Consider the following 57,671-nt stretch of genomic DNA (forward strand, 5'->3'; position numbering starts at 1 on the left):
ATTATCCTTATATTTGACTACTTTGAATTTAGATTAATTGTTTCCCAATTTTGAGGAGTCAGTCAAGGAGTCACTTAAATAATATACTTTGCGAAGTATTGATTTTATTGGTTATTTTTATTAGTAGACAAGACCCTCTTTCTCCGCAAAAACCGATTAGTTATCTAATCGGTTTTTTTATTGATAAAAAGAATTAAATAATATTTATTTCTAATTCTTCGTTTTTAACAATAAAAATTATCAGTAAATTTACTAAAGAAACAGTAATTAGCTAAGTTGTTATTATAGAAATATAAACGATTTCTAAATACTAATTCTGCCAATTCAATTCTTGAGTTAACTGCCCAAACTCTATTTTTATTAGGTAACAGTTATGAGTACTTTAAAAATATACATATCCGTGCTGTTTGTATTTTTGACTCATTCAATTTTGGCTTTTGAGCTAGATTTGATTGTTACAAATGAAAATTGCCCGGGTAATGGTTCAATAGAATTTTTAATTACAAATGCCGATCAATCGGGTTCCATAACTTTTGTGGTTTATAAACTCCCTAATACAAATGTGCCCTATGCTACACCATCAGGGCCTGTAATAAACGGATTGGTCGCAGGTGAGTATTTAGTTGTGGCAACCGAGACCATTGCAAATCAAACTACAACATCTGAAGCCACAGCAACCATTATTAATACATTTGTACCACTCACCTATGCAATAAACTATATAAATCAATCATGTAGTGATGTAAGTCAAGTTAGTGTAATTGTTAATTCAGGGGTTGCTGCAAGTTTTGAAATTACATCCGGACCGGTTTTATATCCCCCGCAAGTGTCCAATACATTCACAAATTTACCGGAAGGAACATATGCTATTCGTGTTTTTGATGAATGCGGTATCGGAATTGTAACCACTTTTACGGTTTCGTATTCGCCTTCAGAATTGGTTATCGAAAATCCGACTTTAAGTAATACCAATCCTCCTTCTTGTGCGTTTACTGTTGTATCTAATGTGATACATTCGCAAGATGGAAATACTATTGCTTACCCTTTACAAGTAACGTATACAATTTTTCCTCCTGACGGTTCACCAAACTATACAATTAATAGAACTATTATATCGGGTGATGCATTGGAAACATCAATAAGCGAAACCTTGCCTAATTTTAATTCAACTGATTTTTCATATGCAATTTCGATAACAGATAATTGTGGAGTAACAACCAATCACAATTTTACGGCCAATATAGAAAGTTCCGTTTCAGTAACATTACATAGGTTACCGTGCGACTCAAACTTTTTTTCAATCCATACAGCTAATTTATCACCGCCTTTTCAATTAAGTTTTAACACCATTCCTTCATCATTTATCCCCGAAAATTATAATTCTATTTACCCTGGAATGTATTACGAAGATACCATTGTTTTTGGAAGTGATACAAATTTAGTTCCCTTAGGTAATTATAGTTTTACAATAACGGATGCTTGTGGCAGGAACCAAACAGTTTCATTTTCAATTGTTCAAAACATCATTGTTCCGTCTATTACAACTGGAAACAATGGGTGTTATGACAATAGTGGATTTATAAGTATTTCGATCCCAATTAATGAAATAATTGGAGCTACAGTTTTAGTTGCTCCATCAAGTTATCCTCATCCGCTACCACACGATGTGACTAATCAAATAGTTGACGGCGTGATTCGATTAGACCCTGTCCCCATCGGATTATATGAAATATCAATAACTGATGAATGTAATACGACTTATGAGTTAAATGAAATTGAAGTTCCGATATTTGTTAATGAAGGAATAGAAATTAATGAAAGAGTGGGTTGTGAAATAGGTAAAACTGCTGTCCGTATTGACAGTAATAATGCGAGTATTACCAGTGTAATAATTACGCAAGCTCCAAATTCATTTACTCAATCAATTCCTTATAATGCATCTGAATTTATTACAGTAGATGATGGTGTTTTTTTTATGAATCAACTGACTCCTGGCGACTATACTTTTGAGGTAGAAGATGAATGTGGCTTTACAAATTCTATTACTATAAGCTTAAATGAATATATTATAAATGATGCTTCGTTCAATCCTATATTTAATTGTGGTTCTTTTGATGTAAGTCTGTTTTATGATAGTAATGGAACAAGTGGGCAATCATTTTGGCTACAAAAGCGTATTGATCCTTTATCGGATAGTTGGGGACATCCGGAAACGAATGCTATTTATCCATCGGAATCAAACCCTAATAATACAAATTCGATATTGCTAACAAATAATTCAATAAATTATAATTTTGTTTTTAATGGGGAATTTCGAATCGTGAGAAAATTTAACTCCTATAAAAACGGGAATGAAATTACAAACCAAACGTCGGCTAATAAAATTTGTTTAGAAATTTTAACCCCTAGCTTTGTTTTTAATGAAGCCTTAGAAATTTTGGATATTAACCGCTCACCTTGTACTGACGATGGTACATTAGATGTCGTGGTTAATGCTATTGGTCAAGCTCCTATTCAATATAAATTAATCTTAAAGGATGGAGAAATTATCAATATCAACAATGGTACTTCTCCCCTCTTTTATAATTTACCTTTAGGACTCTATACACTTCAAATTGAAGATGCATGCGGAAACATTAAAACGCAAGTGTTTGATGTTGATACACTAAAATCAGTTATAAATAGTCAAGCACCAATAAATATAACTAGTTGTGTTCCAATTGTTACTGATAATGAAGTTTTTGATTTAACCGTTCAAATCCCAATCATGATTAATCCGGATGATCTTGATGACTATACCATTCGGTTTTATACCAACTTTACGGATGCTCAACAAGATGTCAATTCCATTACGAATACTGAAAATTACAACCCAAGTTCTAACCCGCAAACTATCTATGCCAGAATAGTTTTAAATCAATTGCCCTCATGCTACGAAATTTATGATTTTGATTTACTTGTTGGGCAAATTCCTTCAATCCCTCTTAATTCAGAATATGTTTATTGTGATGAATTGCCTTTTACAATTACATTAGATAACCCAATTCAAAATACTGTTTATGAATGGTCTGATGGAACTATTGGAAATGAAATTTCAATTCATTCAGAAGGTGTTTATACTATATCTGTGCAGGCTGTAACAACTTATTTTAATGGAAATTTAGTCTGTACAAATACCAAAGATAGTACAATCTCAATCTCTAGACCTCCAATCATTGAGTCGATAATAACAGAAGATTGGACAGAAAACAGAAACAGTATAACAGTAAATTCAAACAACAACGGATTTCATATTTACTCTATAGATGGTTTGCATTTTCAGAATGAAAACACTTTTTCAAATTTGCTACCCGGTGTTTATACTGTTTATGTGGAAGATTCCTTAGGGTGTGGAGTTGTAACAGAATTAGTTTGGCTTTTACACTATCCGAAGTTTTTTACGCCAAATGGGGACGGCTACAATGAAAAATGGTTTATAAAAGATTCCAATTTAGAAGAAAACTTTATTGTACATATTTTTGACCGTTATGGAAAACTTATAACTGTCTTTAATTCTAAAGAAGAAGGTTGGGACGGGACTTACAATGGTCAGCCTTTGTTTTCAACAGATTATTGGTTTATGATTTTTAGAAATGACGGTAGAATTCACAGAGGCCATTTTAGTCTGAAGCGATAAGATTTTTAACGATACTTATTATATAAACATATAAAGTGAAATAAAAAAAGGTGAAATTTCTTCCACCCTTTTTGCCCCAAATTTATTCCATAAACTTAACCTACTTAACTTATGGTGATTCAAAAGTAGGATAGAATAAACGATTAAAAAAAAAATTCTGTTTATTGGAAAATAAAATCGATGAAGGGTATCTTTTATTATTATTTTAATCAATAAATAACAATAAAGTATTCAAAATAGAATAGTTAGTCATAAAAAATACTTTTGAAAACCCAAGTGCTTCATATTATTATGCCTTAATTGTTTTGTCGCTTTTCTTTAGCTGTTTCAACTTTTTCTTTCCAAACACTTGATAATTCAACATAATCAATTGGCTTTGCAGGTGGTTGCCTTTGCAATCGTCCTTCATTGAATGCTTTTATTAAAATACTTTCTATTAGAAAATCTTCAGTAACTGTAAATGGGTCGTATTCTTCTTTTAATTCAATATCAAATACTTTAGCAGTGTTGCTTGCCCAAAAAGCTTTCCATCCACTTTTTAAATCTTTTACAAGCGTATAGGTAGTTTTTCCGGTTTGTCTGTGAATTAACTTAACTAAAATCTGTCCTTGTTTTCGTGATAATTTTTTTAATTGTTCTTCAAATTCATTTTCAAGGTAATTTTCCACAATTTTAAAGTATTTCTTTTTTTCTCTCTCGGTTTTAAACTTGCTCATATTTTGATTTAACCTGGTAAGATTATCTGCAGCAATTTTTGCATAGGGATAAACTTTCAGTACTCGTTGTTGGAGAAGGAGAAATTTTTTTCGGTCTTCATCTATTTTAGTCGATTTTTTTCCTGAAACAACAACCTCTTCTAAATCTAAAGAAGTTCTCAAAATGGAATCATTACCAATTAAATAGTATATTACAGTTGAGTCTTTTTTGGTTTCTTCTTGCCCTACAACAAGATTTGTACAAAAAAATAATATAAAAAGGACTAAATAAGGCTTCATTTTTCTCATAAATAAAAAATCAAAAGTAAAGATTTATACTATAACTGTGTTATGTTATTCTTATTTTAGCAAAAAAATATAAATCTATGTCTACAAAAACCATACTAAAAAAAACATCATTAACATTTTTAGAGAATTATTTAAACAATGCCTCTCCAACCGGCTATGAATCAAATGGACAAAAGCTTTGGATGAATTATTTAAAGCCCTACGTGGATACATTTATTACAGATACCTATGGTACAGCCGTTGGTGTGATAAATCCGGATGCATCCTATAAGGTGGTAATTGAAGGACATTCTGATGAAATTTCTTGGTATGTAAATTATATTACTGATAATGGGCTTATTTATGTAATACGTAATGGTGGTTCCGATCATCAAATTGCACCATCCAAAAGAGTAAATATTCATACTAAAAAAGGAATTGTAAAAGGTGTTTTTGGTTGGCCTGCTATTCATACACGAAATAGAGGCAAAGAGGAAACAGCTCGCATTGATAACTTATTTATTGATTTGGGTTGTTCAACCAAAGAAGAAGTTGAAAAAATGGGTGTACATGTAGGTTGTGTTATCACTTATCCGGATGAATTTATGATATTAAACAACAATAAATTTGTTTGTCGTGCTATCGATAACCGAATGGGAGGCTTTATAATTGCTGAAGTTGCCCGACTCCTGCACGAAAATAAAAAGAAATTACCTTTTAGTCTATACATAACTAATTCGGTTCAGGAGGAAGTTGGTTTGCGTGGTGCTGAAATGATTACTAAAACCATCAAACCAAACGTTGCTATTGTTACCGATGTTTGTCATGATACTACTACTCCTATGATAGACAAAAAAATTGAAGGGGAAACACAAATTGGAAAAGGACCTGTGATAACATATGCTCCGGCTGTTCAAAACAATTTACGCGATTTAATTATTCAAGCTGCCGAGGATAAGAAAATACCGTTTCAACGTTTAGCTTCGTCTAGAATAACAGGAACAGATACTGATGCGTTTGCTTACAGTAATGGTGGTGTTGCATCTGCATTAATTTCGCTACCGCTACGTTATATGCACACTACCGTGGAAATGGTTCATCGTGAAGATGTTGAAAATGTAATTCGATTAATTTATGAATCGTTACTTAAAATTGAGAATAATGAAACGTTCTCCTACTTTAAATAAAAATAACTAAAATTTAAAATTCCCGAAGTTGATTTTCGGGAATTTTTGTTTTAAAAACAATAGCTTTGCATAAAAATTAAAGCAATGATTAATCCTTCTGCACAAGGCTGGGTAGATAAATTTTTCAACACATATTACTTGTTGAGTGCTACCAATCTGTATAGTCTCAAAGATTTTTATTGCAAAACCAGAGAAACTGGATTTATTTATGGTCATGTTGTTATAATAGATACCCAAGAACCATTGTCAACAGAGGGGTGGACTTCTGAAGAAGTTACCAAAGTTGCGTTACTGAACACCTTGTTTGGTATTTATCAGTTAACGAACGAAAATGCAGAAAAATCAACGTTTATTGATTTGGCTTTTGATTTTTATAATTTCATGCACCCAAAAGGATTTTCATTTTTTAAAAAGATCTTGCCTAGTGAAAGTAAAACCATTCAATTGGAAAAAATCATTGATTCCAGAATACAAACGAATGACAATATTATTAGTAAAAACTTTTCACATATTCTTACAAATGCACTTTTGTTTATCGATGTTTTGGCTTTTTATAACTATTTGATAAAGGGTAAGTTTACTAAAGATTATGTTCAAAAACTGGAAGAAATTATTGTAGGTGTCGTATCCCTTTCGTTAACAACAAAATCAAATAAGTCTCAGTATGATGATTTACTAATAAAATTGTTTGAAACATCTGTTCGATACACTAAATTTTCAGGTTTTAAAATAAATGATTTGAATGCCCTGAATTTTAGTTTTCTTGAAAACGATTTGGAAAAATTTTATATCATGGATTTAGCCGGAATGGCAATTTGGGGCGATGAAAAAATGGAAAGAAATGAAGTCGCTTTTTTATATGATTTGGGTTCAATTTTGCTAATAGAGCAATTTTATATAATTGAAAGTTTGACTGTAATTGATGCTTTCATTAAAAAGTATCGTAACGATATTCCGTATTTTAATTATTCCAACCCGATTAAGCATTTTTATGATCAAACAACGCAAAGTGTTGTAATGCTGATTACGAGAAACAAAAAACGACTATTAAAGGAGTTGACGGAAAGTAAAGAGTTGGTAAAATTGCTTGCTGCTTCAACTACTCGGGAATTAGATAATAACGAGAAGAAACGCATGAAAAAACAGTTGCTTGATGTTTGCAAAACAATTCCATCATTGACCATTTTTTTATTACCCGGTGGTAGTTTGCTCTTACCTATATTAATAAAATTTATTCCCCAACTGCTTCCTTCAGCTTTTAATGAGAATTTAGATTAAAAAAAGCCATCCGAAGATGGACTTTTTTTAAAACTTTAATTGATAGACTTCGTCCAACTCATCGTTATTTTTAAAATTCACTCCTAAATCGGTTACATAGCCGGAATTAAGGCCGTAAACCCAACCATGAATTGTTAGTTCTTGACCGGATTTCCAAGCAGCCTGAACAATAGATGTTTTTGCTAAATCAAACACTTGTTCTTTTACATTGATTTCAACAAATTTATTGAATCGATCTTCTTCATTTTCAATAGCATCTAAATCTTTATGGTGAAGACGATAAACATCTTTTATGTGTCTAATCCAATTATCAATAATGCCTATAGAACTATTACCCATGGCAGCCTTTACTCCACCGCAGCCATAATGTCCACAAACAATTACGTGCTTTACCTTCAAAGCATTTACGGCATAATCCAAAACACTTAACATATTCATATCACTATGAATTACCATGTTAGCTATGTTTCTATGAACAAAAACTTCACCTGGGGCAGCTCCGATAATTTCATTTGCAGGTACACGACTATCTGAACACCCTATCCATAAAAGAGGAGGGTTTTGCCCTTTTGATAAGCCTTCAAAAAAGTTTGGGTTTAGCTTTAGTTTGCTCTCAACCCATTGTTTGTTGTTTTCTATTATCTTTTTATAAAAATCGTTCATTTTTTTATTTTGTTATTAAGGTTAGTTCTCTTTTTTGAAGGAAATATGTTGTCCTTCGTCAGTATTGTCTAAATTATAAGCTTCTTTAAATCCAATCAATTTTAGTTCAATTTGTTCATCAACAGCTCTAATTGTTTTAAATTCTTCAATTAAATCAATTACGTCGTGTGCAATGTAAACCGTGTCAGATGCATCAATAACTACTTTTGATTTTTCAGGTAAATTATTTAATGTGTTTTTAATTGCAGCTTTGTTTAAAAAAGATACTTCTTGAGCTAATTGAATATAGATAACATCATCATCATGATATTCCTCTTTTTTAAACGAATACGCTCGTTTAAAATTACCTTTTAAGACAAAGAAGATACTGATTAACATACCTAACGCAACTCCTTTCAGCAAATCCAAAAAAACGACAGCAACAACAGTAGCAATGAAAGGGATATATTGGTACTTTCCTTTTTGAATAAAGTGAATAAAATGTGCTGGTTTTGCTAATCGATAACCGATTAAAAGTAATATTGCAGCCAATGTGGCGAGCGGAATTTTGTTTAAGAATTGAGCAATAGTAAGAACGCTAATCATCAATAATAAACCGTGTATTATGGTAGAAGATTTTGTTCTGGCTCCGGCATTGGCATTAGCAGAAGATCTTACAACGACTGAAGTCATTGGTAATCCGCCAATTAAACCACTTAAAAAATTTCCAATCCCTTGAGCCTTTAGTTCAACATTTGTATTAGTGAATCGTTTGTAAGGATCCATTCTATCTGACGCCTCAATGCATAATAACGTTTCAATTGAAGCCACAATCGCTATGGTTGCTCCTACAATCCAAACTTTTGAATTAGATAAGACAGTTATTGACAAGTCGGGTAAAACAAACATTGATTTAAATTCATCTAATGTTGAAGGTGTTGGCAATGAAACTAAATGGTCATTTGAGACTTGCAGTGAACTTCCCGTTCTGATAAAAATTTCATTAATTATGATACCTGAAAACACGGCAATTAATGCCGCCGGAACTAATTTTAACTTTTTCAAAAAAGGAACCTTATCCCATACTATCAAAATTGTTAAAGCAACAACTGTAATGATAATAGAACCATAGTTGATGTAATTAAATGCATCAGCAATAGTTTCAAACATATTTGATCCGCTTTTCTCAAAAAAAGACGTGTCTCCTTCTGCGACTTTGTCATAGCCAACTGCGTGTGGAATCTGTTTCAGAAAAATTATAATTCCAATACCGGCAAGCATGCCTTCAATTACATTAGTTGGAAAATAATTTGATATACTTCCTGCCTTTAGAAACCCAAGTAATAGTTGTAAAATTCCAGCAATAATAACTGCTGTTAGAAAAATATTATAGGACCCTAAGTCGCTAATAGAGGTTAAAACAATAGCTGTTAATCCGGCAGCCGGACCTGTTACGCTAATGTGGGACTTACTTAAAAATCCAACAATAATACCTCCTATTATTCCTGAAATAATACCGGAAAAAAGTGGGGCACCGGATGCCAAAGCAATTCCTAAACACAAAGGAAGTGCCACTAAAAACACCACCAATCCTGATGAAAAATCGGATTTTAGGTGGCCTAAAAGATTGATTTTTTTTGTCATTGACTATAAAAATAATTATAAATAATAGCTACAAACTATCATCTTCGCAATAAAACGAAGACTAACTTATAATTATTTTTTCAGGAGGAGGAGAGAATATTTCTTCTAAAAAGGAATCGTATTTTTCTTGATTATCATTGATGATTTTCTTAGAAATCACTAATTCAAGACAAATAAAGGTAACTTGTTTACTTGTTTTTATGGCTTCCTTAAAGTTGTATGATTTAAGCACTTCTTCTTCTTCAGATAAATTATAAACCATAGAAATATCTGTATCATTATTGTCTAAGAGACCAACTAATGTTGGTAAAGACAAAAAAGAAAGAAATAAGAACAATACAATGGAAACAAGTATTCTCATAGATTACAAATATACTTTTTCATTAGCAGAATTGTTAAAACAATAATGTAATTTAGAATAAATTTAACTATATTTCTTCTTCTAGCCAAGCTTTCATCATCCAAATCGTTTTTTCTTGCTCTTTGATAAAATCACTCATCATAGAATTCGTTCCTTCATCTAGGGCTTCATCTGATTGTTTTAGAATTACTCTTTCAATTTTCAACAATTGAGTCAAGGAATTAACTATTAGGTTTACGGCTTCTTCATCATTAGAAATATCTCTACCAACATATAATTTATTGTTTTTAATGTAGTCTTCAAAAGTGTGAAGTGGCCTTCCCCCTAATGTTAAAATTCGCTCGGCAATCATATCAATTTTTAATTGACTATCGTTGTATAATTCTTCAAATTTTAGATGAAGATCAAAAAAACGTTTTCCCCTTATATTCCAATGTAATCCTCTTAAATTTTGATAATAAATTTGAAAATTGGATAACAAAATATTTAATTCGGCTGCTAAAACTTCTGTTTGTTTTACATCTAAACCTAAACTGTTTGTTTTCATTGTGTTGAATTATTGATTAATGTTTTATAAAATTACTAAAAAATAAGATTTTGTTGTATAACTAAAATTGATAGTTTTTATATTTGCATCATAATTTACTATCAAAATGACCATTACACAACTTCAATATGTGTTAGCCGTTGCAGAACACAAGAACTTTACTTTAGCAGCAGAAAAATGTTTTGTTACTCAGCCCACCCTGAGTATGCAAATTCAAAAAATTGAAGAAGAACTTGGTATTCAAATTTTTGACAGGACAAAGAAACCTATTCAACTAACAGAGATTGGTCAGAAAATTGTAAATCAGTCCAAAAACATTGTCAACGAAGCTAATCGAATTCAAGACATTGTAGATCAACAAAAAGGATTTATTGGTGGCGAGTTTAGGTTAGGAATCATTCCAACTGTTATGCCAACACTTTTGCCAATGTTTCTTAATAATTTTATTAAAAAGTATCCAAAAGTTAATTTGATTATTGAAGAATTGAATACAGATGAGATTATCATAAAATTGAATAATGGTCATTTAGATGCTGCCATTGCTGCTACTCCTTTGGAAGAAGAGAAAATAAAGGAGATTGTTTTGTTCTATGAGCCTTTTGTTGCTTATATTCCGGAAAATCATTCTGTCTTTGAGAAAAAGGAAATTGAAGTTTCAGATTTGAATTTAGACGAAATTTTATTGTTGCAAGATGGGCATTGTTTTCGAGATGGTATTCTAAATTTGTGCAAAAATAACCCTGAAAATTCAGATAAATTTAATTTTCACATTGAGAGTGGAAGCTTTGAAACCCTCATTAAATTAGCAGATGAGGGGTTAGGAACTACCCTTTTACCCTATCTGCATACGTTAGATTTAAAAGAAAAAGACAAAGCCAAACTCAGACAATTTAAAGACCCAAAGCCAGCAAGAGAAGTGAGTTTGATTTATCCTAAGAACGAATTGAAAATCCACATTATTGATGCCCTGCGTAATGTAATCAGCGGTGTAGTTCGTGGAGCAATTGCTTTTCAGGACATTCAAATAATTAGTCCGATTCAAAAGAAATAAAATAAAAAAAGGAGCTATTTAGGCTCCTTTAGTTTTATTGATTAACATAAATTAAACATTTCCTTAGTTCTGGTTTTTCTTTAGTAAAGTTTAACAACCAATCCTTTAGTTGTTCAATTTCATAAGGCAATAATTGTTTCATTGCTTTTATGAGTTCTTTACTAAAAAGCTTAGGATCAAAACTTACGCTTTCTAAGATTTTCTTAGTGTAAGCAAACATCGGTCTTGTCATTTTTTCGTTTTTTTGTGTAGAATTTGGTTTTAAAGAACGTGTTGTAAATTTACTAAAAATAAAAATAGCTCTTAGATTTTTAACATATCAATTAGCTAAAATTTAACGATTATCGCCATCTAATAGATTTCCTAAACCACCTAAAATACTTCCTTCTCCTTTGTGTTTTCCTCCACCTTGAGGAGCTGCAGCCCAGATTCTACCTGCTAATCTACTGAAAGGTAACGATTGTATATATACTGTGCCAGGACCTTTTAAAGTAGCAAAAAACAAACCTTCGCCACCAAAAATAGTATTGCGTATTCCTCCTACAAGTTGTACATCATAATCTACATTTTGTGTAAACCCCACCACACAACCGGTATCTACTTTAATCATTTCGCCGGGTTGTAATTCAATTTTTGCCATGGTTCCACCGGCATGAATAAAAGCCATTCCACTACCTTCAAGTTTTTGCATGATAAAACCTTCTCCGCCAAACAAGCCTCTTCCTAATTTTCTGGAAAATTCAATTCCGATTTTAACTCCTTGATTGGCACATAAAAACGCATCTTTTTGGCAAATAAATTTACCGCCAACAGAATTCAAATCAATGGGTAAAATCTTTCCCGGATAAGGTGAGGCAAAGGCTATCTTTCGTTGATTGGGATAACTATTTTCAAAAAGCGTCATAAATAGACTCTCCCCAGTAAGCAATCTTTTACCTGCTGAAAACAATTTGTTCATAATTCCACCGGCATCGCTTCCATCTCCAAAAATAGTTTTCATGCGGATTCCGTCTTCCATCATCATAAAACCACCAGCCTCAGCCACAACAGACTCTGACGGACTTAAATTGATTTCAACATACTGCATTTCTTCACCGTAAATGGTGTAATCTGTGACTTTGTACATATCTTTCTTTTAAATACTTAAATTTTTAAAAACTTAAAACTCCTTCCACCCTCTCAACATTTCTCTTTTCCCGGGAGGTCCGGCTAATTTTTCAATTTGAAAACCTGCTTCTTTCATCGCATTTTTAATTGGTCCGCGACAAGCATAGGTGACTAATATTCCTCCCACTTTTAATGCTTCAAACATTTTGATGAAAATTTCTACGCTCCACAATTCCGGTTGAACGCGATAACCAAAAGCATCAAAATAAATGATGTCAAATTGATTTTGATCGTTGATTTCGTTGAACAATTGCTGTCGTTTGATTAGTCGAAAATGTTCCGAAATTGTTACATTTTTCTCCCAATCTGAAGTATGCATCATTTTAAATTTTGATTCAAAGTGGTTTGCATTCAGTTGATTAACATAATTCATCTGCAATACTTCTTCAGGTAAAATTGGAAAGCCTTCCACACCAACATAATCAATCTGTTGATTATTTTTTTTACTTTCTAAGAAGGTGATAAAAGCATTCAATCCAGTTCCAAAACCAATTTCTAAAACAGAAACGGATTGTCCTTTGCAAAGTGACAATCCGTTTTTTATGAATACGTGTTGAGCTTCCTGAATGGCTCCGTGTTTCGAATGATAACTCTCCTCCCACTCCGGCAAATGGATGGAAGTGGAACCATCCGAAGTGATAATTATTTCTCTTTTCAAATTTTAAGGTTTGAGTTGTAATTTTTTAATTCTTGGAATGGGCCCGGAACATTTTACTTCATGACAAGATATACATGCTTGAATTGCATCGGCGTAATGTTCTTTTGCATTCGTCGGATCATTATAAATCTTTTCTTGAGCAGCTAAAAAAACTTGAGCATTTTCTTTAAAAAATTGATCATTCTCAGATGGGTCGGTCATTATAGCTTCATGAATTTTAGCAAAATGTGATGGAAATTCACCTACATCTTCACCTTTTTCTATGCGTTCTTTTAACCGCTGATTGTCCACATACATTTGTTCCATAAGCATAGCCATTTCTGACAGCTCATACATTTCGAACGATTTTTTTTTTGTTGTGGCTGTAGAATCACTCTTATCCACTGCAGTAGATTCATTTTTATTTTGACAACCAATCATGAACAAAATTGAACACCCTACAATTAATATTTTTTTCATTATTCTTTGATTAATACACCATTGGATAAAAACGAATAAGTAACTCTTGGCTCCATAATGGAATCAATCGCTTCTTTAGATTTTCCGGCATCTTTAGCATAATGCTTTAATTCTTCTACAGTTTCAACAGAAATAAATGCTTTACCATTTACAATTGCTTCGCTTCCGGCTGCATTTAACGGCATAAAAAAACCATAATCTTTGAAACGTACAAACGTATTTTTTTCTTCATTCAAATTCATATTCATCCAACAACCTTTCTTTTGACAAACATCTTTAATCTCTGAACGAAATTTAACTTCAACTGTATCTCCTTCTTTTAAAGTTTCAAATTTAGCTAATAATTCCTCTTTTGAAATTACTCCTTCGGTTGTTATTGAATCACCAAATGATTTAAAATTTTCAGTTTGAACAACTGCAACTTCTTTCGTTTCTTCTTTCTTACAAGCTACTATTGAAAAAGCAGCAAAAATCATTAAAATTGTTTTTTTCATTACTCTATAATTTATCTTTACTAAATGAACTACAAAAATAAGTAGTTTAATTCTTTTCGAATTAATTTTCCAATAAATTTTAGTTCAAAATAATAATAACACAATAATTTATACTTAGATTAAAGAAATTTAAAAAAATGGTTTCTACTGCTGATGTTTTTATAAAACTTTCAAAAAACTACTGTTTTTTTTATATTTTAGCAAAATCATAAGCAAGTTTTAAAGTTTATATTTTTTAAATTCATAAAATACTGCTTATCAATTACTTAATTCAACTTTTATATTAAAACCGTAATTTAAATGAGTTCAAATCTTATTAACGAAATCGATATAGTTAAAGCTTCAACATCAAAAATCAGTAATGTAGATTTTGAAAACCTAACATTTGGAAATATTTTCACTGACCATATGTTGATTTGTGATTTTAAAGAGGGAGCGTGGCAAAAACCGATTATAAAACCGTATGAACCATTTATGATTGATCCTTCGGCAAAAGTTTTTCACTATGGACAAGCGATCTTTGAAGGCATGAAAGCCTATAAAGATGAAAATGATGCAGTTTGGATGTTTAGACCGGATGAAAACTTTAAACGATTTAACCACTCGGCAAAACGTTTGGCAATGCCTGAAGTTACTGAAGAAATTTTTATGGGTGGTTTGAAAACCATTTTAGATTTAGAACGTGATTGGGTAAAGAAAGGCAAAGGTAATACATTGTATATCAGACCTTTTATGATAGCAATTGGTCCTGGAGTCATAGCTCAACCTTCTACACAATACCGCTTTATGATTATTCTTTCCCCAGCACGTGCTTATTATTCAGGTGAAGTGAAAGTAATTATTGCAGAACATTACAGTCGTGCTGCCAATGGAGGAATTGGTGCTGCAAAAGCAGCCGGAAATTATTCTGCTCAGTTTTATCCCACCAAATTAGCTAATGAAAGAGGGTTTCAGCAAATTATTTGGACTGATGACGCTACCCATACAAAATTGGAAGAAGCCGGAACAATGAATGTGTTTTTTAGAATTAATGATACTTTGTATACTGCTCCAACCGGAGAACGTATTTTGGATGGAGTGACCAGAAAAAGTTTGATTGATATTGCCCGACGAGATGGAATTGAAGTTGAAGTACGGTCCGTTTTAATTTCCGAATTAATAGAAGCGGCAAAAAGCGGCTCATTAAAAGAAATCTTTGGTGCGGGAACTGCTGCTGTCGTAAATCCTATAGTTGGGTTTTCTTATCAAGACAACTATTATGAATTGCCTAAGTTAGAAAATTCGTATGCTATGCAATTAAAAGAAAAATTGACCAATATTCAATATAAATTAGCCAAGGATACTTTTGGATGGACGGTAAAAGTTTAACCATTCACACGTTGTCGGTTTTCATCAACTGATAACCGACAACAGTATTTTTATTTTAGAATAGCTTCAAAATTAGGTTTAAAATAGTTTGGCCCTTTTAAAACCTTTCCATCTTCGCGGTAAATTGGTTTTCCATCTTCGCCTAATTTACTCATATTGCTACGTTGAATTTCATCAAATACTTCTTCAATTTTGTGTTGCAAACCGTGTTCTATAATGGTTCCGCACAAAATGTATAACATATCGCCTAAAGCATCAGCAATTTCAATAATGTCTTCATTCATAGCAGCTTCAAGATACTCTTCATTTTCTTCTTTCATTAGATTAAAGCGAAGAAGGTTTTTGTTTTCACCTAAATTTGGGGTAGGAAATTCATTTGCACCCAATCCAAATGCACTATGAAATGCTTTAACGGCTAAAATCTGTTTTTGCATACGTTTAAAATTTAATTGATAAAAATAACCATTTTTTTAAAAGCGGTTACAGGAACTAAATCAAAAACAATTAACTATTTTTGTTAAAAAATAATACAATGTTTTCGAAAGGTCAAACTATTTTTGCCGGTTTTTTTGTGGTTTGTTTTGTGATAGCCCTGATTTATGTATACCGAAAAGATTTGTCTCTCCACAAATTACATTACAAAGGCAGTTTCAAAGTACTATTGGGTTTTATCTTCTTTATACTCTTATTATTTCTAATCAAGATTTATTTAAAAGAATAGAGCCTCCTTTCAACTAGTTGATTAAATTACCTAAAAACTACTTCTTTTTCCCCATCAAAACTAGCAAAAACCATTGTAGGATGTGAGTCTTGGTGAAAAATATTCCCTTTATTGTCAATAGCAATAGCTCCGGCAAATCCGTCAAAAGGTTTGAGTTCATCGAAAGTTTTCTTAAATGCTTCTTCCAATGAAAAACCGTCTGTCACTCGCGTAACTATTTTGGCGGCTACTGCTCCACTTACAATATCTTCACCTACTCCGGTGAGACTTACACCACAAAATTCATTGGCGTAGTTTCCTGCAACTGTAGCTGAATCTGAAATACGTCCCGGAATTTCAAAACCTTTTCCTCCGGTAGAAGTCGCCACAGCAATTTTTCCATAAGAATCTAAGGCAACACATCCAACTGTTCCGGTTCCGGTAGATTTTAATTTGGCTTCGTATTCCATTTTTCGTTGTGGAATCTCAGTAGAGAAAACTTCAAAACCGTTCTTTCTGGCATAATTCGTTGCTCCGCTCCCACCCACTATTCTATCGTCTTCTTTCATCAAAACGTTAGCCACTTGGATAGGATTTTTAACGTTTTCAATATTAATTACCCCGCTCATTTTCATAGTTGTTCCGTCCATTAATGCGGCACTCATTCTTATTTTTCCATCACTTTGAATTTGAGAACCGATTCCTGCATTGAATAATGCATCGTCTTCCAATAATGAAACAGCATAAACTACCGTTTCTAAAGCTGTATGTATTTTAAGGTATTCATAAGAATCCCTTATAATCTCTAGAAGGGCTTCTTGCTTTGCAGTTTTAGTTTCTAAATTTGTTGTTGATTCAGAAAAAAAGCCACCGTGAATTATTATTTTCATCATTTTTAATGGTAATATTAGAATTCCATTCTATTGTTTTTAAATATATTGAGAAGAATGAATGTGCATTTTAAAGGTACTTAAATCAAATGTGTCCCCCATGCTCATTACATGTGTAACCAAATGATTAATAGAAACGGGCTGACCTAATTCAACTTGTGTTAAATTGGTGTCTTTAATCTCTTTCCCATCAACCAAAATAACTAAACCTGAACCTATAGCTTCCATTTTGGTATTATCAGTAATCAAAAGTCCGGTATCTTCACCTAAACCTATTCCTAATACTTTTGGATTTCCAACAACTGCTTGAAATAATCGACCGATTCTTCCTCTTTGCACAAAATGTGTGTCAATTACAACATCGTCAATCAATCCTAAACCGGATGTTATTTTTACTTCCCCTTTTAGTAAAGCTTCACTACTACTTCCCTGATAAATCATATTATTAGAGGCGGCGGCTGCACCTGCAGAAGTACCTGCATAAATGAAATGGTCATTTTTATATTTTTCCAACAAAAGATCATGAAACAATGTTCCACCTAAGATTGATGATAATCGAAGTTGATCTCCTCCTGTGAACATTACCACGTCGGCTGCTTTCAAACGCTGAATTATTACTTCTTCCGAAGCTTGTTCACGTCTTTCGATGTGTAGCACATCAACATTGGAAGCGTTTAAATATTGAAAGGCTTTTACATATTCCGGACCAACTTCTCGCGGAATTTTTGATGCCGTAGTAATGACTTCAATTCTGGATTTATCTTTATATTTTGATTCGTCTATAATTCGTTTTAAAATGCCCGTTTCAAAAAAATTCATATTTTTTGAAACATCTTGATCAAAACTTGCTTCTGTAAAACTGCCTTTGTCAACAGCTCCACCTATGATAATTAATTTGCCTTTTGTATTCATGCAACAAAAGTAACAAAATATAAAAACTAACAGTTCATTTTTTATCAATTTGAAAGTGAGATTTATTTTTTGAGAAACGTAAACATTTTTCAACAAAAATTTAATTCATGCATTTACTTTTTTAACCATTTCAAATAAATTTTGAGAAAACCAATAAAAAATTATTTCAGTAAATCAATAATTTCTTATTTTTAACAAAATCATTATAAAAAACTAACTATTTTTTCAATTAAAATTTATGAAAATATTAAAAATTCAAGCCCTTCGCGGACCAAATATTTGGAGTGTTCAACGAAAAAAATTAATCCAAATGCGTTTGGATTTAGAGGAAATGGAGCAATTTCCCACCAACAAAATTGAAGGATTCAAAGAACGTATAGAGAACATGTTTCCAACGATGATTGAACATCGTTGTTCAGAGGGTGTACGAGGTGGATTTTTTATGCGTATTGAACGTGGTACGTGGATGGGTCATGTTATTGAGCATATAGCACTAGAAATACAGACCTTAGCCGGGATGGAAACAGGGTTTGGAAGAACTCGGGAAACAAAAACCTCAGGAGTATATAATGTTGTGTTTAGTTACACTGAGGAAAATGTGGGTATGTTTGCTGCTGAAAGTGCTGTGAGGATAGCCGAAGCATTAATTTCCGGTACAGCTTATGATCTAGAAGCTGATATTCAAAAAATGAGGGAAATTAGAGAACGAGTTCGATTGGGCCCCTCAACAGGAAGTATTGTAGAAGAAGCTGTTTCGAGAGATATCCCTTGGCTTAGACTTGGAACAAATTCTTTAGTACAATTGGGATATGGTGTAAATCAAATGCGTTTTCAAGCCACAATTACTTGTAAAACGAGTAACATTGCAGTAGATATTGCTTGTGATAAGGAAGAAACAAAACGCATGTTAGATATGGCTTCAATACCCGTTGCCAGTGGTTCAATTTGTGTAGACGAAGAAGATTTAGAACTTACTATCAAAAAAATTGGATACCCAATTGTAATTAAGCCATTAGATGGGAATCATGGAAAAGGTGCTTCTATTAATGTTGTCACATGGGAAGATGCTGTAAAAGGATTAACTCATGCTCAAAAATACAGTCGCCGTGTAATTGTTGAAAAATTTATTACAGGCTTTGATTTTAGAGTATTAGTCATCGATAATAAATTAGTGGCAGCAGCCAAGAGAGTGCCGGCTCACGTTATCGGAGACGGAAAGCATACCATTCAGGAGTTGATTGACATTACCAATCAAGATCCTCGCAGAGGTTATGGCCATGAAAATGTACTTACTGAAATTACTGTGGATAGAGATACGACAGATTTACTGGACAAATTGGGCTATTCGTTGGAATCAACTCCAAACTCTGGAGAAATTGTTTATTTAAAATCAACAGCAAATTTAAGCACCGGAGGAACCTCAGTAGATGTAACCGATATGATGCATCCCGAAAATATCTTTTTAGCAGAACGCATCTCAAGAGTTATTGGTCTGGATGTTTGCGGAATAGATATCATGGCTGAAAACCTAACAGAACCATTAAAAGAAAATGGCGGAGTTATTTTAGAAGTTAATGCCGCTCCCGGCTTTAGAATGCATTTAGCTCCTTCGGAAGGTTTGCCTCGAAACGTAGCAGCACCGGTTATCGATATGCTTTATCCTCCCGGAAAACCAAGTCGAATTCCGATTATTGCGGTAACTGGAACAAACGGAAAGACAACTACAACTCGACTATTAGCACATATTGTTAAAAACAATGGATACAAAGTTGGTTTTACAACTTCAGATGGAATTTACATCCAAAATCATATGTTGGAAAAAGGCGATACTACCGGTCCGATTAGTGCCGAATATATTTTAAAAGATCCAACCGTAGAATTTGCCGTATTAGAAACAGCCAGAGGTGGTATTTTAAGAGCCGGATTGGGCTTCAGCCGTTGCGATATTGCCATCATTACCAATATTAGAGAAGATCATTTGGGCTTAAGTGACATTGATACTTTGGATGATTTAGCACGTGTAAAAAGCGTTGTGGTTAGAAGTGTAAAAAAGGACGGTTGGGCAATTTTAAATGCTGAAGATGAACAGTGCTTAAAAATTGCTACTGATTTGAGTTGCAATATTGCCTATTTTTCAATGGATGAAGACAATCCTTTTGTCAAAAAATTAAGCAAAGAAGGAAAAATTGTTGCCGTTTATGAAAATGGTTTTATCACCATTAAAAAAGGAGACTGGAAAATTCGGGTTGAGAAAGCTCTTCATATTCCATTGACTTTGGGTGGAAAAGCAAAGTTCATGATTCAAAATGTACTGGCTGCTACTTTAGCTGGTTATTTATATGGATTTAAAACCGAAGATATTAGTCTTTCATTGCAAACATTTATTCCAAGCGTAGCACAAACCCCCGGTAGAATGAATATTTTTGAGTTTAAACGATTCAAAGTGATGATTGATTTTGCCCATAATCCGGCGGGTTATTTAGCCATCGAAGATTTATTAAGCAATATCGAAGCCAGTCGAAAAATTGGAATTATTGCCGGAGTTGGCGACAGAAGAGACGAAGATATTCGTGATTGTGCGGAAATTGCCGCAAGAATGTTTGACCACATTATCATCCGTCAAGAAAAACACTTGCGTGGAAGAACCGAACAGGAAATTATCGATTTAATTTTAGAAGGAATTAAAAAGGCAAATCGTCCTGTAACACATGAAATTATTTCAAAAGAAATTGAAGCCATCAAACATGCCATTACTATTGCAGAGGACGGAACGTTTATCACTGCTTTAAGTGATGTGGTAACCAATGCCATTGGAATTGTTCAGGAATATTTGGATAAAGAGAATGAGGAGAATTTGAGTTAATGCTACTCGGTTAAAAAAGTGTCCAATGTCCAATAAAAAATCCAAAATCAAGGTTAATTGATTTTGGATTTTTTTATTTATTAATAATTACGTCTTCTGCTTCTTCTTTTTCGCCGCCGGAAACAAAACATTATTTAAAATTAACCTATAACCGGGTGAATTTGGGTGCAAATCTAAAACTGTTGGAGCGTCGCCAACTAAATGTTGGTAATCTTCAGGGTCGTGGCCACCAAAAAAGGTAAACATACCTTTTCCTTTGGTTCCATGAATGTAACGAGCTTCATTATTATACTGATTTTGCCCCATAATTAAAACATTTGATTTTATTAGTTCACTGTCAAAAGAAGTAGTTTGACCCATAAAACCTTTCACTAACATGGTATGATTTTGACAAAGCATGGTTGGAATTGGATCCCATTTGGCAGAATATTCCATCAAGGTAAAATAATCTTTTTCCATCGGCATGCGTCTTTTGGTCGTCATATCAATATCTGAAAACTCATAAACAGTAGGACTTCTTTCTAAAATAAAATCACGAAAAGCAAACGTTCTGGAATAATCAATTTTTGATTGGTAATTGGGTTCGCTTGCATCGTCATCAAACATGGGTTCGCAAATATCTACTCCCTCTGCAGAAAGGGCAATATCAAAACTATCGGTTGCTGAACACATCGCAAACATGAACCCTCCACCAATTACGAAATCACGAATTTTTTTGGCGACTGCCAATTTTGCATCTGAAACTTTTGAATAACCTAATTTTGCCGCCAAGGCTTCAGCCTCTTTTTTTTGTTCAATATACCAAGGTGCATTTCGATAATCTCCGAAAAATTTTCCGTATTGACCTGAAAAATCTTCGTGATGTAAATGTAACCAATCATATAGAAGCAATTGATCAGATAAAACTTCTTCATCATAAACTGTCTTAAATGGAATCTCGGCATACGTTAAAACTAAGGTTACTGCATCATCCCAAGGTTGTTTTCCTTTTGGCGTATAAACGGCTATTTTGGGTGCTTTTTCTAATACTACCGATTCCATATTTTGCGAGGGACTACTGATTTCTTCCAAAATTTGATTGGCTTGACCATCTGATAAAAGCTCAAACGAAACGCCTCGAATTTGGCATTCTTTTCTAATTTCAGGTGCATCTGGCAATAAAAATGAACCGCCACGGTAATTGAGCAACCAACTGGCTTTGTAATCATTTTCTAAAGCCCAATAGGTAATTCCGTAGGCTTTTAGGTGATTTTGTTGCGTGCTCTCATCCATCGGTAAAAGGATGAAATTGGCTTTAACCGTAAAAGAAATTAAAAATAGAATAAAATAAAAAATCGTTTTTTTCAAAATTTGCAATTTTTTAAGCGGGCAAAAAATGTTCTTATGTCAAAGATAAACGATTTTGTGTGAAGAAAATGATAAAATTTACAACTCATGAGTCAAATTAGTCTACCAACAAACTTATTTGACTCATTGAGTAAAATATTTAGAATGGCACATCCGAATCGTCTTCTTCATTATTTATATTGCTTCCAAATGCTTCATTGGCATAAGGAAGATTTTTAGTTATAAATGTCGTATCTTCTGCATTCATTCGTGAAGGTAAATCACCAAATCCGGATGAAAAATCATCTAAGTTGTCAAATTTACCCAAACTGCCAATAAATTTCAGACGTATATTTTCTAAACTTCCATTACGGTGTTTTGCTATGATAAACTCGGCTTGACCTTCTGTTGGCGAACGATCGTCGTCGTCCCATTCATCAATTTTATAATATTCAGGACGATAAATAAAAGAAACAATATCAGCATCTTGCTCAATCGCACCCGATTCACGAAGATCAGAAAGTAAAGGTCTTTTACTGGAACCACGCGTTTCTACGGCACGGGAGAGTTGAGATAACGCAATCACCGGAACACTTAATTCTTTAGCTAATGCTTTTAAGTTTCGAGAGATAGTTGAAATTTCTTGTTCACGATTTCCACCTCCTTTACCTCCTCCTCCGGCAGTCATTAATTGAAGGTAATCAACTATAATTAATTTTATGCCGTGTTGAGAGGATAATCGTCTTGCTTTTGCTCGTAAATCAAAAATAGAAAGTGAGGGTGTATCATCAATAAAAAGTGGTGCTTTTTCGAGGTTTTTTACTTTTACACTCAATTGTTCCCACTCGTGTTTTTCAAGTTTTCCGGTTCTTAATTTTTCGGAAGACAATCCGGTTTCTGAAGAAATTAAACGCGTAATTAACTGAACTGAGGACATCTCCAAAGAGAATACTGCCACGGGTTGATTGAAATCTATGGCCATATTTCGAGCCATTGAAAGTACGAAAGCTGTTTTACCCATACCGGGTCGGGCGGCAATAATAATTAAGTCACTGGGTTGCCAACCCGAAGTTACTTTATCCAATTTATCAAAACCGGTTGCTACCCCACTCAAGCCCTCTTTGTTGGCAATTTCTTCGATTCTTTTTTTGGCTTGAATAACCAAACTCTGAGCTGTTTCAGAACTTCGTTTGATATTTCCTTGCGTAACTTCGTATAGTTTTGATTCAGCTTTGTCTAATAAATCAAAGACATCGGTGGTTTCGTCGTACGATTCTTCTATAATTTCTGATGATATTTTGATTAAGCTTCTTTGAATAAATTTTTGTAAAATAATTCTGGAATGAAATTCAATGTGAGCTGAAGAAGAAATCTTTTGGGTGAGTTGAATTAAATAAAAATCACCTCCAACCAAATCCAATTTCGCATTCTTTTTTAATTGTGCTGAAACGGTTAATAAGTCAATGGGTTGAGTGTCTGTAAACAATTGTACAATCGCTTCAAAAATATATTTGTGAGCATCTTTGTAAAAAGCATCCGGTTGAAGAATATCGATTACTTCATCAACCCCTTTTTTATCAATCATCATCGCTCCTAACACAGCCTCTTCTAGGTCAAGAGCCTGTGGAGGTAGCTTTCCTTTTTCTAAATTTATTATTGTAGTTTTATCTACTTTAATCGGGTTAATATTTCGTAAATTTTCCATTAGGCTAAAGTAACTATAATAAAAAAAAATGCTTGAACTAGTTGTTAATAAATCGATGTTAACAACTTAATTTTTATTGTTGATAACCATAAAAAAATCCGAAGTTTAAGGGCTTCGGATTTACTACTTATAATGTAAGAATTATTCTTTAAACTCGCCCATTTTACTGTATTTATCCATCCTTTGCATTACTAGCTCAGTTGTTGATAAATCTTTTAGTTCATTATATCCTTTAATAATATATTGTTCAACTGTTTTAAATGTTGTTTCTCTATCATAATGAGCTCCACCCAGTGGTTCAGGAATAATTTCATCAATCAACTTCTGTTTTTTCATATCATAAGAAGTTAATTTAAGAGCTTCAGCGGCTTGTTCTTTATATTCCCAACTTCTCCATAAAATAGACGAACATGATTCGGGAGAAATAACAGAATACCAAGTGTTTTCAAGCATATAAACTTTATCGCCAACCCCAATTCCTAATGCTCCACCGGAAGCACCTTCTCCCACAATTACTGTTATAATTGGTGTCTTTAAACGGAGCATTTCAAAAATATTTCTGGCTATAGCTTCTCCCTGCCCTCTTTCTTCTGCCTCTAAACCTGGGTATGCACCCGGAGTATCAATTAAAGTAATAACCGGAATTCCGAATTTTTCGGCCATTTTCATTAATCGAAGAGCCTTTCTATAGCCTTCCGGGTTAGCCATTCCGAAATTTCTATACTGTCGTGTTTTGGTATTAAATCCTTTCTGCTGACCAACAATCATAAAAGATTGACCGCCAATTTTCCCCAATCCACCAATCATAGCTTTGTCATCTTTGAAGTTCCTATCACCAAAAAGTTCTAAAAACGTTCCGCCACATAAAGCTTTAACATGATCCATTGTATAGGGTCTACTTGGATGACGTGAAAGTTGAACACGTTGCCATGCGGATAGATTTTTGTATATTTTTTTCTTTGTTTCTTCTAATTTCTTTTCAATTTGCTTGCAAGTTGCTGTAACATCTACATTGGATTCTTCACCAATAATTTGGCACTTATCCAATTGGTCCTCTAATTCTTTAATTGGAAGTTCAAAATCTAAATATTCCATAGGTTTTAACTAGTTTTAGTTTAGTTTGTATAGCAAAGATAAAATTTTATCTTGTTAAGAAAAGCTATTTTTAGTGTTAAGTTATAAAAAACAGAAAAAATTAATCTCTTCTATTTTTGAGTCGGTATTTAATTATTCCGTTTACTATTACGGTTATAAGAATTAGAATTGCCCCAATGTAGAATTCTGGACTCATTTTTTCTTTGTCTTTGAAAATCAACAATGCTAGTAGAATTCCGTAAATTGGCTCCAGATTAATAGTAAGCATAACAGTGTAAGGGCTTATGAATTTCATTACTTTTACTGAAGCGATGAATGCATATGCCGTACAGATTGAACTTAATATAATTAAATAAATCCAGTCAAAAGGTTGAAGCATAAAGAACTCTTTTGAAAAACTATTTGTTGCGAATAGATAAACCGAAAAGAAAAGAACACCTCCAGAAAGCTCATAAAATGAGATTACACTTGCGTCATACATTTTAGCATATTTCCCATTTATAACAGAAAAAAGTGCCGATAAAAAAGCTGAGATTAATGCTAAAATAATTCCAAAATAATATTCTCCTTCAAAATTAAAGATGATATAAAGTCCACCTACAACCAATAATCCGAAAAAGACCTCATACCAAACAACTTTTCGTTTGTATAAAATAGGTTCTAAAAATGAAGCAAAAAAAGCTCCGGTGGACAGACAAGCGAGTGTGACAGAAACAGTAGAAACTTTTATTGCTTTAAAAAAGGTAAGCCAATGCAAAGCAATCACTAAACCTAAAAACAAAAAAGTCAAAATGATTTTTCGCGGAATTATAAAATCTGTTTTTTTATAAAACAGAAAGAGAACAATAAATCCAACGGCCATAAGCATTCTAAACCAAACTAATGGTAATGCATCAAGCGAAATCAATTCACCTAGAATAGCCGTAAACCCCCAAATAAAAACAATTACGTGAAGGTGCAAATAACTTTTAAGGTTATCGTTTTGCATTTTTAAGTAAATATACTGCTAAAATACCAAAAACTAGATTTGGAAACCAAACGGCAACAATCGGTGGAATACTTGATTTTTCAGCCATTGTACCAAAAATTTTATCAAAGAAAATATAAGTAAAAGCAATAACAATTCCGATCGCTAAATTAACTCCCATTCCGCCTCTACGTTTCATAGATGAAACAGAAACCGCAATAATGGTTAGAATAAATGCAGCCACGGGTAAACTGTATTTTCTGTATAATACAACTAAATAAGTGTTGACATTAGCATTACCTCTTGCTTTCTCTTTATCAATAAATCTGACTAAGTCCGGTAATGTGAGGGTTTCAGCAATGTAAATAACAGGCGTTAAATCTTCTAAATCGAAACTAAATACTGTATCTTTTTTTTCAGCTTTTTCCAATATATCGCCAAAAGCTCCAACTTTTCTTTTTTGGTAATTATACATGGTATATGTACTGTCTTTCTCATTCCATTTCAATCGATTTACGGTAATTTTGTAATCAAGTTTTTCTCCTTTGAACTTTTCTAAAGTAAAATTAAATGCAGTTTTAGATACAGAATTAAAATTACTGACATACAAAAACTCATCATCACTAATTTGTCTGAAAACATTTGAGTTTTCTCTAATTTCTTTATTGTTTTTTAAATAAGTATAGCGAAAATCATTGAAGCCTTTACTAGCTTTCGGGACAAGAAAAAAACCCATAAGTAAAGCAAATATCGAAACAATCGTAGCACCTATTATGTATGGCCGCAAAAACCTCGTAAATGATATTCCTGAACTTAAAATGGCTATTATCTCTGTATTATTTGCTAATTTTGAAGTAAACCAAATAACTGAAAGGAACAAAAAGATTGGAAAAAGTAAGTTGGCAAAATAAATTGTAAAGTCTAAATAATAAATAGCTACTGCAGAAAAGGGTACTTTGCTTTCTAAAATTTTGTTGATTTTTTCAGCAACATCAATTACAATACCAATAGGGATAAATAACAAAAGCATCACCGAAAAGGTAAGTAAATATCGCTTTAATATGTATTTATCAATTATTTTCATAAAGAAAATTTGAGTTTAGAAATTTGAGTTAAAACTATTGCTTCTAAATTCTAATTTCAAACTTCTTATTTATAAACGTTGACTCATTCGTTTTACCATTTGGTCTTTCCATGCTCTAAAATCGCCTGCTATAATATGTTTTCTTGCCTCACGAACTAACCACATATAGAACCCCAAATTATGAATAGTGGCAATTTGTTTGCCAAGATACTCATTTGCAGCAAACAAATGACGTAAATAAGCTTTTGTATATTCAGTGTCAACGAAAGTAATCCCCGTTTCATCAATCGGTGAAAAATCATCTTCCCACTTTTTATTTTTAATATTAATTGTGCCGTTGGCTGTAAAAAGCATTCCGTTTCGAGCATTTCTAGTTGGCATTACACAATCAAACATATCAATACCTAATGCAATATTTTCTAAAATATTAACGGGTGTTCCAACGCCCATCAAATAACGAGGTTTCTCTTTTGGTAAAATAGCAGTGACAACTTCAGTCATAGCATACATTTCTTCTGCTGGTTCACCTACTGAAAGTCCACCTATTGCATTTCCTTGTGCTCCGGCATTGGCAATATATTCGGCAGATTGCTGACGCAAATCTTTGTAAGTACTTCCCTGAACGATTGGAAAAAAAGTCTGTTCATATCCGTATTTAAAAGGAATTTTCTCTAAATGATTGATACATCTGTCTAACCATCGGTGCGTCATATGCATCGAACGCCTCGCATAATTATAATCACATGGATACGGTGTACATTCGTCAAAAGCCATAATTATATCGGCACCGATTGTTCGTTGAATTTCCATTACATTTTCAGGTGAAAAAAAATGATAGGATCCATCAATGTGGCTTTTAAACTTTACTCCTTCTTCTTTTATTTTACGATTAGAAGAAAGTGAATAGACCTGATAACCGCCACTATCGGTCAAAATATTGCGATCCCAATTCATAAATTGATGCAAACCGCCTGCTTTTTCAAGAATTTCGGTTTGCGGACGAAGGTATAAATGATAAGTATTTCCTAATATAATATCAGGATTAATATCATCTTTTAATTCGCGTTGATGTACTCCTTTTACAGAGGCAACCGTTCCTACCGGCATAAAAATAGGCGTTTCTATTACACCATGGTCTGTGGTAATCGAGCCGGCACGGGCTTGCGAATGAGGGTCAGTCGTCAATAAATCAAACTTCATATCTGTTTTTTACAGTTGGCAAAGATATAAGAATTCAGTTTTTGTACATCTGTTTTGTGAATAATTTAAGTTACATAACTTTAGGTTTACTAACAATATTTCTTGAAAACTTTCAAAAATTAGAGTGAAGCGAATTAGTCAAAATATAATAATTGAATTACCTTTGCCAAAGTTTAACTTTTTACATAAAATGAAACCCAACACACAACAACTAAACGACTTATCAACACAAGTCAGAAGAGACATTCTTCGCATGGTTCACGCCGTAAATTCCGGTCATCCGGGAGGTTCTTTGGGATGCACAGAATTTTTTGTCGCCTTATACCAAGTTTTAATGGACAGAAATGAAGGTTTTGATATGGATGGAAAAAATGAAGATTTATTTTTCTTATCAAACGGACACATTTCGCCTGTTTTTTACAGTGTTTTAGCCCGAAGTGGTTATTTTCCAGTATCTGAATTAGCCACTTTTCGATTAATCAATTCAAGATTACAAGGACATCCTACTACGCACGAAGGTTTACCGGGTATTCGAGTGGCATCAGGTTCACTTGGACAAGGAATGTCTGTAGCAATTGGAGCTGCTTTAGCTAAAAAATTGAATAATGATTCTCATTTAGTTTATTCACTGCATGGTGATGGTGAATTACAAGAAGGTCAAAATTGGGAAGCCATGATGTATGCTTCGGCCTATAAAGTGGATAACTATATTGCCACCATCGATTTAAACGGGAAACAAATTGACGGTTCAACGGATGAAGTTTTAAACATGGGTGATTTAAAAGCGAAATTTGCCGCTTTTGGTTGGGATGTTTTAGAAATCAAGGAAGGTAATAACATTGAAGCTATCATTTCGGGAATGACTGAAGCCAAAGCAAAAACCGGTAATGGAAAACCTGTTTGTGTTTTACTTCACACAGAAATGGGTAATGGTGTTGATTATATGATGCATACACATGCTTGGCACGGAAAAGCTCCAAATGATGAGCAATTAGAAAAAGCATTGGCTCAAAACCCAATTACTTTAGGCGATTATTAAAATTTGAAAATCTCATGAAAAAATATATCAATACAGGAAATAAAGATACCCGTTCGGGTTTTGGAGCAGGTTTGACTGAATTAGGTCAGAAAAATGAAAATGTAGTGGCACTTTGTGCGGACTTAATTGGTTCTTTAAAAATGGATGATTTTAAAAAGAATCATCCGGAACGTTTTTTTCAAATCGGAATTGCCGAAGCAAATATGATTGGTATTGCGGCCGGATTAACGATTGGTGGTAAAATTCCTTTTACTGGAACTTTTGCTAATTTTTCTACCGGAAGAGTCTATGACCAAATTCGTCAATCGGTTGCGTATTCTGATAAGAACGTGAAAATATGTGCTTCACATGCAGGATTAACTTTAGGTGAAGATGGGGCAACACACCAAATTTTGGAAGATATAGGTTTGATGAAAATGTTACCGGGAATGACCGTTATCAATACGTGTGATTACAATCAAACAAAAGCAGCAACTTTGGCTATCGCTGACCATCATGGTCCGGTTTATTTACGTTTTGGTCGTCCTAGTGTAGCCAATTTTACTCCTGAAAATGGTGAATTTATTATCGGAAAAGCAGTAATGCTAAATGAAGGTACAGATGTAACTATCATTGCCACCGGTCATTTGGTTTGGGAAGCTTTGCTTGCTGCCGAAAAATTGGAAGAGAAAGGAATTTCTGCGGAAGTAATTAATATCCATACCATTAAACCACTTGACGAAGAAGCCATTTTAAAATCGGTTGCTAAAACGGGTTGTGTGGTTACAGCGGAAGAACACAATATTTTGGGCGGTTTAGGTGAAAGTGTAGCAAGAACATTATCGTTAAATAATCCTGTTCCGCAAGAATATGTGGCTGTTCAAGATAGTTTTGGCGAAAGTGGCACACCTGCTCAACTGATGGAAAAATACCAATTGAATGCCGAAGCAATTATTGCTAAAGCTGAAAAAGTTATCAATCGAAAATAGCTTATCCTTTTTACCTCAAAAAAACAATCCCGGTTCAAAGTTTTGAATCGGGATTTTTAACTTTTTTATATGTTGTTTATTGACAACTTGAATCCAAATGTTTTTTTAATCTATTTGGATTAACTTGATCTCCTGAACAATCCGGAATATCGTTAAATTGATAATATTGTTGTGGTGTAGTTCCGGGAATTTTCAATTCATTTCGCGTTAAAATACCATCTGCGTCATCATCTGTGTCTAAAAAGTCGGGAATCCCATCACCATCTGAATCTTGATTAAAATATCCTATATCAGTATCACCAGTAGGGTTGTAAATTTCATCTTTGGATAAAATTTTATCTCTGTCATGGTCATTATAGCGTAATCCTTTTAACTTTATTTGAAAAGCAATATTAGAATAGGCAGGAATATTAATTCCCGCATATAGGTTAAAATAAGCTAATCCGGAAGGGATAAACACGACGCAATTACCATAATTAGTATACGTAAAAGTACCGTCTGCATTCTCTGTCACAGTTTCCGGTGTTTTTATCAAAGGTAAAATCTGTCTGAATCCAGAGATAAATTCGTTTGTACTTGAAGGAAAAGACGTCCAAACGGGTGAAGAAGTCCTGTCAAACTCAACATTACTAAAATTCCAACCTCTGTAATCTACAAAAGAAGAATCAACAGTTGTTGGTCGTTGTCCTCCACCTTCGTTCAGTATAATGTAATACAGCTTGTAGTCTACCGGATCATCAACCCGACCACCTTTTAGATAGGTTTGTCTATTATCATTTTTAACTTCAATAAATTGCAAAGGATAATCTGTTTGGTCAATTATCGAGGTATAATTTGAACTATTCTCTGAAGGAATTTCAGAAATCATTACATTCATGTTGGCATCAACAGTCATGTAATGTGTTTCTAAATATTTTTGAATTGAATCTTTATCAGCGTTATATTGCTCAGTTCTGTCTCTTGGTGGTGTAATTGACACATCATCATCATCTTTTTTACAAGAAAAAATGACCATAGCAAATACTGAAATCAGTAAAACATTTTTTAATCTTTTTAATAGCATTTTAAATTAAATTATTGTTCAGGTTTAGTGTAATATTATCTTTAAATAAGTGTCGCAAGATACAATTTTGATTTATTTTTGTATCACAATTAACGAAGAATTCTGAAAAAAGGTATGCGTATAGATAAATACTTGTGGTGTGTGCGTTATTTTAAAACCCGAAATATGGTAACTGAACTTTGCAAAAAAAATCATGTTACTGTAAATGATCAGGTTGCAAAACCATCACGTGAAGTTTTTCCAAGTGATGTTATTACATTTAGAAAAGAACAAATTACCTATAAAATTAAAGTTTTGGCCATTCCGGAAAATCGTGTAGGGGCAAAATTGGTCGACATTTATCGAAAAGATGAAACGCCTGCAGAAAGTTTTGCTCATCTGGAATTACTAAAGTTATCGAAAGAACATTACAGAAAAACAGGCGAAGGAAGACCAACCAAAAAAGACCGCAGGGATTTGGATAATTATACGGATGATACAATCGATTAGAAAGCTACCAAATAATTTCTTTTTTTTGCATACTTTTCAAATATTGATTGGTTTTACTAAAATGTTGGTTTCCAAACCAAAGTCCACGATTGGCACTTAATGGTGATGGATGTCCTGTTTCTAAAACAATATGTTTCTTTCTATCTATTTTGGCACCTTTCTTTTTGGCAAATCCACCCCAAAGTAGAAAAATAACGTTTTCTTTTCGGTTTGAAATTTCTTGAATAACAGCATCCGTAAACGTCTCCCAACCTTTATTTTGATGACTTCCTGCCTCCGATTGTCGAACAGTTAGAGTAGCATTAAGCAACAAAACACCTTGGTCTGCCCACCGTTCTAAATTACCTGATTTAGGAAACGGAATCTTTAAATCATTTTCTATTTCTTTAAAAATATTTTGTAATGATGGAGGAAATGTAATGCCATCATTAACAGAAAAACATAATCCATTGGCTTGATTGGGACCGTGATAAGGATCTTGACCGATGATGACTACCTTTACATTTTCAAACGGACAAAGGTCAAAAGCCGCAAAAATCTGGCTTCCTTTTGGATAACAAGTATGATGATTATACTCATTTCTGACAAATGAAATCAACTGTTGAAAGTACGGCTTTGTAAATTCATTTTCAAGAATTGTTTGCCAAGATGAATGGATTTTTACTTGCATATCAAAATATTTCTACAAAGATAATTATACTTCTCAAATTGAAGTTAAACACTATAAAACAAAGAAAAATTATCGCTAAATTTGCCTAAAATTGCTACGCTAATAAATGATTTCAATCACCGATAAAACCCTAAAAGATTTAGAATTCTCTACCATTCTGCAAACTATATCCGATCGATGTAATACAGAATTGGGTAAGCAGAAGGCTCTCGCAATTATTCCTTTTCGTGATAAAAATCTCTTAAAGGATTCGCTTTTGCAAACATCAGAATATCTATCTTCTTTTTCAAATAATAATGCTCTCCCGAATCACGGTTTTGATAGCATCAGCACTGAAATTAAATTCATCGGAATTGAAGACAGTTTCCTAGAAGTAGGCAGTTTCAGAAAAATTGCTCAATTATCTGAAACAACCAATACGATGTTGCTTTTTTTGAAAAAATTTGCAGATTATTATCCAACTTTACATCAAAAATCACTTCAAGTTGAATTTACCAAATTTATCATTCAAAAAATTGATGAAGTGGTTGATAAATATGGCGAAATTAAAGACAATGCTTCGCCGGATTTAATCAATATTCGAAGAGAAATGAGTCTTGTACGTGGCAAAGTAAATCAAAGTTTTGGCACGGCTTTGAGTCAATACAGTGGTTTAGGTTATTTAGACGAAATTAAAGAGAGTTTTGTAGAAAATCGTCGTGTTTTAGCTGTCTTAGCCATGTATCGAAAAAAGGTAAAAGGTTCCATTTTAGGAAGTTCTAAAACCGGAAGCATTGCCTACATTGAACCCGAAGCCACGTTGCGTTATTCAAGAGAACTGAGTAATTTAGAATATGAAGAACGCGAAGAAATTACTCGAATTCTTAAAAAATTAACCAATGATATTCGTCCGTTTAAAGAACTTTTGATTCAATATCAAGAGTTTTTGAGTGATATCGATCTAATTGCCGGAAAGGCTAAATATGCTTTGAAAATCAATGCGATTTTGCCAACCATAATTGAAGAAAAACGACTTTTTTTTAGAGATGCCTTCCACCCTATTTTATACTTAAACAACAAAAGTAAAAACGAAATTACCTATCCGCAAACCATTGAATTAACAAATGAAAGTAGAATTATTGTAATTTCCGGACCCAATGCAGGTGGAAAAACCATTTCATTAAAAACAGTTGGCTTATTACAGTTGATGTTGCAAAGCGGTATGTTGATTCCCGTTCATGAACGAAGTGAGACATTTTTATTTGATAGAATTTTAACGGATATTGGTGACAATCAATCGATTGAAAATCATTTAAGTACATACAGTTACCGACTCAAAAACATGAATTACTTTTTGAAAAAATGTAATGCTAAAACGTTATTTTTAATTGATGAGTTTGGAACAGGTTCAGACCCGGAATTAGGAGGTGCTTTAGCCGAAACTTTTTTGGAAGAATTCTATCATCGGGAAGCTTTCGGAATTATTACAACGCATTATTCCAATTTAAAAATTTTAGCCAACGAATTACCTTTTGCTTCTAATGCGAACATGTTGTTTGACGAAAAATCGTTGGAACCAATGTATAAATTGATATTAGGACAAGCCGGAAGTTCGTTTACATTTGAAGTAGCTCAAAAAAATGGCATCCCATATGGATTGATTAATCGGGCAAAAAAGAAAATTGAAGGCGGAAAAGTTCGTTTTGATAAAACCATTGCAACGTTGCAAAAAGAACGTTCAAAGTTAGAAAAAACGTCAATTAATCTAAAAGAGGAAGAATCAAAAGCCCGAGAAGAAAGCAAAAAGATGGAAACCATCAATGCTAAAATTCAGGAAAAATTAGAACGTTATCAAGAATTGTATGACGCGAATCAACGTTTAATCTATATTGGACAAAAGATTGATGAACTTTCGAATAAATATTTCAATAACAAAGACAAAAAAGTATTAATTGGTGAGTTTTTGAAAATGGTTGAAATTGAAAATTCCAAACGCAAAAAAGCGACTGCAAAAGAAATTAAGGAAAAAGAAGTTATTCAGAAACAAATCATCAAAGAAGTAAATTCAAAAGTTGAAGAAATAAGAACAATCAAAAAAGAAAAGAAAGCAAAAGCTCAAAAAATAGCATCAGAAAAACCAAAACCAATCTTAAAAATTGGCGACCGTGTCCGCATGTCTGACGGAAAAGCAGTTGGAACTTTGGACGCCATTGAAAAAAACAAAGCAACCGTAAACTATGGAGTGTTTACCTCTAAAGTGAGTTTAGATGTTTTGGAATTGGTTGAGGCAAAAAAATAAAAACAATGGAAGGATTACCACTCGATAAAAGAATAATTTTGTTTGACGGAGTTTGCAATTTGTGTGATTCTTCGGTTCAATTTATTATCAAACACGATAAAAAAGACATTTTTCGCTTTGTTGCTTTGCAGTCAGAATTAGGCGAAAAAATTCTCAAATACATTGGTGTTAATCCGACGAAAGTGGATAGTATAGTGCTTTATGAACCCGGCGTTGCCTATTTTCATAAAGCCGAAGCAGCAATGCGAATTGCCAAAGAACTAAATACTTGGCATAAAATTATTGGTTACTTATCGTTTACCGGAAACTTGGGCAATTTTGTGTATGATCTTATCGCTAGAAACCGTTATAAATGGTATGGAAAAAAAGATGAATGCATGATTCCGACTCCCGAATTAAAAGCAAAATTTTTATAACTGATAATTATCATAAAAAATCTACTGTTTGATTTTTAATTTTGATTCAACTTAAAAACCTAACAAAATGATTAAACAGACTTTTGCTTTATATTCTTGGGATAACGGTGCTTTCATTATGATTGGCGTTTTTCTTTTAGTCATCTTCGGATTAATTGGAGCTGTTATGCTGATGATGAACGAAAAAAACAAAAAGAAATAAGAATATATACAAAAAAAAATCCCGAACTAAATCGGGATTTTTGTGTTTAACTTATTTTAAACTCGCTAAACTTTGTTCTATAGTTGCAATTTTTGCCAACGCATCAGCTTCTTTGTTTCGTTCATTTGCAATAACTTGTTCCGGAGCACCGTTTACAAATTTTTCATTATTTAATTTTCCTTGAACGGATTTTAAGAAACCTTGGGTATATTTTAATTCAGCTTCCAATTTTTCAATTTCTGCAGCAACATCAATGCTTCCAGCAATAGGAATGAAGTATTCATTTGATTTTACTCTAAACGTTAATGCTCCATTTACAGCTTCATTTACATATTCTAACTTTGTAATGTTACCTAATTTTAAAATTATAGCATCAAAGTTTAAAGTAGCTTTTTCATTATTGATTACTTTTAAATCAATGGTTTCTTTAAACGAAATGTTTTTATCTTTACGAATAGTTCTAATTCCAGAAATAACTTCAGCTGCAAAATCAAATTCAGTGATTAAATCAGCATTTGTGTTTTTCATAGTTGGCCATTCAGAAATAATCAAGGCTTGCTCTGGAGTTCTTTGGTCAATATGTTGCCAAATTTCTTCCGTTAAGAAAGGCATAAATGGGTGTAATAATTTCAAATTAGCTTCTAATAACTCAATCGCTTTGTCAAAAGTAATTTTATCAATGGGTTGTTGATAAGCAGGTTTTATAATTTCCAAGAACCAAGAACAGAAATCGTCCCAAACCAATTTATAAATACTCATTAAAGCGTCAGACAATCTGTATTTTTCAAAGTTATCTTCAATTTCTGCTAAAGTTTGTTGCAACTTCGCTTCGTACCAATCAATCGCAATTTTAGATGCTTCTGGTTGTGCAATATCAGCTACTTCCCAACCTTTGATTAATCTAAAAGCATTCCAAATTTTATTAGCGAAAGCTTTACCATTATTGCATAACTCTTCATCAAACATGATATCATTTCCTGCTGAAGCACTCAACAATAATCCAACACGAACTCCATCAGCTCCAAATTTTTCAATCAATTCTAATGGATCAGGAGAATTTCCTAATGATTTTGACATCTTACGACGTTGTTTATCACGAACCAATCCTGTTAAATATACGTTGCTAAAAGGCTTTTTGTCTGTGTATTCATATCCTGCAATAATCATACGAGCTACCCAAAAGAATAAAATATCTGGACCAGTCACTAAATCATTTGTTGGATAATAGTATTTAAAATCTTCACTTTCTGGATCTAAAATTCCTCCAAAAACAGCCATTGGCCATAACCATGAAGAAAACCAAGTATCTAAAGCATCTTCATCTTGTGTTAAGTTGTCGGTTGTTAGTTGTTGGTTGTTGGTTTTCTCTTTTGCTAAAATTAAAGCTTCTTCAATGTTTTCAGCAACCACAAAATCTTCTTTACCATCACCATAATAGTAAGCGGGAATTTGTTGTCCCCACCAAAGTTGACGTGAAATGTTCCAATCTCTAATATTTTCTAACCAATGACGATAGGTATTATTGAATTTACTTGGATATAATTTTATCTCCTCATCCTCTAAAACGGCTTTGATGGCAGGTTTTACCAATTCTTCCATTTTCAAAAACCATTGATCCGATAATCTTGGTTCAATAACGGCTTTTGTTCTTTCTGAAGTTCCCACTTTATTCATGTGGATTTCAGTTTTTACTAAAGCTCCTGTTTCTTCTAGTTCTTTAGCAACTTCTTCACGAGCAACAAATCTATCTTTTCCTTGATGATGTAATCCAAAACTATTTAAAGAAGCATCTTCATTAAAAATATCGATGATTTCAAGGTTATGTTTGTTTCCAAGTTCTTTATCATTAACATCATGAGCTGGTGTTACTTTTAAGCAACCTGTTCCGAATTCTACATCAACATACTCATCTTCAATGATTGGAATTACTCTGTTACAAATAGGAACAATCGCTTTTTTACCTTTTAAATGTGTAAAACGTTCGTCATTTGGATTGATACAAATAGCAGTATCTCCAAAAATTGTTTCCGGACGTGTTGTTGCGATGGTTAAAAAATCGTTTGAACCTTCTACTTTATAGTTGATGTAATATAATTTTCCTTGACGTTCTTCGTGAATTACTTCTTCATCAGATAATGTAGTTTTTGCTTCTGGATCCCAATTTACCATTCTATATCCACGATAAATCATTCCTTTATTGTATAAATCCACAAAAGATTTGATTACAGAAGCTGACATATCTTCATCCATAGTGAACTTGGTTCTATCCCAATCACAAGAACATCCTAATTGTTTTAATTGTTCTAAGATTGTTCCACCATATTTGTCAGTCCAATCGTAAGCATGTTTTAGGAATTCGTTACGCGTTAAATCAGATTTATTAATTCCTTCTGATTTTAATTTGGCTACTACTTTTGCTTCTGTTGCAATAGATGCATGATCAGTTCCAGGAACCCAACAAGCATTGAATCCTTTTAAACGAGCACGACGAATTAGAACATCTTGAATGGTATTGTTCAACATATGTCCCATATGCAAAACTCCTGTCACGTTTGGTGGAGGAATTACTATTGTATATGGAGTTCTATGGTCTGGTTTTGAATGAAAATAGTTGTTTTTCATCCAGTAATCATACCATTTTTGTTCGGCTTGCTTGGCATCAAATTGAGCAGGAATAGACATATAAATTAATTAAATGGTTATCTATAAACTGATTGAGTGTTATTTAATCTCTGAATTATCAGTTTGGTCTGGTTTTTGTAATTAAATGCAAAAGTAACGATTTAGTGAGAAGTATTAAAAAAGAAATTAGTATTTGTAGTTTGAATAAAAGTGACTATTTTTACAAAACCCAAAAACACATAACCATGAAAAAAATTTTATTATTTGCTGTATTTAGCTTTTTGAGTTTATCAACTTTTGCCCAAAAAGGGCCTAAAATTGAGTTTAAGGCCAAGGACAATACGATAGACTATGGAAAAGTCTATAAAGACAACGACAATGGAGTTCGCGTCTTTGAATTTACCAATACCGGAGATGCACCATTAATCATTACTAACGTCCAATCAACATGCGGTTGTACAGTACCTTCTAAACCGAAAGAACCTATTATGCCCGGAAAATCGGATAAAATAGAAGTCAAATACAATATGGCTACCGGACCAATTAGAAAAAGTATTACTGTTGAAACAAATGCTGTTAATGCAGAAGGCGGAAAAGTTCACCTCAAAATAAAGGGAGAAGTTTTAGAACGTCCTGAAGTTAATTTAATGGAAAAGAAAAAAGTTGGTCCGATGCAATAAAAATTCAATCCCTTCGAATGAAGGGATTTTTTTATAGAATACTTTTTAAATAAAATGTAAATTTCAATCTTCTATTTCCACGATCAACTTCAAAATTAATTTTTTTTCCATCTTGAGACTTTAATAAATTATTTACTTCTTGCAATGAGTACCTATTGGTGCCATGAGCATTAATACTAACTATAATGTCACCTTTTTTTAATCCACAAAGATCTGCCGGTGAGTTTTTACGTATGTGAGCAATTATATAAATTGGTTTGAGAATAAATTTATATTTGAATCTATCACTGTTATTGTTAGAAACACCATAAGAATCATCATTTTTAGTTACTAAAATACTATTTAAATTAACTTCTTCTTGAACCCATTGGAGACCCGCGTGATTGATTTCTATTCCGCTCATATTATAGTGAAAAGGGTCTTTAAAATTTCTGTTTTTTTTGAGGTATAGTTTATTCTCTTTATAGTCAAAAATGATATGAAAGCGTTTAAGAATTTCTCCTCCAATTGAGCCAATCCGATTTTCTGCCCATTTTACATTAGCTAACGAAGTTGAATCCGGAATGGCAACATAGGGTTTTAAAAAAGTAAAATCAGCAAAGGAAAAAGAATCAAGTTTTGTTCTTTTACCAAAAACATCTCCGTTAAATCCTTTCCCTAAAAAATCATCAAAAGATTCTTTTGTAAAAGAATAATCATTTATTCTACCAGCAAAAAGCCAAAATGCATCACTATTCCCAACATCTAAAAGTAATTTGCCTTGAACGTTTTGTGAATCTAAATTAAATAATGAGCTTAAATAAGGTTTGTTATTATGAAAAACAATATCTGTAACACAATACTTATTTATCTTTTTCTTTTTAATCATTTTTGTTGGGTTATACACTTGAATTTTGTTCGTTAGATAATTGATTTCAACTTTAAAATTTTTAAAAAATTGATAGCCAATAATTCCATTAACAGGAATTCCAACACTTCCTGAAAAGTTAAATTCCTCATCAAGAATAATATAAATGTCATGATTTTGATCTACAATAGCATCTTTAAAAACAACACGATTGCCTGACGACTTGAGTCCTTCTATAAAATCAGAGCTTCCCAAACCACGTAATTTTATTTTTTCAACATTATTAAATTTCAACTCTTCTTTCTCATCCAAGCTAAATAAAATAGACTCTTCAACACCTGTATCAAGTAAAAAGGTCAATTCAACGCCATTAACTTCTAATGGAATAAATATCAAATTATTGATTAATTTAAAAGGTATTGTTACTTTGTTTTTTTTTGAATAATACTGAAAGCCTTCTTGACTATATACAACAACAGAAAAAAACAAAAAAGATAAAAAAATGTAAGCCTTTTTCATAAACTATATTTTAATAAAGTTACAAAAAATTGCTCTAGCAATCAACTTTACTAAATATATCCTTAAAAAGTATTGAGACTGAGTAAAAAAAATTGCAAATTTGCATATCAAATATTATTCACATGCCTAAGATTTCCAAAAAAGGACAACAAATGCCGGAATCACCAATTAGAAAATTGGTTCCTTATTCTGAAATAGCTAAAAAAAGAGGTACAAAAGTATATCACTTAAACATTGGTCAACCCGATATCAAAACACCTGATGTTGCAATAAATTCTATTAAAGATATTGATATAAAAGTTTTAGAATATAGTCATTCTGCCGGATTTGAAAGTTATAGACGAAAATTATCTGAATATTATCAAAAACATAATTTACCAATCAATATTGAAGATATTATCATCACAACCGGTGGTTCGGAAGCATTGCTATTTGCAATGGGAAGTACAATGGATACTGATGATGAAATTATTATCCCTGAGCCATTTTATGCTAATTACAATGGTTTTTCAACTGCATCCGGGGTAAAAGTTGTTCCTGTTATTTCTACTATTGATGAAGGTTTTGCCCTTCCTCCTATTGCTGATTTTGAAAAATTGATTACTTCAAAAACAAAAGCAATTTTAATTTGTAACCCCGGAAATCCTACAGGTTATTTATATTCTAGAGAAGAAATTTTTCAATTAGCTGAATTAGTAAAAAAACATGATTTATTTTTAATTGCAGATGAAGTTTATAGGGAATTTATTTACGATGGCGAGAATCATTATTCTGTCATGAATGTACCCGGAATTGAGCAAAATGCAATTATGATTGATTCTGTCTCTAAACGATACAGCATGTGTGGAGCAAGAATTGGTTGCATCGTTTCTAAAAACAAAGAAGTGATGGCCGCAGCAATGAAGTTTGCCCAAGCTAGATTAAGCCCTCCTACTTTTGCTCAAATTGCTAGTGAAGCTGCACTTGAGACCCCGCAAAGTTATTTTAATGAGGTTATTACCGAATACAAAGATAGAAGGGATACATTAATTAACGAATTAAATCAAATTGAAGGTGTAAAGGTTGCTACCCCAAAAGGTGCTTTTTATTGTATTGCTAAACTACCGGTTAAAAATGCCGATGATTTTGCACAGTGGTTACTAGAATCCTATAAATTTAATAGAGAGACAGTTATGGTTGCTCCGGCAGCTGGATTCTACTCTACACCAAATGTTGGTTTAGATGAAGTTAGAATTGCATACGTATTAAAGAAAGAAGACTTGATTAAATCTGTTAGAATTTTAAAAGAAGCTTTGAAAGTATACAAGAAATAAAATTTTTATTTTAACACTAACTATTCAATCTTTTTACTCTTAAACCAGCCTAGATTTAGATCATTAAATTGAAAATTAATTTCCTCATTCAATGTTGTTTTGTTGAAAATTAAAACATCTGTTTCGGTTGTGATGATATATTTATTTTCATCTTCTGTTTCTAAAATTATCATACTAGGAAAAAAATGAAATTCTTGACTTTCCACTTTAAAATAAACATAATCATTTGATATACGTAGATATTCTCCTGTATGAACTCCTTCATAATCGCCTTTCAGCCATTCAGGCAAATTAAATCCTTGCATCTCAAGCTCTGTTGATTCTGATTCACATCCGATTAAGAAGAAATTCATTATAAAAATTACTATAATCCTTTTCATTATAAACATTTTTAACTAAATAATTGTAAATCTAATGATTAGACAAAGTAATTAACTTTAAACTCGTTCAAATGAAGTTTTATACGATTAATGTATAGTGAAGTGAATTTCATCGATAAAAAAAACTCCTGAGGGTTAATCAGGAGTTTTTTATTGGTTATAATTTTATTTCTATCTTTTTAATGAAAAATGAGCTTTAAATATTTTATTTTGTCCGTTTTCTACATACTCTACCGTAAACCAATAGTCGGTTGAAGGGAGGTTTTCACCGTTGAATGTTCCATCCCAACCTTGGCCTTGCGGAGCTATTTGTTTCAGGAATTTTCCATAGCGGTCAAATATATAAATTTTTGCGTTAGGATTAGTGTCTCTCAAGGTAAAAATATTCCACGTGTCATTATAACCATCTCCGTTAGGGGTAAAGAATAATGGATAATTCACTACATACACCTCAATTGTGGCATCTTGACAACCGTTTAGGTCTTGTACAGTAACCAAATGACTTCCCGCACTTACGTTGGTAAAGACATTACTGCTTTGGAACGGACCGTAATCTAAACTATAAACATAATTGGCATTGCCTTGATCCGGAATAGTGATTCCCTCTGCAAAAATTGTAATGGTCGCATTGTCTGTAAAATAATTACTCTGTACATAACTCAAAGTAGCTTGCTCGGATTGAACCACATTTACCGTTACAGTGTTTGAACATTCAGGTTCTGTTTCAGTGTTGATAACCGTTAAGGTGTAGGCTCCCGGAGTATTTACTGTTAAGCTTGCTCCTGTTCCCAATATATTCCCGTTAGAATCACTCCACTGAAACTCATGTGTTGCAGGGTCTAACCCACTCGCTAATATTGCCTCTCTGATGATTGCTCCTGTTAAGGGATCGGCACAAATAAAATCGTCTTGAACCGTTGGTTCGGGGAGCTTATGAACGGTTAGAGTTACCGGCACAATAGTAGGACATCCACTTTGCGTGTTTGGATTAACTAAAACAGCATAAATCTCCTGACTCATTGGTGTTGTGTTGATAAAGGCTGTTAAATTGGTTCCGCTTAAGGCTCCGCTGTAATCGTTCTCTGCTGCAGCCGCTTGTGCAACTGTAAGACTTTCAAAATAATACACTACCGTATCAGGATAATTATTGGTTCCTACTAAAATTGGCGTTACGTCCGCATCCAGATTAAATTCGGCTCTACCATCGTTAGTATCGTCTTGATCATCACACTTGGTCACGGCCGGATCATCTACAGGAATTGCATTGGCTATGGTTCCTTCTTCAACTATTAAATCTACCGTGCCTACTATAAAACATCCGGTAACATTGTTTTCTACTCTAACATAAATGGTCTCGGGTGCATTTAAAACACTTGTACTTGTATAAATAGTTGGCAATTGCGGACTACCCGCCTCTGCATCAACTTGTGATGCATAATAAGTTACCGTAAAGTCTGCCTCACTTTGATCCTCTCCCAACACATCTTCATTGGCCTGGCTTAAAGTGAATGGTAACACCGATTGATTCAATGCCACACATTGGTATAAATTAACAGGAGATACAATGTCCGGTAACGGATTTACAATCAATTGAAGTTCAACAATCTCATAACATCTTGGCTCTAACGGATTGGTTGGTATTCTGGTTACACGAACATAAATTATTTGCGTATCCGAATCGGTACTGTCATAATTGGTTGGATCAGGAATTGGATTGGTCTCGTTTTGTGCATCAGCTAAACTCTCAAAATACGTTAACGAAAACTCTGTTAAACTCGCTCCGTTTAAAATGTATAGCTCACGTTGTGTTAAATCGAAGTTCTCTAAACCATCCCCCGGATTGTTATTGTCACATACTTCTATCGGTTCAGGGTCAAACAGTGGTTCGGGTCTTGGAATCACCCGAATGGTCAACGTTGTAAAACTACTACACCCTGCCTCACTCGTTACGCGAACACCTAGGGTTTGCACCGCTGCCACAGCATTGGTATAAGCCGTTGGGTCTTGAATCGCATTGGCATCATCCAACGCATTTTGATAACTCGGATAGTAGGTAACGCTATAACCACCCAATCCATTTGTAATTGCATTATCACGAATAGTCAAATCAAATTCCGTGAATTGGTCATTTGGCAACGCCTCATCACACAAAGATATCGGATCCGGCACGGTGAGTGCCAAAGGGATATTGACAATCAAATCAAAACTACCCGTATGGAAACAACCTGTAACTAAATGGGTTACACGTACCCAAATAGTTTGTGGATTACTGGTATTGGGATATGTTGTAACATTTACAATAGCTCCAATATTATCAATGGCTGCTGCCTCGGAAGTAAAATAACCTACTTGGTAATCCGAAGCCACTCCACTTTGAGCCGCTAGGACAATAGGTGTTTGTACAGTTAAATCAAATATACTCAATCCATTTTGCTGATTACCATCGGTATCACATTGAACTAAGTCTTCTAAATCTGTCGGTACTTCCGGTCTTGGATTTACGTTTAATTCTAACATCATCACACGAACACAACCCGTTGTATTATGTTCTGCTCGAATATAAATGAACTGTTGCCATGGCAAGATGCTTAAATACGAAAGTGGTAAATCATTGTTTCCATCCAATGCCTCTTGCTCAGTCTCATGGAAACTAACAGTGATGTTTGATGCTCCGTTGAGCAAATCCGGAATAAGAGCTCCTAAATCAAAAGTAGCTACTCCATCATTGTTATCATCACACAAGGTAATTGGGTCAATTGGAAGTAATAATATCGGAAGTGGCTCCACACGTAAATCTAACGTAGTGGTTGAATAACATGTCGTAACCGGATTAAATACCCGAACATGGATGGTTTGCACATTGGTTACGTTGGTATATAAAGTTGGTAACGCATTAGTGCCTTGTTGTGCTTGAAGCAAAGTGAAATGGAAGGTAACTTCCAGCCCCTGTTGTGTGCCCACAATCTCGGCTATAGCCTGCGTTAAATCAAATTCTTCCTCTTCATCACCCGGATTATTGTCATCGCACAAGGTTAATGGCGTTGGTAAATTAGCAATCGGTAAGGGATGAACAATAAGTTCTAATGGTGCCACATCAAAACATCCTGTCGCATTGATTACTACACGAACCCAAACAGTTTGTGTTGAACTACTATATGTTGTTGGAAGCTGCGGAGTACCAAGAATTGCCTCTGCTTCTGTTTGATGGAAACTTACAGTGTGTAAACTTGGATCTAATCCGTCTAAAACATTGGCAATACGCAAGGATAAATCAAAGATTTGAATACCATCTGTGTCATCATCACATAACTCATAATCATCCGGTGTCGTATTAATCACAGGAAATGGATTAACAATCAAATCAAACGTCGTAATCGAAGGACAATCCGTAGCTCCTGTATTAATGACACGAACATAAATGGTTTGAAGCCATGGATTAATTGATAAGTAATTTGCCGGATTCGGTATCGGGGCCCCGCCTAATTGAGCATCAACCAATGTTTCGTGGTACGATACTGTCAATCCTGTTGCTCCTCCCGTAATAACACTTTCGGTTTGAGCCAAATCAAATTGACCGATACCGTCATTATTATCATCACAAAGGACTAAATCAGGATGCGAATTAATCGCCGGTGCCGGTGCTACCGTTACCGTAGCCGTTTGATTATAGGGAACAGAACAAACCGGGCTGGTACTCGTGAAAACACCTACCAAAGTAAAGACTGTTGTAGTGGTATACGTATCGGTAATGGTAAATAGTCCGGAAGCATCAATGCCTTGCGTTTGAATACCTCCTGCACCAATGGTATACTCTATAGTAGTACCCGGTGTAGCACTAAAGGTGATTGTTGCTTCTCCTGTTGGACAAATCGTTACATCTCCCGAAACACTGGCCGTTGGTAATGGCAATAAGCTAACTGTTCCTGAGGCACTTGCTGAAACACATCCTGTTACAGTATCGGTAATAATTACACTATAATTTCCGGCTTCTGTGGTAGTAAAACTCGCTACATTACCAGGATTGGATACTGTCGCCGGCACTGTCCACGCATAAGCATAAGTGCCCGGTGTAGTAGAACTCGCCGTTAGGGTAGCTAAATCTCCCGAACAAACCGTAGGGGAATTAACTGCCACTAAAGGGGTTGGATTAACAGTAACTGTTATCTCAAATGTATCTGTACAACCTGTGGAAGCAGCTGTTACTGTATAAACCACATCAATAGGTAACTCTGTAGCATTGGTAAGAGTCTGACTAATATTTGTTTGAGGGGTGCCTTGATTAGAAGCTCCTGTTATTCCTGCCGGTGATACAACCGTCCAGGTATAGGTAGTCCCTACCGGAACTAAGTCCGTACCGGCTGAAACAGGTGTAACCGTAAAAGTTTCCGTGGTACAAATCACTTGAACAACATCCGCTATAAAAGGCCTTGGGTTGACCGTTACCGTTAAGTCAAAAGTACTGCTACACGAATCAGGAGCAATGCCTGAAGTGGCCGTAATTGTGTATACAACAGCAATGGCTGCATCGGTCGAATTAGTCAATGTCTGACTAATTTGCGTTTGTGGTGCTCCTTGGTTGGATGAACCCGTAATACCTGCGGGTGCCGCAACCGTCCACGTATAGGCTGTTCCCACAGGAACTAAATCTGAACCTGTTGTGGTTGGAGACAAAGTAAAGGTATCTTCTGAACAAATCGTAGCTGTTTTATCTTCTATAAATGGTTTTGGATTAACCGTTACCGTAATCGTAAAGGTATCGGCACAAACATTGGGTGCCGTACCAACACTTGCCTCAACCGTATATACCACATCAATAGCAGCATCGGTTGAATTAGTCAAGGTCTGACTAATGCTTGGCTGTGGTGTTGCCTGATTAGAAGCTCCCGAAATACCAGCGGGTGATGAAACACTCCATGTGTAAGTTGTGCCTGTTGGAACCACATCCGGCAAAGTATTGCTCGGAGTGATTGTAAAAGTATCTTCTGAACAAATCACAGCTACTTTATTATCAATAATAGGTAGCGGATTAACCGTTACAATAATCACAAAAGTATCCGTACAAACATTCGGTACCACGCCCGCAGAAGCCGTTACCGTATACACTACATCTAAAGAAGCTGTCGTTGAGTTAGTCAAAGTCTGACTAATAGTGGTTTGTGGGGTGCCTTGATTGGAGGCTCCTGTAATGCCTGCCGGTGCTGCAACATTCCACGTGTAGGTTGTCCCTACCGGAACTAAATCAGAACCACCGGTTGTTGGGGTAACACTGAAAGATTGACCCGAACAAATAGAGGGCATAGAAGCCGAAATACTTGGTTTAGGATTAACCGTTACTGTCACCATAAAGGTATCGGTACAAACATCCGGTGACACACCGGCAGAGGCCGTTACCGTATACACCACATCGATTGGAGAATCTGTTGTGTTAGTTAAAGTCTGACTAATGTTGGCTTGTGCAGTTACCTGGTCAGAAGCTCCTGTAATACCTGCCGGTGCTACAACCGTCCACGTATAAGTTGTGCCCGTTGGTACAATCTCCGGTGAGGCCGTAACAGGCATTACCGTAAAAGTGTCTTCTGAACAAATGATAACCGCTTTGTCAGTAATGTTTGGTTTAGGATTTACCGTTACCGTAATCGTAAAGGTATCGGTACAAATATTCGGGGCCGTACCCACTGAGGCCGTAACACTGTAAACCGCATCAAGAGGAGCGTCAGTTGTATTTGTCAAGGCTTGACTAATATTGGCTTGTGCAGTTGCCTGGTCAGAAGCTCCTATGATACCTACCGGTGCTACTACTGTCCAAGTATAAGTTGTGCCCGTTGGTACTATCTCCGGTGAGGCCGTAACAGGCGTTACCGAGAAAGTATCTTCTGAACAAATCACAACCGCTTTATCGGTTATATTCGGTAAGGGGTTGACCGTTACCGTTACCGTGAAGGTATCAGTACAAACATCCGGTGCCACACCGGCAGAGGCTGTTACCGTATACACCACATCAAGTGATGAATCTGTTGTATTAGTTAAAGTCTGACTAATATTAGCTTGTGCAGATGCCTGATCCGATGCTCCTGTAATACCTGCCGGTGCTACCACCGTCCAAGTATAAGTTGTCCCCATAGGAACTAAATCGGTTCCTGCTGTGGTTGGACTTACCGTGAAAGTTTGGGCGGAGCAAATCGATGGCGTAAAATCAGAAATGCTTGGTTTAGGATTAACAACAACATTTATTTCAAAAGTATAAGTACAAATATTAGGGGCAGTACCTACTGAAGCTAATACTGTATATGTAACAAGTAAAGGTGCATCTGTTGTATTTGTCAAAGTTTGACCAATACTTGACTGAGGAGTAGCTTCATCAGAGGCACCTGTAATACCTACCGGTGCTGCAACCGTCCATGTATAAGTCGTCCCCGCAGGTACAACATCAGTACCAGCAGTAACTGGTGTTTCATTGAATGAATCATTCGAGCATACATCAATTGAAATATCAGCAATTGAAGGACTCGGATTTACAGTTAAGCTAAATGAAGTAGTTCCAAATGCAGATGGATTGGCATTCTCTTCCACACGAACATAAATTGTTTCCGTAGTACCATTATAGGCATTAGCAGGAACAATGGGAGCTGCTCCTACATTTGCATCAGCTTGATTGGTATGATATGTAACAGTGTACAACGTTGGATCTAATCCATTTAATGCATCATCATCATTTTCGGTTAAATCAAATATTTCAAAATTATCGTTAAGTGTTACTTCATCACATAAAACCAAATCCGTTGCATCCGGATCTAAATCACAAGAATTCCATTGTATTTCAAATTCTTTAATTCGATTACAACCAGTATTAAAATCCAAAACACTCGCATAAATAGTTTGCGGATTACTAATAGCAACATAATTTGTTGGGTTTGGAATTTGATTTAGTAATAATTCTGCATCTGATTCAGATGTAAAATAGCCAATACTGAAAGCAAACGGATCTCCAGTTCCAATCATTACGGCATCATTTTCAGTTAAATCAAAAAGGTTTTCACATTCGTTTAAATCATCAGGATCATTACCTGTATCCGGAAAAACTTCTACTAGAAAATCACTCTCAACCTCTGTTATCTGACCACACTGATTGTAAGTAGCAACAGCAGTGTAAGTGGTTGTTACTGTTGGACAAACAGTAATGCTTAAATCAGTACTATAGGGTAAACCATTCTCTAACCATTCAAATGTTGTGGCCGATGGACCAGCAGGGGTAAAACGCCATGCTTCATTAAATGCTGACCACTGGGTTGTGGTGTTTCTTCCCGGTGGAACATATCCTAAAGTACCTGCTTGATTCATTATACCAACAACACCTCCTCCAGCAGGCGTATTCCATGTATTACAAGGCGTTCTACTTTCAATATAAACTTCAATAATATTTGACACCTCGTATAAAACCATTTGATAGGTTTGTAAACCAACACCTTGTCCACATTGAAATTGACCAAAATGATAAAAGTTAACAATCAATTTTCGGCAAGGATAAGTTCCTACTAATTTCCACCCTGCAAAACGTTCGTTTGGAGACGGACCTAAAGCAGGATTAGTATCTTGATAAACACCATAAATTGCATTTCTGATAGGAAAACCTGGACTTGGAACAGATTGACCTAATAGATTCCAAGGACTACCACTATTGGGAACAATACTAGGGTCAAATGAAATAGTACCGTTAGATCCAACATGACAAGTGGAATAAATATTTCCAAAAAAGCAAAAATTAAACGGTAAATTAATTGTTGAAGACCAAACATCATCCGTTGCTAAATTAATAGGGTTGTAAGTTGGGTCATTATACGCAGCCTGTGGGCAATAGTCAATTGAACTCACTGTATAAGCCGTAGTTGATCCTAAATCTACATAGCTGGCCTCTAAATCAACACAATCTCCAACTTCACATATTTGTGCAGAGGCAGAATCACCTAAATCAACCCCTCCTGCTTCTACTGTCGCACATCCATTTAGACTAATTGTAATAGTAACACTTCCTGTTAACGGAGCTGTACAACCCGGAGGGTTTTGGAAAATACTTATTAATGTGAATGTTGTTGTATCGGCTAAAAACGGAGTTGTAAAGGAAGCTGTACCCGCTGAGTTAATTGGAATATTATAAAATGCCCCTGAACTCGATTGAACGGTAATATTTGTATTTGGGGTTCCTGAAAAAGTTAACACTCTAGGACCCGGACATTCCGTTGAATCACCAATAGTAAAAGCAGCTGTTGCCGATATTGATTGAACAGTTACTGTTACAGAAGCTGAAAGGTTGCATGTTGCATCCGTTACAAATTCTATATCATCAATGGCAAAATCATTTCCCGGAGCTGTAACAACTCTATCATAGATACAAATTTCAGCAACTGTGTCTGCACCTGAGTTCCATGTATAGGATCTCTGTACCCATCCGCAAGTAGTGGAGGGAGCAAGATTTGAACCAATAGAAACGCCATTGATTAACACTTCTAAGTTGGCAGGGTTTGGAGTAGCAACAGTTTGAACCCAATACGAAAAAGTGTAATTGAGTCCCGGTGTAACAGGAACAGTTTGACACCAAACCTTATCGTTTCCTGCATTAGCAATTGAGCCGTCTAAAACCATCATATTACCAGTTCCGGTAGTATTATCTGTACAATTTGAAAAACCGGCAAACCAAGTTTGCGAATTGGTAACAACCGCATACGCACCTTGAACACCAACCGGATTCACTGGATCTAAATATTGATAATCAGTTGTAAAACCTGTATTACCCAAATTAAAATCTCCGTTAAAAATTAAATTTCTTGGAGTAACCGTAGTGGTATTAACAGTGTAAGTAGTTGTTACATCAGGTGTAACTACAATGGAAGCACTTGTTGGATCAGAAATAGAAGGGTCTGCCGGAACAGCTGACCAAAGATAATCATCTGCACCCGAAGCAGTTAGAGTTGCAGATTCTCCCAAACAAATTGTTCTATCCGGAGAAATTGTAATATCATTTGGTTCTGTAATAATAATGCCACCAACTGTGGCTGTATTGGTATCCGAATCGGTTACAGATGCAGTATAACTACCGGCAGGAAGTCCAATAAAAACACCTGTTGTATTTGTAACATTAACAGGTCCGGATATCGAATAAGAAGTGTAAGGTTGTGTTCCTCCTAATCCGTACACTACGATTGAACCATCGTTTGCTCCAAAACATGATACATTTAACGCAGAAAAGTTAACTTCTAGTGCATCTAATCTTTCTAAAATGATTTCATCTATCGCAAAGTCATTACCAACAGCACTTTGATTAACGTTGTATAATTCAAATCGTCTGTTTGGTGCACCAGGCTCTGAAACAGTATATTCGTAACTCACTTCTTGCCATCCTGTACTAGGATCTGTTACCGTGTAGGTTGCATTAAAATATGTGGCGGCGGCAGCCATTATTCGGAAACCAATTTCGGGTTGAGGATTGGTTGCATTAACCGAACGTATAAAAAACCGAAAACGATAGGTTTGTCCTGCCTCTAATAAAATATCACCATTGGTTTTCCAAAAAATTTCTGATTGACCTGAAGCTCCATCACACACCATCATTAATCCGGTTCCAGTAGTGTAGTCACCTGAATTGATAAAATTGTTCGTATTGAGCAGAAATGGGTTATCAATAATTGCATATTGTCGCGGAATACTATTCGCTTGTCCTGCCCCGGGATTAATAAAATTATAATCGGATTGAAACCCAATTCCATTGCCTTGTTCAAAGTCACCATTCGGAATTAAATTTTGAGCACATAAAGAACTGATTATAAAACAACTAATAAAACAAAATAGTATTCTTAGATTCATAGTTTGGAATTTTTTAAGCCCGAAATTTACATATTTTTAACTTATAATTATCTTAAAATTTCTAATTTTTACATTTGAAGTATTTATTCCAAAAAATTCCTCTGTTTTATTTATCTTTGCAAACTTTACACAACAACAATTTTTATTTAAAATTTAATGAATACTAACGATAATTTTTCCGATGAAATTGGTGAAAACCACATTGGAACATCAGTAGATAATCCTATACGAAAAGATGCATTTGAATTAACTGATGAGCAAAAAATTGAGTTAATCAAGAAAGATGTAACTAACATTTTGACTACACTTGGTATGGATTTATCTGATGATAGTATGAAAGGTACACCCAATCGTGTAGCAAAAATGTTTGTAAAAGAAATTTTTGGAGGCTTAAATCCTGCCAAAAAACCAAGTTCTTCTACATTTGAAAATGGTTACAAATACGGTGAAATGTTAGTAGAAAAGAACATTACATTATATTCTACTTGTGAACATCACCTTCTTCCTATAGTTGGTAGAGCACATGTAGCCTATATTTCCAGTGGAAGAGTAATCGGACTATCGAAAATGAATCGAATCGTAGATTATTATGCGAAACGTCCCCAAGTGCAAGAACGTCTCACAATGCAAATTGTAAAAGAATTGCAAAAAGCTCTCAATACAGAAGATGTTGCCTGTGTAATCGACGCAAAACATTTATGTGTCAACTCCAGAGGTATTCGAGATATTGAAAGCAGTACCGTAACTTCTGAGTTTGGTGGAAAATTTAAAGATGAAAAAGTTAGAAGAGAATTTTTAGATTATATTAAACTGGATACAAAGTTTTAGGAAGTAGTTTGGAGTTAAAATTTAAAAATAGTAATGAAATTATACGAAAATCAGACCTTAAAAATATATAATTCGCTTTCGGGTGAAAAAGAAGTTTTTAAACCTATCCATGATGGAAACATTGGGATGTATGTTTGCGGACCTACGGTTTACAGCAATGTGCACCTTGGTAATGTTCGCACTTTTATGAGTTTTGATGTGATTTTTCGCTATTTTCTTCATTTGGGTTACAAGGTTCGTTATGTCCGAAATATTACCGACGCTGGGCACTTGGAAAATGATGCAGAGGAAGGTGAAGATCGAATTGCTAAAAAAGCACGCATTGAGCAGTTGGAACCAATGGAAATTGTACAACGTTACACGGTTGATTTTCATACCATTTTACATAAATTAAATTTTCTTCCGCCAAGTATTGAGCCAACTGCAACCGGACATATCATTGAACAACAAGAGATTATCAAAAAAATTATTGATAACGGTTTTGCATATGAATCGAATGGTTCGGTTTATTTTGATGTTGTAAAATTTAATGAAACCAATCATTATGGCAAATTAAGCGGCAGAAACATTGAAGATATGATTGCCAACACCAGAGATTTAGACGGTGTTTCGGATAAAAATAATCCGCAAGATTTTGCTTTATGGAAAAAAGCCGAACCACAACACATCATGCGTTGGCCATCACCGTGGGGAATTGGTTTTCCCGGTTGGCACTTAGAATGTACAGCAATGAGTACCAAATATTTAGGCGAAACTTTTGATATTCACGGAGGCGGAATGGATTTGAAATTTCCACACCACGAATGTGAGATTGCTCAAAATGAAGCTTGTAACGGGCATAGTCCGGTCAACTTTTGGATGCATGCCAATATGTTGATTTTGAATGGAAAAAAAATGGCCAAATCAACCGGTAATTTTATTCTACCAAATGAAATTTTTAGTGGTGAAAATAAAATTTTAAGTAAATCATTCTCACCAAATGTGACGCGTTTTTTTATGCTTCAAGCCCACTACAGAAGTGTATTGGATTTTTCAAACGATGCAATTGTTGCCTCTGAAAAAGGATTTAATCGTTTAATGGAAGGTATGGATTTATTGGATAAATTAAAAACCGGCTCCTCCTCTACTTTAGACATTTCAGCTTGGAAAAAAAGTTGTTATGATGCTATGAATGATGATTTTAATACTCCTATCCTAATTGCACAGTTATTTGAAGGTGTTCGTTTTGTCAACTTAATTAATGATGGAAAAGAAACGATATCTGAAAGTGATTTAAAAGAACTAAAAAACACTTTAAAGATATTCATTTATGATGTTTTAGGTATAACTGATGAACAAAATTCAAATGATAATTCCGAAAAATTAGAAGGTATAGTAAATCTGATGATTCAAATGCGAAACGAAGCAAGAGCTAATAAAAATTTTGCGTTATCAGACCAAATCAGAGATCAACTTTTAGAAATTGGTATTCAATTGAAAGACGGAAAAGACGGAACAAGTTTTAGTGTCAATTAGTTATAATTTCAATGTTAAAGAATAAAGATATTGCTGACCGGTTTATTTCATTTCTACAATAAAATCAATGTTTAAAAAAATAATTCAGTTTCCTTTTCTTTTTCTAATTCGGTTTTATCAAGTAGTCATTTCACCTTTAACCCCGGCAACTTGTCGATTTGAACCTACTTGCTCGCATTATTCAGTTGAAGCCATTAAAAAATATGGTATTGTAAAAGGAATTTGGCTTTCTGTAAAACGCATCTCCAAATGCCATCCTTGGGGAAAAAGTGGCTACGATCCGGTGCCCTAATTTCATTTTTTAAGAATTAATTAGATGTTCGAAATTGCAAATTGTATGAATTTCATTTACATTTACGTCAAATAACAATTCTATGAGTATCTCTTTTTTGGCTTTTGTGTGGAATCCTTCTGAAGGTTTTGACATTGGTCCTCTTACTATTCGCTTTTACAGTTTAATGTTTGTGGTTGCTTTTGCTTTGGGATGGTATATCATGAAATACATTTTTATCAGAGAAAATGAATCCTTAGAAAAACTGGATAGTTTATTTATTTATACTGTCATTGCCACATTAATCGGAGCCAGATTAGGTCATGTTATTTTCTACCAATCCGAATTATTCAGAGAAGATCCGTTGAGTATTCTCTTGCCAATTCGAACAAAACCTCAATTTGAGTTTACAGGATTCTCCGGTTTAGCCAGTCACGGAGCTGCAATAGCAATAATCCTTTTTATGATTTACTTTAGTAAAAAAATCATGAAGCAATCGCTAATATGGGTATTAGATCGGGTTGTGATTCCTGTGGCGAGTGGAGCAATTTTTGTTCGATTAGGAAACTTTTTCAATTCTGAAATTGTAGGTCACGAAACTAACTCTGCTTTTGGAGTTCAATTTGTTCAGGATTTTTACAGTAAAAATGAAGCCGTTTTGAACACCAAAATCCAGAATCCAAAAGAAGCATACAAAGCCATTGTTGAAAATCCTGACTATTCTTATTTATTAGATAAAGTACCTGCTTTACATCCTTCTCAATTATATGAAGCATTTGGTTATATTTTTGTTTTTCTTATTTTGTTCTTCATGTATTGGAAAACAGATGCCAGAAAAAAAGAAGGATTGCTTTTTGGAATGTTCATGGTTTTACTTTGGTCAGTTCGATTTATTGTTGAATTTGTAAAAGCCAGTCAAGGTGGGTTTGAAAAATACCCTGTTTTTAATGCATTAACAACCGGACAGTGGTTAAGTATTCCGTTTATATTAATTGGATTATATTATATTTTTAGACCAAAGAAAGCATAATTTTTATCGCTATTTTTAATAAACCGATTTTAACAAGTCGGTTTTTTTATTCTAGGAAAATTAAGTACACATTGATTATGTTTTCTATTTGAAGAAGATAATTAACAGTTTCAGCAGAAATAATCGTTTAGTGTAAGCCTTAAAAGTTTTATCTCTTGTTACCCTCATACTATTCCTAATAACATTAACATAGAAGTATACTGATAGATAAATACTAAAGCGTAATCATAAAAAAAACCCGACTTATTGCCGGGTTCTTTTTATATCAACGTTTATTGTTACTCTTTCTTCAAAGCTCTTTTTCTTTCTTCTTGTTTGTTAACGGTATCAGCCATAATTGGTGTTGCAATAAACAAAGATGAATAAGTCCCCACTAAGATACCCACTAAAATAGCAAATACAAAACCTCGAATCGTTTCACCTCCTAAAATAAAGATGGCAAACAACACAATTAATGTGGTCAAAGAAGTATTGATAGTTCTACTGATAGTAGTATTCAATGCTTTATTTACAACTTGATTAAAAGTACCTTCCTCATGTGTACCTAAAAATTCACGGACACGGTCAAATACGATTACCGTATCATTTAACGAATAACCAATTACCGTTAAAATAGCTGCAATAAATGCCTGATCTATCTCCATATTAAACGGTAGAAACTTCCAGAATAATGAATAAACTCCTAAAACGATTATTACATCATGGAAAACAGCTCCAACAGCTCCCAAAGAAAACTGCCATTTTCTAAAACTAATTAACAAGTAAAGGAAAACAACCAATAAAGACCCTAAAACTGCCCAGTAAGAATTAGTTTTAATATCTTCTGCAATAGTTGGTCCTACTTTTGATGCTTGTAGAATACCAATTTCTTTTCCATCATAGTTGGTTACAAAGTTTTCGTAAGAAGTAGAAGGAAAATAAGACTTTAATCCATCATATAGTTTTCTGTTTACTTCTTGGTCAACCCCTTCACTTTCTTCATTAACTTTATATTTCGTAGTAATTTTTAACTGATTACCACTTCCAAATGTTTTGGCTTCTACATTTGTACCAAACGATTTGGTCAAGGTAGAACTAACTTCACTAGCCACTACTTCTTTATCAAATCTAATTTGAAAAGTACGTCCTCCCACAAAGTCAACACCTTGATTTAATCCATTTACAAAGAATAATGATACTAAAGATACAATTACTAATACACCGGATATTGCATAGGCAATTTTCTTTTTACTCAAGAAATCAATATTTAAATTTTTAAACCAATTGTGTGTCATTGGAGTTGAAAATGTTAAATTATGGTTCTTTCTGATGCTCCAGTCCAAAAATAATCGCGTAATAAAGATCGATGTAAATAAAGAGGTACCAATACCGATAAGTAAAGTTGTAGCGAAACCTTTAATTGGTCCGGTTCCAAACACTAATAAAATTAATGCTGTTAAAGCAGTTGTAATATTGGCATCAAAAATGGAAGACATTGCTCCTTTCCAAGTAAAAGAATAATTTACAGCTTCTTCTAATGATTTACCGGAATCTAACTCCTCTTTTGCTCTTTCGAAAATAATTACGTTAGCATCTACCGCCATACCAATTGTTAAAACGATACCCGCAATACCTGGCAATGTTAAGACAGCACCTAAACTCGCCAAAATTCCGAAGATAAATAAAATATTTACTAATAATGAAATATTGGCGTATACACCCGATTTACCATAATATAAAATCATCCAAAGCACGACCAAAGCCATACCTATAAGGAAAGAGAGCATACCATTATCGATAGCTTCTTGTCCTAATGATGGTCCAACCACATCCGATTGTACTATATCTGCTTTAGCTGGTAATTTACCGGCTCTCAATACGTTTGCTAAGTCTTTTGTTTCATCGATTGTAAAGTTTCCTGAAATTTCAGAATTTCCTCCCGAAATTGGTCCGGAAGAAACCCCTGGAGCAGAATAAACCACATTATCCAACACAATTGCAATACTGCTTTTTTGTGTAAAAGCCTTACCTGTTAATTCCTCCCAATCTTTTGCACCTTTTCCATTCATTTGCATTGAAACTGCCGGTTTACCAAATTGGTCAAAAGTATCTCTGGCATCAACCACAACTCCACCGCTTATAGCAGGTTTTCCGGAACGACCATCCGATTTTAAAGCATATAATTCAACTGCATCAACTTTTTCTTTTTTCTCGTTATCAATTGTAGTTGGTTTACCCCAAACAAAACGAGCAAAACGCAATTCAGGAGACAATAAGGCTTTGCTACTGTCTCTGTTTAAGTAACCATTAATTGCAGCTGTATCTTTAGGGGCAAAATAACCTAAAACTGGTCCACCGCCATACGACAACATTTTATCAAACAATGGGTTATTTCCTTTTGTATTGGCTAATGAATCTTTGGAAGAATCTGTTAATAAGGAGTCAATTCC

General features: G+C 34.1%; 44 protein-coding genes (1 of these 44 running past the window's edge). 18 read left to right on the forward strand and 26 right to left on the reverse strand.

Features of this window, described 5'->3' with window-relative positions; translation table 11 throughout:
- The first annotated feature begins 430 nt into the window (after nucleotides 1-430).
- Entirely contained in the window at nucleotides 431-3,676 is a 3,246-nt protein-coding gene (locus R2782_RS04860; RefSeq protein ID WP_371266955.1) for a T9SS type B sorting domain-containing protein, read from the forward strand.
- 296 nt (nucleotides 3,677-3,972) lie between these two features.
- Here R2782_RS04860 and R2782_RS04865 read toward each other — a convergent pair whose 3' ends face one another.
- Nucleotides 3,973-4,671 (reverse strand): DUF4294 domain-containing protein, encoded by a 699-nt coding sequence (locus tag R2782_RS04865; RefSeq protein ID WP_371266956.1) that lies wholly within the window; start codon nucleotides 4,669-4,671, stop codon nucleotides 3,973-3,975.
- Nucleotides 4,672-4,757: 86 nt separating this feature from the next.
- Here R2782_RS04865 and R2782_RS04870 point away from each other — a divergent pair, with 86 nt between their 5' ends.
- Both R2782_RS04870 and R2782_RS04875 read left to right on the forward strand, forming a co-directional pair.
- Entirely contained in the window at nucleotides 4,758-5,846 is a 1,089-nt protein-coding gene (locus R2782_RS04870; protein ID WP_371266957.1) for a M42 family metallopeptidase, read from the forward strand.
- Nucleotides 5,847-5,930: 84 nt separating this feature from the next.
- Nucleotides 5,931-7,124 (forward strand): LETM1-related biofilm-associated protein, encoded by a 1,194-nt coding sequence (locus tag R2782_RS04875; protein ID WP_371266958.1) that lies wholly within the window; start codon nucleotides 5,931-5,933, stop codon nucleotides 7,122-7,124.
- A 27-nt stretch (nucleotides 7,125-7,151) separates the two neighbouring features.
- On the opposite strand, the gene can is transcribed toward R2782_RS04875, so the two are convergent.
- The 4 genes from can to R2782_RS04895 all read right to left on the reverse strand — a co-directional run bounded on the left by can (nucleotide 7,152) and on the right by R2782_RS04895 (nucleotide 10,318).
- Nucleotides 7,152-7,787: a carbonate dehydratase gene (can, locus tag R2782_RS04880; protein WP_371266959.1), complete on the reverse strand. Its 636-nt coding sequence runs from the start codon at nucleotides 7,785-7,787 to the stop codon at nucleotides 7,152-7,154.
- Nucleotides 7,788-7,808: 21 nt separating this feature from the next.
- On the reverse strand, nucleotides 7,809-9,410 hold the full coding sequence (locus R2782_RS04885) for a SulP family inorganic anion transporter (RefSeq protein ID WP_371266960.1): 1,602 nt from the start codon (nucleotides 9,408-9,410) through the stop codon (nucleotides 7,809-7,811).
- A gap of 61 nt (nucleotides 9,411-9,471) precedes the next feature.
- Complete coding sequence (locus R2782_RS04890) at nucleotides 9,472-9,771, reverse strand: hypothetical protein (protein WP_371266961.1); 300 nt, start codon at nucleotides 9,769-9,771, stop codon at nucleotides 9,472-9,474.
- Nucleotides 9,772-9,838: 67 nt separating this feature from the next.
- A complete protein-coding gene (locus tag R2782_RS04895) occupies nucleotides 9,839-10,318 on the reverse strand; it encodes a Dps family protein (RefSeq protein ID WP_371266962.1) in 480 nt (159 codons plus the stop codon).
- 106 nt (nucleotides 10,319-10,424) lie between these two features.
- Here R2782_RS04895 and R2782_RS04900 point away from each other — a divergent pair, with 106 nt between their 5' ends.
- On the forward strand, nucleotides 10,425-11,369 hold the full coding sequence (locus tag R2782_RS04900) for a LysR substrate-binding domain-containing protein (RefSeq protein WP_371266963.1): 945 nt from the start codon (nucleotides 10,425-10,427) through the stop codon (nucleotides 11,367-11,369).
- A 34-nt stretch (nucleotides 11,370-11,403) separates the two neighbouring features.
- On the opposite strand, the gene R2782_RS04905 is transcribed toward R2782_RS04900, so the two are convergent.
- The 5 genes from R2782_RS04905 to R2782_RS04925 form a co-directional block, all read right to left on the reverse strand.
- Entirely contained in the window at nucleotides 11,404-11,601 is a 198-nt protein-coding gene (locus tag R2782_RS04905; RefSeq protein ID WP_371266964.1) for a hypothetical protein, read from the reverse strand.
- Nucleotides 11,602-11,703: 102 nt separating this feature from the next.
- Nucleotides 11,704-12,495, reverse strand: a complete 792-nt coding sequence (locus R2782_RS04910; RefSeq protein WP_371266965.1) for a TIGR00266 family protein — start codon at nucleotides 12,493-12,495, stop codon at nucleotides 11,704-11,706.
- Nucleotides 12,496-12,528: 33 nt separating this feature from the next.
- Nucleotides 12,529-13,194 carry a tRNA (5-methylaminomethyl-2-thiouridine)(34)-methyltransferase MnmD gene (gene mnmD, locus R2782_RS04915; RefSeq protein ID WP_371266966.1) on the reverse strand — a complete coding sequence of 222 codons (666 nt, stop codon included), beginning with the start codon at nucleotides 13,192-13,194 and terminating at the stop codon, nucleotides 12,529-12,531.
- 3 nt (nucleotides 13,195-13,197) lie between these two features.
- A complete protein-coding gene (locus tag R2782_RS04920; protein WP_371266967.1) occupies nucleotides 13,198-13,653 on the reverse strand; it encodes a hypothetical protein in 456 nt (151 codons plus the stop codon).
- Nucleotides 13,653-14,147: a DUF4920 domain-containing protein gene (locus R2782_RS04925; RefSeq protein ID WP_371266968.1), complete on the reverse strand. Its 495-nt coding sequence runs from the start codon at nucleotides 14,145-14,147 to the stop codon at nucleotides 13,653-13,655. The genes R2782_RS04920 and R2782_RS04925 overlap by 1 nt, the downstream gene beginning before the upstream one ends.
- Before the next feature lie 300 nt (nucleotides 14,148-14,447).
- Here R2782_RS04925 and R2782_RS04930 point away from each other — a divergent pair, with 300 nt between their 5' ends.
- Entirely contained in the window at nucleotides 14,448-15,515 is a 1,068-nt protein-coding gene (locus tag R2782_RS04930; protein ID WP_371266969.1) for a branched-chain amino acid aminotransferase, read from the forward strand.
- A 50-nt stretch (nucleotides 15,516-15,565) separates the two neighbouring features.
- Here the strand turns inward: R2782_RS04930 and R2782_RS04935 are convergent, their stop codons facing one another.
- The 3 genes from R2782_RS04935 to R2782_RS04945 form a co-directional block, all read right to left on the reverse strand.
- Nucleotides 15,566-15,949: a hypothetical protein gene (locus R2782_RS04935; protein WP_371266970.1), complete on the reverse strand. Its 384-nt coding sequence runs from the start codon at nucleotides 15,947-15,949 to the stop codon at nucleotides 15,566-15,568.
- A gap of 313 nt (nucleotides 15,950-16,262) precedes the next feature.
- Nucleotides 16,263-17,105 carry an isoaspartyl peptidase/L-asparaginase gene (locus R2782_RS04940; RefSeq protein WP_371267246.1) on the reverse strand — a complete coding sequence of 281 codons (843 nt, stop codon included), beginning with the start codon at nucleotides 17,103-17,105 and terminating at the stop codon, nucleotides 16,263-16,265.
- Between the two features lie 39 nt (nucleotides 17,106-17,144).
- On the reverse strand, nucleotides 17,145-18,017 hold the full coding sequence (locus R2782_RS04945) for a cyanophycinase (RefSeq protein ID WP_371266971.1): 873 nt from the start codon (nucleotides 18,015-18,017) through the stop codon (nucleotides 17,145-17,147).
- Between the two features lie 238 nt (nucleotides 18,018-18,255).
- Between R2782_RS04945 and cphA the strand changes: the two genes are divergently transcribed.
- Nucleotides 18,256-20,880, forward strand: coding sequence for a cyanophycin synthetase (gene cphA, locus R2782_RS04950; protein WP_371266972.1), 2,625 nt, complete (start codon nucleotides 18,256-18,258; stop codon nucleotides 20,878-20,880).
- An 87-nt stretch (nucleotides 20,881-20,967) separates the two neighbouring features.
- Here cphA and R2782_RS04955 read toward each other — a convergent pair whose 3' ends face one another.
- From R2782_RS04955 to tgt, 6 genes are all read right to left on the reverse strand, one after another.
- The gene (locus R2782_RS04955; RefSeq protein WP_371267247.1) at nucleotides 20,968-22,152 is read right to left on the reverse strand and encodes an asparagine synthetase B; all 1,185 of its coding nucleotides are present in this window, start codon (nucleotides 22,150-22,152) and stop codon (nucleotides 20,968-20,970) included.
- Nucleotides 22,153-22,366: 214 nt separating this feature from the next.
- On the reverse strand, nucleotides 22,367-23,911 hold the full coding sequence (dnaB, locus tag R2782_RS04960; protein WP_371266973.1) for a replicative DNA helicase: 1,545 nt from the start codon (nucleotides 23,909-23,911) through the stop codon (nucleotides 22,367-22,369).
- Nucleotides 23,912-24,052: 141 nt separating this feature from the next.
- Entirely contained in the window at nucleotides 24,053-25,006 is a 954-nt protein-coding gene (locus R2782_RS04965; RefSeq protein ID WP_371266974.1) for an acetyl-CoA carboxylase carboxyltransferase subunit alpha, read from the reverse strand.
- Between the two features lie 100 nt (nucleotides 25,007-25,106).
- Nucleotides 25,107-25,994, reverse strand: a complete 888-nt coding sequence (locus R2782_RS04970) for a DMT family transporter (RefSeq protein ID WP_371266975.1) — start codon at nucleotides 25,992-25,994, stop codon at nucleotides 25,107-25,109.
- Nucleotides 25,981-27,057: an LptF/LptG family permease gene (locus R2782_RS04975; protein WP_371266976.1), complete on the reverse strand. Its 1,077-nt coding sequence runs from the start codon at nucleotides 27,055-27,057 to the stop codon at nucleotides 25,981-25,983. Before R2782_RS04975 ends, R2782_RS04970 begins: the two co-directional genes overlap by 14 nt.
- Nucleotides 27,058-27,126: 69 nt before the next feature.
- A complete protein-coding gene (tgt, locus tag R2782_RS04980; protein WP_371266977.1) occupies nucleotides 27,127-28,257 on the reverse strand; it encodes a tRNA guanosine(34) transglycosylase Tgt in 1,131 nt (376 codons plus the stop codon).
- A gap of 190 nt (nucleotides 28,258-28,447) precedes the next feature.
- Here tgt and R2782_RS04985 point away from each other — a divergent pair, with 190 nt between their 5' ends.
- Together R2782_RS04985 and R2782_RS04990 are read left to right on the forward strand one after the other, a co-directional pair.
- Nucleotides 28,448-29,296, forward strand: coding sequence for a transketolase (locus tag R2782_RS04985; RefSeq protein ID WP_371266978.1), 849 nt, complete (start codon nucleotides 28,448-28,450; stop codon nucleotides 29,294-29,296).
- Nucleotides 29,297-29,310: 14 nt separating this feature from the next.
- Entirely contained in the window at nucleotides 29,311-30,264 is a 954-nt protein-coding gene (locus tag R2782_RS04990) for a transketolase family protein (RefSeq protein WP_371266979.1), read from the forward strand.
- A 76-nt stretch (nucleotides 30,265-30,340) separates the two neighbouring features.
- Here the strand turns inward: R2782_RS04990 and R2782_RS04995 are convergent, their stop codons facing one another.
- Nucleotides 30,341-31,327: an FKBP-type peptidyl-prolyl cis-trans isomerase gene (locus tag R2782_RS04995; RefSeq protein WP_371266980.1), complete on the reverse strand. Its 987-nt coding sequence runs from the start codon at nucleotides 31,325-31,327 to the stop codon at nucleotides 30,341-30,343.
- 114 nt (nucleotides 31,328-31,441) lie between these two features.
- On the opposite strand from R2782_RS04995, the gene R2782_RS05000 reads away from it, so the two are divergent.
- Nucleotides 31,442-31,816, forward strand: a complete 375-nt coding sequence (locus R2782_RS05000) for an RNA-binding S4 domain-containing protein (protein ID WP_371266981.1) — start codon at nucleotides 31,442-31,444, stop codon at nucleotides 31,814-31,816.
- Between the two features lie 4 nt (nucleotides 31,817-31,820).
- On the opposite strand, the gene R2782_RS05005 is transcribed toward R2782_RS05000, so the two are convergent.
- Entirely contained in the window at nucleotides 31,821-32,486 is a 666-nt protein-coding gene (locus R2782_RS05005) for a uracil-DNA glycosylase (RefSeq protein ID WP_371266982.1), read from the reverse strand.
- A 106-nt stretch (nucleotides 32,487-32,592) separates the two neighbouring features.
- Here R2782_RS05005 and R2782_RS05010 point away from each other — a divergent pair, with 106 nt between their 5' ends.
- From R2782_RS05010 to R2782_RS05020, 3 genes are all read left to right on the forward strand, one after another.
- Nucleotides 32,593-34,764: a DNA mismatch repair protein MutS gene (locus tag R2782_RS05010; RefSeq protein ID WP_371266983.1), complete on the forward strand. Its 2,172-nt coding sequence runs from the start codon at nucleotides 32,593-32,595 to the stop codon at nucleotides 34,762-34,764.
- A gap of 5 nt (nucleotides 34,765-34,769) precedes the next feature.
- Nucleotides 34,770-35,180 (forward strand): thiol-disulfide oxidoreductase DCC family protein, encoded by a 411-nt coding sequence (locus R2782_RS05015; RefSeq protein WP_371266984.1) that lies wholly within the window; start codon nucleotides 34,770-34,772, stop codon nucleotides 35,178-35,180.
- A gap of 67 nt (nucleotides 35,181-35,247) precedes the next feature.
- Entirely contained in the window at nucleotides 35,248-35,382 is a 135-nt protein-coding gene (locus R2782_RS05020) for a hypothetical protein (RefSeq protein WP_256466602.1), read from the forward strand.
- 51 nt (nucleotides 35,383-35,433) lie between these two features.
- Here R2782_RS05020 and R2782_RS05025 read toward each other — a convergent pair whose 3' ends face one another.
- Nucleotides 35,434-38,064 (reverse strand): valine--tRNA ligase, encoded by a 2,631-nt coding sequence (locus R2782_RS05025; RefSeq protein ID WP_371266985.1) that lies wholly within the window; start codon nucleotides 38,062-38,064, stop codon nucleotides 35,434-35,436.
- Between the two features lie 185 nt (nucleotides 38,065-38,249).
- On the opposite strand from R2782_RS05025, the gene R2782_RS05030 reads away from it, so the two are divergent.
- The gene (locus R2782_RS05030; protein ID WP_371266986.1) at nucleotides 38,250-38,684 is read left to right on the forward strand and encodes a DUF1573 domain-containing protein; all 435 of its coding nucleotides are present in this window, start codon (nucleotides 38,250-38,252) and stop codon (nucleotides 38,682-38,684) included.
- A 31-nt stretch (nucleotides 38,685-38,715) separates the two neighbouring features.
- Here the strand turns inward: R2782_RS05030 and R2782_RS05035 are convergent, their stop codons facing one another.
- Nucleotides 38,716-40,050, reverse strand: coding sequence for a PDZ domain-containing protein (locus R2782_RS05035; RefSeq protein ID WP_371266987.1), 1,335 nt, complete (start codon nucleotides 40,048-40,050; stop codon nucleotides 38,716-38,718).
- Between the two features lie 122 nt (nucleotides 40,051-40,172).
- Here R2782_RS05035 and R2782_RS05040 point away from each other — a divergent pair, with 122 nt between their 5' ends.
- Entirely contained in the window at nucleotides 40,173-41,363 is a 1,191-nt protein-coding gene (locus R2782_RS05040) for a pyridoxal phosphate-dependent aminotransferase (RefSeq protein WP_371266988.1), read from the forward strand.
- Between the two features lie 20 nt (nucleotides 41,364-41,383).
- Here R2782_RS05040 and R2782_RS05045 read toward each other — a convergent pair whose 3' ends face one another.
- Both R2782_RS05045 and R2782_RS05050 read right to left on the reverse strand, forming a co-directional pair.
- Nucleotides 41,384-41,743, reverse strand: a complete 360-nt coding sequence (locus R2782_RS05045; protein WP_371266989.1) for a hypothetical protein — start codon at nucleotides 41,741-41,743, stop codon at nucleotides 41,384-41,386.
- A gap of 171 nt (nucleotides 41,744-41,914) precedes the next feature.
- Nucleotides 41,915-51,598 carry a PKD-like domain-containing protein gene (locus R2782_RS05050; protein WP_371266990.1) on the reverse strand — a complete coding sequence of 3,228 codons (9,684 nt, stop codon included), beginning with the start codon at nucleotides 51,596-51,598 and terminating at the stop codon, nucleotides 41,915-41,917.
- Between the two features lie 156 nt (nucleotides 51,599-51,754).
- Here R2782_RS05050 and folE point away from each other — a divergent pair, with 156 nt between their 5' ends.
- From folE to lgt, 4 genes are all read left to right on the forward strand, one after another.
- Nucleotides 51,755-52,426: a GTP cyclohydrolase I FolE gene (folE, locus tag R2782_RS05055; protein WP_371266991.1), complete on the forward strand. Its 672-nt coding sequence runs from the start codon at nucleotides 51,755-51,757 to the stop codon at nucleotides 52,424-52,426.
- A gap of 33 nt (nucleotides 52,427-52,459) precedes the next feature.
- Nucleotides 52,460-53,941, forward strand: coding sequence for a cysteine--tRNA ligase (gene cysS, locus R2782_RS05060; protein ID WP_371266992.1), 1,482 nt, complete (start codon nucleotides 52,460-52,462; stop codon nucleotides 53,939-53,941).
- 67 nt (nucleotides 53,942-54,008) lie between these two features.
- Nucleotides 54,009-54,233 carry a membrane protein insertion efficiency factor YidD gene (gene yidD, locus R2782_RS05065; RefSeq protein WP_371266993.1) on the forward strand — a complete coding sequence of 75 codons (225 nt, stop codon included), beginning with the start codon at nucleotides 54,009-54,011 and terminating at the stop codon, nucleotides 54,231-54,233.
- Between the two features lie 82 nt (nucleotides 54,234-54,315).
- On the forward strand, nucleotides 54,316-55,242 hold the full coding sequence (lgt, locus tag R2782_RS05070; protein WP_371266994.1) for a prolipoprotein diacylglyceryl transferase: 927 nt from the start codon (nucleotides 54,316-54,318) through the stop codon (nucleotides 55,240-55,242).
- A gap of 278 nt (nucleotides 55,243-55,520) precedes the next feature.
- On the opposite strand, the gene secDF is transcribed toward lgt, so the two are convergent.
- Nucleotides 55,521-57,671 carry the 3' portion of a protein translocase subunit SecDF gene (gene secDF, locus R2782_RS05075; protein WP_371266995.1) on the reverse strand. 813 nt of this gene lie beyond the right edge of the window, so the window shows 2,151 of its 2,964 coding nt (coding positions 814-2,964); its start codon lies off the right edge, out of view; it ends in the stop codon at nucleotides 55,521-55,523.

This window comes from Flavobacterium sp. (genome assembly GCF_041392085.1).
Taxonomy (GTDB): domain Bacteria; phylum Bacteroidota; class Bacteroidia; order Flavobacteriales; family Flavobacteriaceae; genus Flavobacterium.

Coding starts and splice junctions, on each gene's coding strand:
- R2782_RS04865 (WP_371266956.1), bottom strand. CDS start 4,671: ATGAAGCCTTATTTAGTCCTTTTTATATTATTTTTTTGTACAAATCTT.
- R2782_RS04870 (WP_371266957.1), top strand. CDS start 4,758: ATGTCTACAAAAACCATACTAAAAAAAACATCATTAACATTTTTAGAG.
- R2782_RS04875 (WP_371266958.1), top strand. CDS start 5,931: ATGATTAATCCTTCTGCACAAGGCTGGGTAGATAAATTTTTCAACACA.
- can (WP_371266959.1), bottom strand. CDS start 7,787: ATGAACGATTTTTATAAAAAGATAATAGAAAACAACAAACAATGGGTT.
- R2782_RS04885 (WP_371266960.1), bottom strand. CDS start 9,410: ATGACAAAAAAAATCAATCTTTTAGGCCACCTAAAATCCGATTTTTCA.
- R2782_RS04890 (WP_371266961.1), bottom strand. CDS start 9,771: ATGAGAATACTTGTTTCCATTGTATTGTTCTTATTTCTTTCTTTTTTG.
- R2782_RS04895 (WP_371266962.1), bottom strand. CDS start 10,318: ATGAAAACAAACAGTTTAGGTTTAGATGTAAAACAAACAGAAGTTTTA.
- R2782_RS04900 (WP_371266963.1), top strand. CDS start 10,425: ATGACCATTACACAACTTCAATATGTGTTAGCCGTTGCAGAACACAAG.
- R2782_RS04905 (WP_371266964.1), bottom strand. CDS start 11,601: ATGACAAGACCGATGTTTGCTTACACTAAGAAAATCTTAGAAAGCGTA.
- R2782_RS04910 (WP_371266965.1), bottom strand. CDS start 12,495: ATGTACAAAGTCACAGATTACACCATTTACGGTGAAGAAATGCAGTAT.
- R2782_RS04920 (WP_371266967.1), bottom strand. CDS start 13,653: ATGAAAAAAATATTAATTGTAGGGTGTTCAATTTTGTTCATGATTGGT.
- R2782_RS04925 (WP_371266968.1), bottom strand. CDS start 14,147: ATGAAAAAAACAATTTTAATGATTTTTGCTGCTTTTTCAATAGTAGCT.
- R2782_RS04930 (WP_371266969.1), top strand. CDS start 14,448: ATGAGTTCAAATCTTATTAACGAAATCGATATAGTTAAAGCTTCAACA.
- R2782_RS04935 (WP_371266970.1), bottom strand. CDS start 15,949: ATGCAAAAACAGATTTTAGCCGTTAAAGCATTTCATAGTGCATTTGGA.
- R2782_RS04940 (WP_371267246.1), bottom strand. CDS start 17,105: ATGAAAATAATAATTCACGGTGGCTTTTTTTCTGAATCAACAACAAAT.
- R2782_RS04945 (WP_371266971.1), bottom strand. CDS start 18,017: ATGAATACAAAAGGCAAATTAATTATCATAGGTGGAGCTGTTGACAAA.
- cphA (WP_371266972.1), top strand. CDS start 18,256: ATGAAAATATTAAAAATTCAAGCCCTTCGCGGACCAAATATTTGGAGT.
- R2782_RS04955 (WP_371267247.1), bottom strand. CDS start 22,152: ATGGATGAGAGCACGCAACAAAATCACCTAAAAGCCTACGGAATTACC.
- dnaB (WP_371266973.1), bottom strand. CDS start 23,911: ATGGAAAATTTACGAAATATTAACCCGATTAAAGTAGATAAAACTACA.
- R2782_RS04965 (WP_371266974.1), bottom strand. CDS start 25,006: ATGGAATATTTAGATTTTGAACTTCCAATTAAAGAATTAGAGGACCAA.
- R2782_RS04970 (WP_371266975.1), bottom strand. CDS start 25,994: ATGCAAAACGATAACCTTAAAAGTTATTTGCACCTTCACGTAATTGTT.
- R2782_RS04975 (WP_371266976.1), bottom strand. CDS start 27,057: ATGAAAATAATTGATAAATACATATTAAAGCGATATTTACTTACCTTT.
- tgt (WP_371266977.1), bottom strand. CDS start 28,257: ATGAAGTTTGATTTATTGACGACTGACCCTCATTCGCAAGCCCGTGCC.
- R2782_RS04985 (WP_371266978.1), top strand. CDS start 28,448: ATGAAACCCAACACACAACAACTAAACGACTTATCAACACAAGTCAGA.
- R2782_RS04990 (WP_371266979.1), top strand. CDS start 29,311: ATGAAAAAATATATCAATACAGGAAATAAAGATACCCGTTCGGGTTTT.
- R2782_RS04995 (WP_371266980.1), bottom strand. CDS start 31,327: ATGCTATTAAAAAGATTAAAAAATGTTTTACTGATTTCAGTATTTGCT.
- R2782_RS05000 (WP_371266981.1), top strand. CDS start 31,442: ATGCGTATAGATAAATACTTGTGGTGTGTGCGTTATTTTAAAACCCGA.
- R2782_RS05005 (WP_371266982.1), bottom strand. CDS start 32,486: ATGCAAGTAAAAATCCATTCATCTTGGCAAACAATTCTTGAAAATGAA.
- R2782_RS05010 (WP_371266983.1), top strand. CDS start 32,593: ATGATTTCAATCACCGATAAAACCCTAAAAGATTTAGAATTCTCTACC.
- R2782_RS05015 (WP_371266984.1), top strand. CDS start 34,770: ATGGAAGGATTACCACTCGATAAAAGAATAATTTTGTTTGACGGAGTT.
- R2782_RS05020 (WP_256466602.1), top strand. CDS start 35,248: ATGATTAAACAGACTTTTGCTTTATATTCTTGGGATAACGGTGCTTTC.
- R2782_RS05025 (WP_371266985.1), bottom strand. CDS start 38,064: ATGTCTATTCCTGCTCAATTTGATGCCAAGCAAGCCGAACAAAAATGG.
- R2782_RS05030 (WP_371266986.1), top strand. CDS start 38,250: ATGAAAAAAATTTTATTATTTGCTGTATTTAGCTTTTTGAGTTTATCA.
- R2782_RS05035 (WP_371266987.1), bottom strand. CDS start 40,050: ATGAAAAAGGCTTACATTTTTTTATCTTTTTTGTTTTTTTCTGTTGTT.
- R2782_RS05040 (WP_371266988.1), top strand. CDS start 40,173: ATGCCTAAGATTTCCAAAAAAGGACAACAAATGCCGGAATCACCAATT.
- R2782_RS05045 (WP_371266989.1), bottom strand. CDS start 41,743: ATGAAAAGGATTATAGTAATTTTTATAATGAATTTCTTCTTAATCGGA.
- R2782_RS05050 (WP_371266990.1), bottom strand. CDS start 51,598: ATGAATCTAAGAATACTATTTTGTTTTATTAGTTGTTTTATAATCAGT.
- folE (WP_371266991.1), top strand. CDS start 51,755: ATGAATACTAACGATAATTTTTCCGATGAAATTGGTGAAAACCACATT.
- cysS (WP_371266992.1), top strand. CDS start 52,460: ATGAAATTATACGAAAATCAGACCTTAAAAATATATAATTCGCTTTCG.
- yidD (WP_371266993.1), top strand. CDS start 54,009: ATGTTTAAAAAAATAATTCAGTTTCCTTTTCTTTTTCTAATTCGGTTT.
- lgt (WP_371266994.1), top strand. CDS start 54,316: ATGAGTATCTCTTTTTTGGCTTTTGTGTGGAATCCTTCTGAAGGTTTT.